The 56,350-nt window shown below is 68.8% G+C and carries 54 protein-coding genes, 1 tRNA gene, 1 other RNA gene and 1 pseudogene (1 of these 57 cut by a window edge); 23 read left to right on the top strand and 34 right to left on the bottom strand.

Translation table 11 applies throughout. The features are described 5' to 3' along the window. Nucleotides 1-451: the start of an MMPL family transporter gene (locus FCG67_RS22705; protein WP_136911875.1), read on the bottom strand. 1,712 nt of this gene lie to the left of the window's left edge; only the first 451 of its 2,163 coding nucleotides appear in the window; its start codon is at nt 449-451; its stop codon lies off the left edge, out of view. Nucleotides 452-613: 162 nt separating this feature from the next. On the opposite strand from FCG67_RS22705, the gene FCG67_RS25615 reads away from it, so the two are divergent. Then, a complete protein-coding gene (locus tag FCG67_RS25615) occupies nt 614-1,165 on the top strand; it encodes a TetR/AcrR family transcriptional regulator (protein ID WP_136911874.1) in 552 nt (183 codons plus the stop codon). A gap of 29 nt (nt 1,166-1,194) precedes the next feature. On the opposite strand, the gene FCG67_RS22695 is transcribed toward FCG67_RS25615, so the two are convergent. Further along, nucleotides 1,195-2,313 (bottom strand): LLM class flavin-dependent oxidoreductase, encoded by a 1,119-nt coding sequence (locus tag FCG67_RS22695; protein ID WP_136911873.1) that lies wholly within the window; start codon nt 2,311-2,313, stop codon nt 1,195-1,197. Between the two features lie 93 nt (nt 2,314-2,406). After that, nucleotides 2,407-2,481 (bottom strand): putative leader peptide, encoded by a 75-nt coding sequence (locus FCG67_RS25720; protein ID WP_354578830.1) that lies wholly within the window; start codon nt 2,479-2,481, stop codon nt 2,407-2,409. A 110-nt stretch (nt 2,482-2,591) separates the two neighbouring features. On the opposite strand from FCG67_RS25720, the gene FCG67_RS22690 reads away from it, so the two are divergent. The 4 genes from FCG67_RS22690 (at nt 2,592) to tgt (ending at nt 8,018) form a co-directional block, all read left to right on the top strand. Next, nucleotides 2,592-3,047: an RrF2 family transcriptional regulator gene (locus tag FCG67_RS22690; protein WP_077043160.1), complete on the top strand. Its 456-nt coding sequence runs from the start codon at nt 2,592-2,594 to the stop codon at nt 3,045-3,047. Nucleotides 3,048-3,108: 61 nt separating this feature from the next. Then, a complete protein-coding gene (locus tag FCG67_RS22685) occupies nt 3,109-4,842 on the top strand; it encodes an ABC transporter ATP-binding protein (RefSeq protein ID WP_136911872.1) in 1,734 nt (577 codons plus the stop codon). Nucleotides 4,843-4,847: 5 nt separating this feature from the next. Further along, a complete protein-coding gene (locus FCG67_RS22680; protein ID WP_097213151.1) occupies nt 4,848-6,764 on the top strand; it encodes an ABC transporter ATP-binding protein in 1,917 nt (638 codons plus the stop codon). A gap of 9 nt (nt 6,765-6,773) precedes the next feature. Next, nucleotides 6,774-8,018 carry a tRNA guanosine(34) transglycosylase Tgt gene (tgt, locus tag FCG67_RS22675; RefSeq protein ID WP_097213095.1) on the top strand — a complete coding sequence of 415 codons (1,245 nt, stop codon included), beginning with the start codon at nt 6,774-6,776 and terminating at the stop codon, nt 8,016-8,018. Here the strand turns inward: tgt and FCG67_RS22670 are convergent. Beyond that, nucleotides 8,015-8,614, bottom strand: a complete 600-nt coding sequence (locus FCG67_RS22670; RefSeq protein WP_136911871.1) for a TetR/AcrR family transcriptional regulator — start codon at nt 8,612-8,614, stop codon at nt 8,015-8,017. The genes tgt and FCG67_RS22670 overlap by 4 nt on opposite strands. 123 nt (nt 8,615-8,737) lie before the next feature. Between FCG67_RS22670 and FCG67_RS22665 the strand changes: the two genes are divergently transcribed. Continuing rightward, nucleotides 8,738-9,580: an NAD(P)H-binding protein gene (locus FCG67_RS22665; RefSeq protein WP_136911870.1), complete on the top strand. Its 843-nt coding sequence runs from the start codon at nt 8,738-8,740 to the stop codon at nt 9,578-9,580. Between the two features lie 4 nt (nt 9,581-9,584). Here the strand turns inward: FCG67_RS22665 and FCG67_RS22660 are convergent, their stop codons facing one another. The 8 genes from FCG67_RS22660 to FCG67_RS22635 form a co-directional block, all read right to left on the bottom strand. Next, the gene (locus FCG67_RS22660; RefSeq protein WP_136911869.1) at nt 9,585-10,319 is read right to left on the bottom strand and encodes a queuosine precursor transporter; all 735 of its coding nucleotides are present in this window, start codon (nt 10,317-10,319) and stop codon (nt 9,585-9,587) included. Between the two features lie 100 nt (nt 10,320-10,419). After that, complete coding sequence (locus FCG67_RS22655) at nt 10,420-11,460, bottom strand: hypothetical protein (protein WP_136911868.1); 1,041 nt, start codon at nt 11,458-11,460, stop codon at nt 10,420-10,422. Between the two features lie 90 nt (nt 11,461-11,550). Then, nucleotides 11,551-12,072 carry an RDD family protein gene (locus FCG67_RS22650; protein WP_136911867.1) on the bottom strand — a complete coding sequence of 174 codons (522 nt, stop codon included), beginning with the start codon at nt 12,070-12,072 and terminating at the stop codon, nt 11,551-11,553. Nucleotides 12,073-12,209: 137 nt separating this feature from the next. Next, nucleotides 12,210-13,136: a tRNA glutamyl-Q(34) synthetase GluQRS gene (gene gluQRS / locus FCG67_RS22645; protein ID WP_136911866.1), complete on the bottom strand. Its 927-nt coding sequence runs from the start codon at nt 13,134-13,136 to the stop codon at nt 12,210-12,212. 102 nt (nt 13,137-13,238) lie between these two features. Continuing rightward, nucleotides 13,239-13,367, bottom strand: a complete 129-nt coding sequence (locus tag FCG67_RS25610; RefSeq protein ID WP_257017617.1) for a hypothetical protein — start codon at nt 13,365-13,367, stop codon at nt 13,239-13,241. A 356-nt stretch (nt 13,368-13,723) separates the two neighbouring features. Next, nucleotides 13,724-13,846 carry a hypothetical protein gene (locus tag FCG67_RS25605; RefSeq protein ID WP_281282353.1) on the bottom strand — a complete coding sequence of 41 codons (123 nt, stop codon included), beginning with the start codon at nt 13,844-13,846 and terminating at the stop codon, nt 13,724-13,726. 199 nt (nt 13,847-14,045) lie between these two features. Next, nucleotides 14,046-14,603 (bottom strand): TIGR03086 family metal-binding protein, encoded by a 558-nt coding sequence (locus FCG67_RS22640; RefSeq protein ID WP_136911865.1) that lies wholly within the window; start codon nt 14,601-14,603, stop codon nt 14,046-14,048. A 107-nt stretch (nt 14,604-14,710) separates the two neighbouring features. Continuing rightward, nucleotides 14,711-14,798: transfer RNA gene (locus tag FCG67_RS22635), tRNA-Ser, on the bottom strand. A 106-nt stretch (nt 14,799-14,904) separates the two neighbouring features. On the opposite strand from FCG67_RS22635, the gene ffs reads away from it, so the two are divergent. Next, nucleotides 14,905-14,999, top strand: an RNA gene (gene ffs, locus FCG67_RS22630) — signal recognition particle sRNA small type. Nucleotides 15,000-15,044: 45 nt separating this feature from the next. Then, entirely contained in the window at nt 15,045-16,334 is a 1,290-nt protein-coding gene (locus tag FCG67_RS22625) for an aspartate aminotransferase type Ic (protein ID WP_136911864.1), read from the top strand. 34 nt (nt 16,335-16,368) lie between these two features. Here FCG67_RS22625 and FCG67_RS22620 read toward each other — a convergent pair whose 3' ends face one another. Next, entirely contained in the window at nt 16,369-17,022 is a 654-nt protein-coding gene (locus tag FCG67_RS22620) for a DUF5701 family protein (RefSeq protein ID WP_136911863.1), read from the bottom strand. A 110-nt stretch (nt 17,023-17,132) separates the two neighbouring features. On the opposite strand from FCG67_RS22620, the gene FCG67_RS22615 reads away from it, so the two are divergent. Then, nucleotides 17,133-17,717, top strand: coding sequence for an HhH-GPD-type base excision DNA repair protein (locus tag FCG67_RS22615; RefSeq protein ID WP_136911862.1), 585 nt, complete (start codon nt 17,133-17,135; stop codon nt 17,715-17,717). A gap of 99 nt (nt 17,718-17,816) precedes the next feature. Here FCG67_RS22615 and FCG67_RS22610 read toward each other — a convergent pair whose 3' ends face one another. Genes FCG67_RS22610 through FCG67_RS22585 form a run of 6 tightly spaced genes read right to left on the bottom strand, consistent with a single transcriptional unit; the run spans nt 17,817 to nt 25,699 of the window. Beyond that, nucleotides 17,817-18,599, bottom strand: a complete 783-nt coding sequence (locus FCG67_RS22610; RefSeq protein WP_136911861.1) for an SDR family NAD(P)-dependent oxidoreductase — start codon at nt 18,597-18,599, stop codon at nt 17,817-17,819. 30 nt (nt 18,600-18,629) lie between these two features. Continuing rightward, nucleotides 18,630-20,378 (bottom strand): N-acyl-D-amino-acid deacylase family protein, encoded by a 1,749-nt coding sequence (locus FCG67_RS22605; protein ID WP_136911860.1) that lies wholly within the window; start codon nt 20,376-20,378, stop codon nt 18,630-18,632. 46 nt (nt 20,379-20,424) lie between these two features. Then, nucleotides 20,425-22,086, bottom strand: a complete 1,662-nt coding sequence (gene casG / locus FCG67_RS22600; protein ID WP_136911859.1) for a steroid-24-oyl-CoA synthetase — start codon at nt 22,084-22,086, stop codon at nt 20,425-20,427. A 31-nt stretch (nt 22,087-22,117) separates the two neighbouring features. Continuing rightward, the gene (locus FCG67_RS22595) at nt 22,118-23,158 is read right to left on the bottom strand and encodes an NAD(P)-dependent alcohol dehydrogenase (protein ID WP_136911858.1); all 1,041 of its coding nucleotides are present in this window, start codon (nt 23,156-23,158) and stop codon (nt 22,118-22,120) included. After that, the gene (locus FCG67_RS22590; RefSeq protein WP_136911857.1) at nt 23,155-24,318 is read right to left on the bottom strand and encodes a serine hydrolase domain-containing protein; all 1,164 of its coding nucleotides are present in this window, start codon (nt 24,316-24,318) and stop codon (nt 23,155-23,157) included. The genes FCG67_RS22595 and FCG67_RS22590 overlap by 4 nt, the downstream gene beginning before the upstream one ends. A gap of 13 nt (nt 24,319-24,331) precedes the next feature. After that, nucleotides 24,332-25,699, bottom strand: coding sequence for a flavin-containing monooxygenase (locus FCG67_RS22585; RefSeq protein ID WP_136911856.1), 1,368 nt, complete (start codon nt 25,697-25,699; stop codon nt 24,332-24,334). 220 nt (nt 25,700-25,919) lie between these two features. Here FCG67_RS22585 and FCG67_RS22580 point away from each other — a divergent pair, with 220 nt between their 5' ends. Then, nucleotides 25,920-26,564 (top strand): TetR/AcrR family transcriptional regulator, encoded by a 645-nt coding sequence (locus FCG67_RS22580; RefSeq protein ID WP_425467877.1) that lies wholly within the window; start codon nt 25,920-25,922, stop codon nt 26,562-26,564. 178 nt (nt 26,565-26,742) lie between these two features. Continuing rightward, a complete protein-coding gene (locus FCG67_RS22575) occupies nt 26,743-27,228 on the top strand; it encodes a hypothetical protein (RefSeq protein WP_136911855.1) in 486 nt (161 codons plus the stop codon). A gap of 70 nt (nt 27,229-27,298) precedes the next feature. Here the strand turns inward: FCG67_RS22575 and FCG67_RS22570 are convergent, their stop codons facing one another. Then, nucleotides 27,299-28,990 carry an alpha/beta hydrolase gene (locus FCG67_RS22570; protein WP_211243301.1) on the bottom strand — a complete coding sequence of 564 codons (1,692 nt, stop codon included), beginning with the start codon at nt 28,988-28,990 and terminating at the stop codon, nt 27,299-27,301. A gap of 115 nt (nt 28,991-29,105) precedes the next feature. Then, nucleotides 29,106-30,443, bottom strand: a complete 1,338-nt coding sequence (locus FCG67_RS22565; protein WP_136911854.1) for an ammonium transporter — start codon at nt 30,441-30,443, stop codon at nt 29,106-29,108. Nucleotides 30,444-30,650: 207 nt separating this feature from the next. Here FCG67_RS22565 and FCG67_RS22560 point away from each other — a divergent pair, with 207 nt between their 5' ends. The 3 genes and pseudogenes from FCG67_RS22560 (at nt 30,651) to mihF (ending at nt 33,630) form a co-directional block, all read left to right on the top strand. Then, a complete protein-coding gene (locus tag FCG67_RS22560; protein WP_136911853.1) occupies nt 30,651-32,993 on the top strand; it encodes a DNA polymerase III subunits gamma/tau in 2,343 nt (780 codons plus the stop codon). Between the two features lie 112 nt (nt 32,994-33,105). Beyond that, nucleotides 33,106-33,189 (top strand): annotated as a pseudogene (locus tag FCG67_RS22555) (SRPBCC family protein); the annotation flags it as partial. Nucleotides 33,190-33,318: 129 nt separating this feature from the next. Then, complete coding sequence (mihF, locus tag FCG67_RS22550; RefSeq protein WP_077043971.1) at nt 33,319-33,630, top strand: integration host factor, actinobacterial type; 312 nt, start codon at nt 33,319-33,321, stop codon at nt 33,628-33,630. Nucleotides 33,631-33,736: 106 nt separating this feature from the next. Here mihF and FCG67_RS22545 read toward each other — a convergent pair whose 3' ends face one another. Continuing rightward, complete coding sequence (locus FCG67_RS22545) at nt 33,737-34,702, bottom strand: alpha/beta hydrolase (protein WP_136911852.1); 966 nt, start codon at nt 34,700-34,702, stop codon at nt 33,737-33,739. Nucleotides 34,703-34,802: 100 nt separating this feature from the next. Next, nucleotides 34,803-35,741: an acyl-ACP desaturase gene (locus tag FCG67_RS22540; protein WP_136911851.1), complete on the bottom strand. Its 939-nt coding sequence runs from the start codon at nt 35,739-35,741 to the stop codon at nt 34,803-34,805. Between the two features lie 380 nt (nt 35,742-36,121). Here FCG67_RS22540 and FCG67_RS22535 point away from each other — a divergent pair, with 380 nt between their 5' ends. After that, nucleotides 36,122-37,336 carry an acetyl-CoA C-acetyltransferase gene (locus FCG67_RS22535; RefSeq protein WP_077043968.1) on the top strand — a complete coding sequence of 405 codons (1,215 nt, stop codon included), beginning with the start codon at nt 36,122-36,124 and terminating at the stop codon, nt 37,334-37,336. Between the two features lie 31 nt (nt 37,337-37,367). After that, the gene (locus tag FCG67_RS22530; RefSeq protein WP_136911850.1) at nt 37,368-39,509 is read left to right on the top strand and encodes a 3-hydroxyacyl-CoA dehydrogenase NAD-binding domain-containing protein; all 2,142 of its coding nucleotides are present in this window, start codon (nt 37,368-37,370) and stop codon (nt 39,507-39,509) included. Nucleotides 39,510-39,586: 77 nt separating this feature from the next. Here the strand turns inward: FCG67_RS22530 and FCG67_RS22525 are convergent, their stop codons facing one another. The 3 genes from FCG67_RS22525 to FCG67_RS22515 form a co-directional block, all read right to left on the bottom strand. Continuing rightward, nucleotides 39,587-40,474 (bottom strand): alpha/beta fold hydrolase, encoded by an 888-nt coding sequence (locus tag FCG67_RS22525; RefSeq protein WP_136911849.1) that lies wholly within the window; start codon nt 40,472-40,474, stop codon nt 39,587-39,589. A gap of 244 nt (nt 40,475-40,718) precedes the next feature. Further along, the gene (locus tag FCG67_RS22520; protein WP_136911848.1) at nt 40,719-41,135 is read right to left on the bottom strand and encodes a VOC family protein; all 417 of its coding nucleotides are present in this window, start codon (nt 41,133-41,135) and stop codon (nt 40,719-40,721) included. A gap of 35 nt (nt 41,136-41,170) precedes the next feature. Then, nucleotides 41,171-41,569, bottom strand: coding sequence for a helix-turn-helix domain-containing protein (locus FCG67_RS22515; RefSeq protein ID WP_246045228.1), 399 nt, complete (start codon nt 41,567-41,569; stop codon nt 41,171-41,173). A gap of 327 nt (nt 41,570-41,896) precedes the next feature. Between FCG67_RS22515 and FCG67_RS22510 the strand changes: the two genes are divergently transcribed. Together FCG67_RS22510 and FCG67_RS22505 are read left to right on the top strand one after the other, a co-directional pair. Next, the gene (locus FCG67_RS22510; RefSeq protein WP_136911847.1) at nt 41,897-42,670 is read left to right on the top strand and encodes an SDR family NAD(P)-dependent oxidoreductase; all 774 of its coding nucleotides are present in this window, start codon (nt 41,897-41,899) and stop codon (nt 42,668-42,670) included. A gap of 24 nt (nt 42,671-42,694) precedes the next feature. Then, a complete protein-coding gene (locus FCG67_RS22505) occupies nt 42,695-43,465 on the top strand; it encodes an IclR family transcriptional regulator (RefSeq protein ID WP_246045227.1) in 771 nt (256 codons plus the stop codon). A gap of 86 nt (nt 43,466-43,551) precedes the next feature. Here the strand turns inward: FCG67_RS22505 and FCG67_RS22500 are convergent, their stop codons facing one another. Both FCG67_RS22500 and FCG67_RS22495 read right to left on the bottom strand, forming a co-directional pair. Next, the gene (locus FCG67_RS22500; protein ID WP_136911846.1) at nt 43,552-44,868 is read right to left on the bottom strand and encodes a class I SAM-dependent methyltransferase; all 1,317 of its coding nucleotides are present in this window, start codon (nt 44,866-44,868) and stop codon (nt 43,552-43,554) included. Next, nucleotides 44,865-46,280 (bottom strand): FAD-binding oxidoreductase, encoded by a 1,416-nt coding sequence (locus FCG67_RS22495; protein WP_136911904.1) that lies wholly within the window; start codon nt 46,278-46,280, stop codon nt 44,865-44,867. Before FCG67_RS22495 ends, FCG67_RS22500 begins: the two co-directional genes overlap by 4 nt. A gap of 278 nt (nt 46,281-46,558) precedes the next feature. Between FCG67_RS22495 and FCG67_RS22490 the strand changes: the two genes are divergently transcribed. Further along, on the top strand, nt 46,559-46,993 hold the full coding sequence (locus tag FCG67_RS22490; protein ID WP_077043132.1) for an SRPBCC family protein: 435 nt from the start codon (nt 46,559-46,561) through the stop codon (nt 46,991-46,993). Nucleotides 46,994-47,029: 36 nt separating this feature from the next. On the opposite strand, the gene FCG67_RS22485 is transcribed toward FCG67_RS22490, so the two are convergent. Further along, nucleotides 47,030-47,830 carry an Rv3717 family N-acetylmuramoyl-L-alanine amidase gene (locus FCG67_RS22485; RefSeq protein WP_425467875.1) on the bottom strand — a complete coding sequence of 267 codons (801 nt, stop codon included), beginning with the start codon at nt 47,828-47,830 and terminating at the stop codon, nt 47,030-47,032. An 84-nt stretch (nt 47,831-47,914) separates the two neighbouring features. Between FCG67_RS22485 and FCG67_RS22480 the strand changes: the two genes are divergently transcribed. The 4 genes from FCG67_RS22480 to FCG67_RS22465 all read left to right on the top strand — a co-directional run bounded on the left by FCG67_RS22480 (nt 47,915) and on the right by FCG67_RS22465 (nt 51,185). After that, nucleotides 47,915-48,214, top strand: a complete 300-nt coding sequence (locus FCG67_RS22480; protein WP_223263500.1) for a YbaB/EbfC family nucleoid-associated protein — start codon at nt 47,915-47,917, stop codon at nt 48,212-48,214. Between the two features lie 8 nt (nt 48,215-48,222). After that, entirely contained in the window at nt 48,223-48,831 is a 609-nt protein-coding gene (recR, locus tag FCG67_RS22475) for a recombination mediator RecR (protein WP_027501651.1), read from the top strand. Between the two features lie 66 nt (nt 48,832-48,897). Then, a complete protein-coding gene (locus tag FCG67_RS22470; RefSeq protein ID WP_136911845.1) occupies nt 48,898-50,328 on the top strand; it encodes a lipase family protein in 1,431 nt (476 codons plus the stop codon). An 80-nt stretch (nt 50,329-50,408) separates the two neighbouring features. After that, nucleotides 50,409-51,185 (top strand): VOC family protein, encoded by a 777-nt coding sequence (locus tag FCG67_RS22465; RefSeq protein ID WP_136911844.1) that lies wholly within the window; start codon nt 50,409-50,411, stop codon nt 51,183-51,185. Between the two features lie 23 nt (nt 51,186-51,208). On the opposite strand, the gene FCG67_RS22460 is transcribed toward FCG67_RS22465, so the two are convergent. The 5 genes from FCG67_RS22460 to FCG67_RS22440 form a co-directional block, all read right to left on the bottom strand. After that, nucleotides 51,209-51,835, bottom strand: coding sequence for a maleylpyruvate isomerase family mycothiol-dependent enzyme (locus FCG67_RS22460; RefSeq protein ID WP_136911843.1), 627 nt, complete (start codon nt 51,833-51,835; stop codon nt 51,209-51,211). 294 nt (nt 51,836-52,129) lie between these two features. Then, nucleotides 52,130-52,945 (bottom strand): tyrosine-protein phosphatase, encoded by an 816-nt coding sequence (locus tag FCG67_RS22455; protein WP_136911842.1) that lies wholly within the window; start codon nt 52,943-52,945, stop codon nt 52,130-52,132. A gap of 143 nt (nt 52,946-53,088) precedes the next feature. Then, nucleotides 53,089-53,805: a type 1 glutamine amidotransferase gene (locus FCG67_RS22450; protein WP_136911841.1), complete on the bottom strand. Its 717-nt coding sequence runs from the start codon at nt 53,803-53,805 to the stop codon at nt 53,089-53,091. Continuing rightward, the gene (locus FCG67_RS22445; protein WP_136911902.1) at nt 53,798-55,057 is read right to left on the bottom strand and encodes a MurT ligase domain-containing protein; all 1,260 of its coding nucleotides are present in this window, start codon (nt 55,055-55,057) and stop codon (nt 53,798-53,800) included. The genes FCG67_RS22450 and FCG67_RS22445 overlap by 8 nt, the downstream gene beginning before the upstream one ends. 102 nt (nt 55,058-55,159) lie before the next feature. Then, nucleotides 55,160-56,113: an EamA family transporter gene (locus FCG67_RS22440; protein WP_136911840.1), complete on the bottom strand. Its 954-nt coding sequence runs from the start codon at nt 56,111-56,113 to the stop codon at nt 55,160-55,162. Nucleotides 56,114-56,350 lie beyond the last annotated feature (237 nt).

Here is a 56,350-nt window from a genome sequence, read left to right as displayed (position 1 = left end):
CGCCGCCGATCTTGCGGATCTCCTTGACCGCCTCGCCGACCGGCTTCTCGTCGGGCATGCCCTGGAGTCCGACGCTGACCAGCTGGACTTCCTTGTTCTCGGCGAGTGCCTGAGGTCCGGTCTCGGCGACGACGACCCGATCGATACCGGTCGCGTTGATCGAACCGGCCAGGCCCTCCACCTTGGCCTGGTCCTCCGCGGAGAGCGGCTGCCCGTCCTCGCGCTTGATCACGATGGTCGCCGTGGCGTCCTCGGATTTCCCGAACTGCTCCTCGGCGAGGTGCTGTGCCTGAATGGACTCGTAGGTGTCCGGCAGGAAGCCGGACTGCTCCTTGTTGAGCACGTCGGTCAGCGTGGGCGCGAGCGCCACGACCGCGACGGCGGCGATGATCCACGCCGCAATGATTTTCCATGGATTGTGTACAACGAATCGAGCAAGTTTCCCGAACATGTGCCCCTCCACACCGCGTTCTGCAAGTTTGCCTACCGTGCGGTAGGTAGACTACGCACCCATTCGGGTGGCCGACAACTGGAATGATTCGTCGCCGCGCTGCGCGGGGCCTTAAGGTGCCGGTGTGTTCGGACCGGACCGGAGGAAGAGAGGTGGTCGACGATGGGCGCGCGAGATACCAGGTCGGCCATCAGGGAGGCGGCGCTCCGGCAGTTCATCGCCAAGGGCGTCGAGCAGACCAGCCTGAGGGAGATCGCCGACGAGGTCGGCATCACCAAGGCCTCGCTCTACTACCACTACGCCTCCAAGGCCGACCTGCTGCTGGCCATCGTGACCCCGATCCTGTTCGTCATGCGTGACGTCGCCGACGTGCTCGATCAGGCGCCGCACACCGCGGACGGCATCCGGGAGGTGTTGCGCCGCTATCTGATCGGGCTGCTCAACCACCGCGCGGAGGGGTCGCTGTTCGTCCGGGACGCCTCCGCGATGACCGCCACCCTCGGCCCGATCCTGCCCGAGCTGATCGAGATCAACCGGCGGATCAACATCTGGTTGGCGGGCCCGGACGCCCCAACGGAGTCCACGATCCGCGCGGTCGCGGCGCTGGAGGTGCTCAACACGGCGCTGTCGGCGAACGCGGCGGTGCCGCAGGCCGACGACGAGGAGCTCTTGCGGGTGCTGCTCGACGCGGCGATGGGCGTGCTGCGGCTGTAGTCCGGTCGGCCGCAGACGCCCCGCCCGGCTCACGCCGGGATCAGCGCCCGCTCATCCGCCAGCAGGCCCCGGCGCGCCAGGATCGGCCGCACCCCCTCGCCGAACCAGTACGCCTCCTCCAGGTGCGGGTACCCGGAGAGCACGAACTCGTCCAGCCCAAGCGAGTGGTACTCCTCGATCCGGTCCGCAACCTCCTCGTGGCTGCCGACCAGCGCGGTGCCCGCCCCGCCGCGGACCAGCCCGACGCCGGCCCACAGGTTCGGTGAGATCTCCAGCGACGCGGTGCTGCCGCCGTGCAGGGCCGCCATCCGCCGCTGTCCCTCCGACTCGGACCGTGCGAACCGGGCGCTGGCCTCGGCGACCGCGGTGGGGTCGAGGCCGGCGAGCATCGTGTCGGCGACATCCCATGCCTGCCTCGAGGTGTCGCGGGTGATCACGTGCAGCCTGATGCCGAACCGGATGGTGCGGCCGGCCCGTTCGGCGTGCTCGCGGACCGCGGCGATCTTCGCGGCCACCTGTGCAGGCGGCTCGCCCCAGGTGAGGTACACATCGGCGTGACCGGCCGCCACCGGCAGCGCCGCCGCGGAGGAACCGCCGAAATAGATGGGCGGCACCGGGTTCGGCGGTGCCGAGGTGGTCGCGCCGACCAGCTTGTAGTGCTCGCCGTCGAAGTCGAACGGGGCCTCGCCCCACGTCCCGCGCAGGGCCTGCAGGAACTCGGCGGTGCGGGCGTAGCGCTGGTCCTTGGTCAGCCAGTCGCCGTAACTCCGCTGCTCCTGCGAGTCGCCCCCGGTCACCACGTTGAGCAGCAGTCGCCCGCCGGACAGGCGCTGGTAGCTGGCGGCCATCTGCGCGGCCAGCGTCGGCGAGATGACCCCGGGCCGGAACGCGACAAGGAACTTGAGCCGCTCGGTCAGCGGGATCAGGGCGGCCGTGGTCAGCCAGGCGTCCTCGCAGTGCGTCCCGGTTGGGGTGAGCACGCCGGTGAACCCGGCCTGCTCGGCGGCGCGGGCGACCTGGGTCAGGTACTCGAGGGTCGGGGCCCGGTTCCCGGCGGTCCTGGGATCGGCGGTGGAGGAGTTCGAGTTGTCCACGATGCCGCGGCCGTCGCCGGCGGTGGGCAGGAACCAGTGCAGGTCGATGCTCATGAAGGTGCTCCGAGATGTCAGTGCGGCGGGCGTGCGCGCGCCGGTCGACGAGCCGTTGGGGCCCGGTCGCGGGAGGGGGAGTGGGGCGGATCGCTACTGACAGAGCGCGGCGGCAACGCGCAGGAGGTCGACGTGGCGTCGCACCGTGAGCGCAGGGTTGCCGGACATGCGTCCAGGCTGGCAGTGGCGTGCGTGGCCTGTCAACTGCGCTTGCCCGATTTCATACCGCGATGGTAGGAATCAACCGCCGGACGGACCGGTGAGGCGAGGGGGAAGCCGTGCACATCACCGCGAAGGTCGACTACGCCGTGCGCACCCTGGTCGAACTGGCTGCGGCGGGGGAGGCGCCCGCGAAGGCGGAGTACCTCGCGAACGCGCAGACGATCCCGCACAAGTTCCTCGAGGCCGTCCTCGGCGACCTGCGCCGGGCGGGCATGGTGCACAGCAGACGGGGTCCGGACGGCGGGTACTGGCTGGCCCGGCCCGCCGCCGAGATCACCGTCGCCGACGTGATCCGGGCCGTGGAGGGCCCGCTGGCCTCGGTGCGGGGCCAGCGCCCCGAGGAGGTGCACTACGACGGGCCCGCCGCCCCGCTGCTCGACGTGTGGATCGCCGTGCGGGTGAACCTGCGGGTCGTCCTGGAGGGCGTCACCGTCGCGGACATCGCCTGCGGCCGGCTGCCCGGATTCGTCGAGCGGCTCACCGCCGACCCGGAGGCGTGGCGGAGGCGCTGAGCTGCGGGTTCGCCCGGCGTATACCGCCGATCGCGGCGGCCGATTGGTAGCCTCGAAGCCTATGTTGTACTCACTGCTGCGCACCTACCTGCGCCCCTACGGTGGTGACCTGGCGGGTGTCGTTGCGCTCCAGTTGATCTCGACCCTGACCACGCTGTATCTGCCGAGCCTCAACGCCGAGATCATCGACAACGGCGTCGCCAAGGGCGATACCGGTGTGGTGCTCTCCACAGGCGGCACGATGCTGCTCATCACCTGCCTGCAGGTCGCGTGCAGCATCGGCGCCGTGTACTTCGGCGCCCGCGCCGCGATGGGCATGGGTCGTGACCTGCGCGGCGCGGTCGTGCACCAGGTCGGCCGGTTCTCCGCGCGCGAGGTCGGCTACTTCGGGGCGCCGTCGCTGATCACCCGCAGCACGAACGACGTCCAGCAGATTCAGATGGTGGTGGTGATCAGCTGCACCATCCTGGTGGCGGCGCCGATCATGGGCATCGGCGGCATCGTCATGTCGATCCGTCAGTCGCAGGGCCTGGCCTGGGTGCTCGCCGTCGCGGTCCCGCTGCTGGGCCTGGCGATGTACCTGGTGATCTCGAAGATGGTCCCGCAGTTCCGGCTGATGCAGTCGCGGATCGACGCCATCAACCGGGTCCTGCGCGAACAGATCACCGGCATCCGGGTGGTCCGGGCATTCGTCCGCGAATCGCACGAGATGCGGCGTTTCGGCGCGGCCAACGAGGATCTGGCAGGCACCGCGTTGCGGGTCGGCAAGCTGATGGCGCTGATGCTCCCGATGGTGATGCTCATCGCGAACATCACCAGCGTCGCGGTGCTCTGGCTCGGCGGCCACCTCATCGACCAGGGCTCCATGCAGATCGGCTCGCTCACCGCGGTGCTCGCCTACATCATGCAGATCCTGATGGCGGTGATGATGGTGACCGTCATCGCCGTGATCCTGCCGCGCGCCTCGGTGTGTGCCGAGCGGCTCACCGAGGTCCTCGACACCGAGCCGTCGGTGCAGGCCTCGCCGAAGCCGCTCACCAGCTGGCGCGAGCGCGGCATCGTCGAGATGCGCGGCGCGACCTTCGCCTTCCCCGGCGCCGAGGCGCCGGTGCTGCGGAACGTCAGCTTCCTGGCCGAACCCGGGATGACCACCGCCATCATCGGTGGCACCGGATCCGGCAAGTCCACCCTGCTCAACCTGATCCCGCGGCTGATCGACGTCTCCGGCGGTGAGGTCCGCGTCGGGGCCGCCGACGTCCGGGTCATCGACCCCGACCAGCTGCGTTCCTCGATCGGCCTGGTCCCGCAGAAGCCGTACCTGTTCTCCGGAACGGTGGCCAGCAACCTGCGGTACGGCAGGCCGGACGCGACGGACGCCCAGCTGTGGCGATGTCTGGAGATCGCGCAGGCCGCCGACTTCGTCCGGGCCATGCCGGGGGGCCTCGAGTCCCCGATCGCGCAGGGCGGCGCCACCGTCTCCGGCGGGCAGCGGCAGCGGCTGGCGATCGCGAGGGCCCTGGTCCGGGAACCGGAGATCTACCTGTTCGACGACTCGTTCTCCGCGCTGGACCTGAGCACCGACGCCCGGCTGCGGGCCGCGTTGGCGCCGGTCACCCGGGACGCCTGCGTGATCATCGTCGCGCAGCGGGTCTCGACGATCATCGAGGCCGACCAGATCATCGTGCTCGAGGACGGTGCCATCGTGGGGATCGGCACCCACGCCGAGCTCGTGGACCGTTGTCAGACCTACGCGGAGATCGTCGCGTCCCAGCTCGCCGCGCAGGCGGCGTCGTGAGCGCGATGCGCGGCCCGATGGCCGCCGCGGGCCCGCCGTCGAAGAAGCCGATGGACTTCGGTCCGTCCGCCCGGCGTCTGCTCAAGCGCCTGTCCCCGGACAAGTTCGCGGTCGGGCTGGTCCTCGTGCTGGCGGCGATGAGCGTGGTGCTCAGCGTGGTGGCCCCGAAGATCCTCGGGCACGCCACCAACATCATCTTCGACGGCGTCGTCGGCAGGCAGCTGCCCGCTGGCCTCACCAAGGACCAGGCCGTCGACGAGCTGCGGGCACAGGGGCAGAACACCTTCGCGGACATGGTGTCCTCGATGGACGTGGTGCCCGGCACCGGGATCGACTTCGGCGCGCTCGGCCGGGTGCTCGCCGTCGTGCTCGTGATCTACCTGGCGGCCTCGCTGTTCAGCTGGGTGCAGGGCTACGTGCTCAACATCGTGGTGCAGCGCACCATCATGCGGCTGCGCGCGGACGTCGAGGAGAAGATCCACCGGCTGCCGTTGCGCTACTTCGACACCAACCCCCGCGGCGACCTGCTCAGCCGCGTCACCAACGACATCGACAACATCGCCCAGACCGTCCAGCAGACGATCAGCCAGCTGTTGACGTCCGTGCTCTCGGTGATCGGCATCCTGGCCATGATGCTGTGGATCTCGCCGCTGCTGGCGATGGTCGCGGTGGCAACCGTGCCGCTGTCGGTGCTGGCGACCACGCTGATCGCGAAGCGGTCGCAGAAGCACTTCGTCGCGCAGTGGACCACCACGGGCGCGCTGAACGCGCAGATCGAGGAGTCCTTCACCGGGCACGAGCTGGTGACCGCGTTCGGCCGCCAGCGCGAGGTCGGGGCAGCCTTCGACGAGCGGAACGAGCAGCTCTACCAGTCCGGTTTCCAGGCCCAGTTCATCTCGGGCATGGTGATGCCCGCGATCAACTTCCTCGGCAACCTCAACTACGTGGCCGTCGCGGTCGTCGGCGGCATGCGGGTGGCGTCCGGGTCGATGAGCCTCGGCGACGTGCAGGCCTTCATCCAGTACTCGCGTCAGTTCACCCAGCCGCTCACCCAGATCGGCGCCATGACCAACCTGATGCAGTCCGGCGTCGCGTCCGCCGAGCGGGTCTTCGCGCTTCTCGACGAGGACGAGCAGTCGCCGGACCCCGCGTCGCCCGCGACGCCGCTGGTCCGCCGTGGCCACGTCGAGTTCGAGAACGTGTCGTTCCGCTACAAGGAGGAGCAGCCGCTCATCGAGAACCTGTCGCTGACCGCCGAGCCGGGACACATGGTGGCGATCGTGGGTCCGACCGGGGCAGGCAAGACCACCCTGGTGAACCTGATCATGCGGTTCTACGAGGTGGACTCGGGGCGAATCAGGTTGGACGGCACCGACATCACCACCATGTCGCGCGACGACCTGCGGTCCCGCATCGGGATGGTGCTGCAGGACACCTGGTTGTTCGGCGGCACCATCCGGGAGAACATCGCCTACGGCCACCCCGACGCCACCGAGGCGCAGATTCGCGAGGCGGCCCGGATGAGCTACGTGGACCGTTTCGTGCACTCGCTGCCCGCGGGATACGACACCGTCATCGACGAGGAGGGCGGCAATGTCAGCGCGGGCGAGAAGCAGCTCATCACGATCGCGCGGGCGTTCCTGTCGCAACCGTCGATCCTGATCCTCGACGAGGCCACCAGCTCGGTGGACACCCGCACCGAGCTTCTCGTCCAGCACGCGACCGCGGCGCTGCGCAGCGACCGGACGAGTTTCGTCATCGCGCACCGACTCTCGACCATCCGCGATGCGCACCTGATCGTGGTGATGGAGGAGGGCCATATCGTCGAGCAGGGCACCCACGAGGAACTGCTCGCCCGGCGCGGGGCGTACTTCGAGCTCTACAACAGCCAGTTCGTCGGACCGGCCGAGGCGGCCGTGTGAACGGGCTGATTGGATGACACGGTGAGCCAACCCTTCTTCACCCTCGGTACCCGGCTGCCCGGCCGCCTGGGCCGGACCGGCACCATCCACACTCCGCACGGTGAGATCCAGACCCCGGCGTTCATCGCGGTCGGTACCAACGCCACCGTCAAGGCGGTGCTGCCGGAGACGATGAAAGAACTTGGCACGCAGGCTGTTCTGGCGAATGCATATCACCTGTACCTACAGCCGGGGCCGGACATCGTGGACGGGGCCGGCGGTCTGGGCCGGTTCATGAACTGGCCGGGCCCGACGTTCACCGACAGCGGCGGATTCCAGGTGATGTCGCTGGGCGTCGGCTTCAAGAAGGTGCTCTCGATGGACTCCGTCGGGGTCCAGTCCGACGATGTGATCGCCGTCGGCAAGGAGCGGCTCGCGCACGTCGACGACGACGGGGTGACCTTCAAGTCGCACCGGGACGGCTCCCGGCACCGGTTCACGCCGGAGATCTCGATGAGCATCCAGCACCGACTCGGCGCGGACATCATCTTCGCGTTCGACGAGTTGACCACCCTGTTCAACACCCGTGGCTACCAGGAAGAGTCGGTCGAACGCACCCAGGCGTGGGCGGTGCGGTGCATCGCCGAGCACGAACGTCTGACCGCCGAACGCAGCCACCGCCCGTACCAGGCGCTGTTCGGTGTCGTGCAGGGCGCGCAGTACGAGGACCTGCGCAGGCAGGCCTGCCGGGGGTTGGAGTCGATCGTCGGCGAGAGCGGCACCGGCTTCGACGGTTACGGGATCGGCGGGGCGCTGGAAAAGCAGAACCTCGGGACCATCGTGCGGTGGTGCAACGAGGAGCTGCCCGAGCACAAGCCGCGGCACCTGTTGGGCATCAGCGAGCCGGACGACCTCTTCGTCGCCATCGAGAACGGGGCCGACACGTTCGACTGCGTGAATCCGTCACGGGTGGCGCGAAATGCCGCGATTTACACGACCACCGGACGGTTCAACATCAACACGAGCCGTTTCCGGCGCGATTACAACCCGATCGACGACGAGTGCGACTGCTATACCTGCAAGAACTATTCGCGGGCGTATCTGCACCACCTGTTCAAATCGAAAGAAATGCTGTCGTCGACGCTCGCGACCATTCACAACGAACGATTCACCATCCGGTTGGTGGACCGGATCCGGGAGAGCATCGAGGGCGGCTACTTCGACGATCTGAAGTCGGAGACCTTGGGACGGTTCTACGCCACCAGCCGCGTCTAGCCCGGGGTGCTCGCTCCGGCGAGCGAGTCGATCCAGCGTTCCAGGCGGAGGCCCTCGGCCGCCATGAGCTCGGGGTCCCGGAACGTATTGGTGAGCAGGGAAATGCCCTGGTAGGCGGCGATCAGGGCGACCGCGAGCTCACGGGAGTCGTCGCGGCCCATCGACCGGAACTGCTGCTCGGCCCAGTCGACCAGGTGACGCATGACCTCGGCGGCGTCGCGGTCCAGGCCGTCGGTGCGTTTGTCGAGTTCCGATGACAGGGTCCCGAACGGGCAGCCGTATCGCGCGGCGACCTCCCGCTGTTCCGTCCATCCACGCACCAGCGCCTTGAGGCGTTCCTGCGGAGTGGGGTGCGCGTCGAGCGCGGCGATCAACGCCTCGAGGCGCTGCGCGTGCGCGCCGATCGCCGCCCCGACCAGCTCGTCCTTGGTCTTGAAGTAGTAGTACACGTTGCCAACCGGGACGTCGGCCGCGCGCGCGATGTCGGTGAGGGTTGTCTTCTCCACGCCCTGCTCGTGAAAAACCTGGGCGGCGGCCTCCGCCAGGCGTTCCCGCTTGCCGCGCCTCGGCCCCACCCTGTCCGCTGAGTCAGTCACCTGACTAACTATAGACAGCCGCGTCACCAACAGCTATCTTCAGATTAGTTAGTCAACTAACTAACTCGCGAGGGGCGTCGTCCGACGCGTGTGACCTCGGGAAACGACGAAGGGGAGCGGTACATGATCGTGGTAACGGGAGCGACGGGGAACGTGGGCGTGCCGCTGGTGGGGGCCCTGGCCGCGGCGGGTGAGCGGGTCACCGCGGTCTCTCGGGGGTCGGCGGACGCGGTCCCCATCGGGGTCCGGCACCGGCAGGCGGATCTCACCGAACCGGACAGTCTCGGGGCCGCGGTCGAGGGAGCGGACGCGCTGTTCCTGCTCGTTTCCGGGGAGGTCCTCGCGGCCGGCGTGAACCCGAGCCGGATCCTCGACGTCGCGCATGCGGGCGGGGTTCGCCGAGTGGTCCTGTTGTCTTCACAGGTTGCGGGGACCCGGCCGGATGCGCCCTCGCATGCGGGACTCCGGGCATTCGAGACCGCGGTCCAGGGGTCGGGCATGGAGTGGACGGTCCTACGGCCGGCAGGCTTTGCCTCCAACGCGTTCGCGTGGGCCGAGGCGGTCCGTTCGCACCGTCGGGTCGCCGCGCCGTTCGGCGACGTCGGACTGCCGGACGTCGACCCGGCCGACCTCGCGGAGGCCGCCGCCGCGGTCCTGCGCGAGGCGGGCCACGCAGGCCGCACCTACGTACTCACCGGGCCGGCGCCGGTCTCGCCGCGTCAGCGGTCCGCGGCGATCGGTCAGGCGCTCGGCGAGCCGGTCGGATTCGCCGCGCAGAGCCGCGACGAGGCGAGGGCGCAGATGCTGCAGTTCATGCCGGAGCCGGTGGTGGACGGCACCCTCGACGTCCTCGGCGCGCCGATGCCGGTCGAACAGCAGGTCAGCCGGGACCTCGAGGGGCTCCTCGGCCGCCCGCCGCGCACCTTCGCCGAGTGGGCGGCGCGCAACGTCGACGCCTTCCGGTGAGCGGTCAGCTCGCGATCACGTAGGTCGGTTCGTGCTTCTTGACGTAGGCGATCGCGCGGTAGGTGATCGGCATGACCAGCACCTCGACCAGCGTCTTCCACAGGAAGCCGACGATCAGGTAGTTGAAGAAGTCGCCCCACGTGCTGATCCCGATCGCGCCCGCCGCGATGGCGCAGAAGATCAGGGTGTCGGCGAATTCGCCGACCACGGTCGACCCGATCAGCCGCGCCCACAGGTGCTTCTCCTTGGTGCGCTCCTTGATGGTCACCATCACCAGCGAGTTCAGCAACTGGCCGACGAGGTACCCGGCCAGGCCTGCCAGCAGCAGCCGGGGGTACACCCCCACCACTGCCTCGAGGGACGCCTGGTTGACATAGAAGTCCGCGGACGGCAGCTCCAGCAGCAGCCAGAAGCAGGCGGAAGCCAGGATCATGGCGCCGAAGCCCAGGTAGATGGCCCGCCGAGTGGCCTTGAAGCCGTACACCTCACTGAGCACGTCGCCGAGGATGTATGCCATCGGGAAGAGGAAGAACCCGCCGTCGGTGATGATCGGCAGGATCTGCAGCGGGCCGACGCTGAGTTCTTCACCCGCGAAGAAGGCCACCCCCTTGGTGGCGCAGATATTCGAGATCAGCAACACGGCGGTGAAGAGCGCCACGATCGTGGGGTAGTAGCCGCGACTGACGTGCGCGAAGGTCGCGTGCTCGGGGTTCTTCTCGGCGTGCTCTGACACTGTCACGACGCCATCCAAGCATCACAACGCCGCAGGGCGCGACCTCGACCCTGGTGGGAGGAGCTCGCGCCCTGCGGCGGGTGCGCGGTTTGTCCGATTGTCCGGATCAGGGTGCGATCGGGCCCCTGACCACCACGCGGTAGGCGTACGTGGAGGCGATGACGGTCAGCGGGATGGTCACCAGGAGGCCGAGGCCGCACAGCAGCGCGCCCACGATGTTGATGCCGACCAACGCCAGCGCGAGGAGCAGCAGGGCTCCGACGTTCTGCGAGATGGCGCTGAAGCTCGACTTGATCGCGGTGATCGCGTCCTGGTTCTGGTCGATCACGAACTGCAGCGTCCACCAGGTCAGGAACACGATGATCAGGCCCGGGATGATCAGCAGCACGAAGCCGATCGCGGACAGCACACCGACGATGACGCTGGCGAGGATGATCGCGCCGACGTTGTTGAACTGGAAGAACGAGCCGATCGCCGGCTTGTTGCCGTCCACCTCGTGCAGGGCGCCGCGGATCATGGCGGCCTGGATGAGGTATCCCACGACGGTGGTGACGATGGTGCCGAAGATGCCCCACACCGTGAAGGCCGAGGAGAAGTCGCCCGAGGTGTTCCCGGTGTTGAAGATCAGGCTGAGCACCACCTCGATGACGGCGGCGATCAGCACGATGCCGATCCAGATCCCGGCGTTGGCCTTGAACTTGTTCCAGGAGTAGCCGAGCGCGTCACCGACCGTGAGCTGCGGGGTGCCGCCGGGGCCGCCGAAACCGGGGGCCGAGAACGCGTCCGCGCCGTACCCGGGCGGCGGGGGATAGCCGCCTTCGCCCGCGCCGTATCCGGGGGGCGGCGGGTAGCCGCCGGGCATGTTGGGGGTGCCGCCCTGCTGGTATCCGGGCGGGGGCGGGTAACCGCCGGGCTGCGGCGCGCCCTGCTGCGGGTAACCGGGCTGCGGCGCGCCCTGCTGCGGGTATCCGGGCGGCGGGGGATAGCCACCGGGCGGGGGCGGGTAGCCGCCGGGAGGCGGGGTGGCGCCGGGCTGCGGGTATCCGGGCGGCGGCGGGTACCCGCCGGCAGGCGGATTCTGCGGCGGAATCGGATTGTCCGGGGTGCCCTCGTTGCCAGGCCGGCCGGTCGGTGGGTTTTCGCTCACAGTCTTCCTTCTTTTGTGCGGTTGAGTTGTGGTGCGTCCCGAACTCGAACAACGGCGGATTCGGGTGAAAATGGGTCGTGCGGTGATCGATCAGCCCCTGACGACCTGGGTTCCGCCTGCCAGTTCGTCGTGCTTGCCCTGCTTGGTGGGGCTCGAATTGATGGTCACCGCGATCACGATGACCGCGATCAGGCTCAGCAACCCGCCGATGAACGGGATGATGTTGAGCAGGTTGAACGCCTCACGGATGGAGGCCTGCTGCGGGGTCGGGTTGCCGCCGCCGGGACCGCGCACGCTCAGTCCGAGCATCTTCTTGCCCGGGGTCCAGCCCCTGATGTCGAAGACCACGAAATACGCGAACGTCAGGATGCCCGAGACCAATCCGCTGATGGCGATGTTGTCGGTGACGCCGAAAGCGATCAGCAGGATCCAGGTGACGACTCCGACCAGGATGTAGTCGACGAGCCGCGCGCCGAACCGAACCCCGAGGCTGCCGGGTTCGGCGCCGCCAGGGAATGCGCCGCCCGCCACCTGGTCATTGAATTGTGGCGGAGTCGGGTAGGACGGCTCGCCTGGTTGGTTCTGGTTCTGATCAAATCCACCGGTGGTCATGTTTTCCCCTCGGATACGGTCTGATTGCTGCCATTCAACGGTGCTCGTCATACACAGTGCTTAGTGACCCTACGTGCGATCCCCATTGCCCGGTACCCTGCCGTTCGCCGAATACGTTTCGATTGCGCAAACATCCATTAAAGATCCGCGAATACCCAGGGGGTTCGCGGGAGCGCGACGGGATCGAAACCTCGAAGTAACTCGTCCAGTCCGGGCTTGTCGCCTGCTTCGGCCATTCCGAGGGAGGCGGCCAGGATTCCCCGCACCTCGTCGGGGGTGCGACCCAGGGCCCGCTGGTCGGCCAGCGTGACGGCGCCGTCGCGTTTGGCCAACCGCTTACCGTCCGAATTGAGTGCCAGTGGGACATGCGCGTAGCGCGGCACGATCAGTGAGAGCAGCGATGCCAGGTAGGCCTGTCGCGGCGCGGAGGAGAGCAGGTCGTCCCCGCGCACCACCTGGTCGACGCCCTGCTCTGCGTCGTCGACCACCACAGCCAGGTTGTAGGCCGGGATGCCGTCGCCGCGCCGGAGCACCACGTCGTCGATGGCGCCGGTGTAGCGGCCGTGCAGCTCGTCCTCGATCGCGAACTCGGTGATCTCCGCGCGCAGCCGGATGGCCGGGGGCCTGCCCGAGTCGTGCTTGGTCGCGATCTCCGCGGCGCTCAGGTCGCGGCAGGTACCGGGGTAGTGACCGTCCGGTCCGTGCGGCGCCGAGACGGCCTGCTGGATTTCTCTTCTGGTGCAGAAACATTCGTAGGTGCTGCCGGCGGCGGTGAGTTCGTCGATGGCGGCGTCGTAGCGCGCCAAGCGCTCCGACTGCCGGACGATCGGACCGTCCCAGTCCAGCCCCAGGGCCGCGAGGTCGTCGAGCTGTCGCGTTTCGGCGCCTGCCCGCACCCGGTCGAGGTCCTCGATTCGCATCAGGAATCTCCGGCCGGTGGAGCGGGCGAACAGCCACGCCAGCATCGCGGTTCGGAGGTTGCCGAGGTGCAGGTCGCCGGACGGGCTCGGGGCGAACCGTCCGGCCCCACTTGAACCTGCACCGCTCGGGGCCGACTGTGGCATGACGTCAGCCTAACGAGTGGGGACGCCCGCCCGGACGGGTCCGGGTGCGCCGTCGGCCCCCGCCCGGATGGACGGGGGCCGAGGCCGCGCAACTGAGGGGGCTCAGCTGCTGAAGGCACCGACCAGGCTGCCGAAGATGCCGCCCGCGCCGGAGAGGACCTCGGAGATGACGTCGATTCCGCTGCTGCCGGTGTCGGCGCCCGCGTCTGCGATGGGGGTGAAGTTTGCCATGGGATTCCTCCAGGAAGTCTGTGTCGTTCGATCTGCATCGCGGACTGTATCGGAGGTTCTGCGCGCGCGCATCCCTTGAAATCGCAGGGTTTCTGTTCGGTTAACGTCGGCCAAAGCTGTGGGAAACAACCTGTGCTGCAACTCTTCCGGAGCATGAACAGTTCATGTAGAAGCGGGTCCGAATGGTCGCCGGTAGTCGGAGATGGCATCCGCCCCCGCCGTCCGGGTGAATTTCGGCGGTGCGTCATGGAAGCTGAAATCAGTTGATGGGCACTGTTGTTCGTCGCTTCTGGCTCGGAAGCGAAAGGGCCCCGCCCGAAAACTGTTGGGCGGGGCCTATCTTGGGTGAGTGAACGTCAGCTGATGGTCACGTTGTTCAACGTGTCGAGCACGGCCTTGATCGTGGTGCCGAGGATGCCCTCGATGTCGACGGCGGTCGCGGCGCCGGTGTCGAGTACGGAGCTGCCGGTGTCTGCCATGGTGGTTCCTCCCGAGTGGACTGTGCGCCGACGGCCGACGCATCGCGGACGGTAATGAAGGGTCCTGCGCCGCGCAGTGCGAGCGAAGCGGTCATCGACTGCGTGCGTCCGGGGTTGGATCGATCGCCGTGGTCACGCGGGTTCCGGCCCGGGCGGCGTCCTTCACAGAGTGTCGACCGTCACAGGGCCCCGGGGTGACTCAGGCGCGCCTGCCGAGCAGACCGAGGACCCGCGTCTGCTCGTCCGCGTCGGCGGGAACCGCGATTGCGGGGCCGCAGACCCCGGGTCCGTGCAGGGCCTCGCCCATCCGCTCGGCGAAACGGGCGAGCATCGCCAGGTCCGCGGGAGCGATGGCCGTGTCGGCGCCGGTCGCCTTCGCGATGTCCCAGCCGTGCACCACCAGGTCGAAGGTGTAGAAGGAGCCGAAGGTGTCGGCGACCTTCGCCGTGCCCATCTGCCCCTCGTATTCACGATCGGCGCGCTCGGGATCGTCGAGGATCTCCTGCACGGCGTCGCGGGTCTGCGTCCAGGCCCCGACGGGATCGGCAGCGACGTCGGGGACCGGCGGGAGCGTCATGCCCGCCGCGTTGACCGGGAAGGACTGGGTCTCGATGACGTGCCGGAGCACGTCCCTTGCGGTCCAGCCCTCGCAGGGGGAGGGGTTGTCCCAGTGATCGGCGGGTACGGCTTCGGCGCGGCGGGTCAGTTCGGCGGCGAGCCGCCGGTAGAGATCGGCGTTGCTGGTCGTGGTGGTCATGGCTCCATGGTGCGACCCGGCGACGAGGCGGTCTTGAAGATTCACGACATTCGACCAGGCCCTGGATACAACGATGGCCCCCGATCCGGAGATCGGGGGCCATCGTGTGGCGGAGGATAGGGGATTTGAACCCCTGAGGGCGTTAACCCAACCCGCGTTCCAGGCGAGCGCCATAGGCCACTAGGCGAATCCTCCGTGGGCGAGCATACCGGCTAACCCACCCCGAAATGAAAACGGCCCCCCGAACGGGGCGAAAGCTCGGCCGCCTGTCCGCCCCCGGGCGGGCATGGCTACACTCGTGGACGGATCCCGCGCGGCGCGCATCCTGTGAACTCCCCCAGGGCCGGAAGGCAGCAAGGGTCAATGGGCTCTGCCGGGTGCGCGGGGTCCCCTTTATTTTTGCGCACCTCTGACAGTCGCGCCGGTGAAAGGTCTTTCGGCATGCCTACCCAAACCCAAGTTGGGTTGATGAGCCATGAGGAACTCCGTGCGGAGCACGAGCGTCAGTCCGCGAATTACGCGCAGCTCAAGACGGAGAAGCTCACCCTCGACCTGACCCGCGGGAAGCCGTCGCCCGAGCAGCTGGACCTCTCGCAGGCGCTGCTCGCGTTGCCAGGAGCCGAGTACCGCGACGGCAATGGGGTGGACTGCCGCAACTACGGCGGCCTCACCGGACTGCCTGAGCTGCGCGCCATCTTCGGCGAACTGCTCGGCATCCCGACCGAGAACCTGTTGGCCGGCAACAACGCGAGCCTCGAGATCATGCACGACATCATCGTGTTCGCGCTGCTGCACGGCACCCCCGACTCGGTGCGGCCGTGGTCCCAGGAGCCGAAGATCAAGTTCCTGTGCCCGAGCCCCGGCTACGACCGGCATTTCGCGATCACCGAGTCGTACGGGATCGAGATGATCCCCGTCCCGATGCGGCACGACGGCCCGGACGTCGCGCTGATCGCCCGGCTGGTCGCCGAGGATCCGCAGATCAAGGGAATGTGGGCGGTGCCCACCTACTCGAACCCGACCGGTGCGGTCTTCTCGGAGGAGGTCGTGCGGACGCTGGCCTCGATGCCGACCGCGGCCCCCGATTTCCGGCTCTTCTGGGACAACGCGTACGCGGTGCACCCACTGGTCGAGGAGTTCGAGGCCCCGCTGGACGTGCTCGGCATCGCGGCGGCGGCGGGGCACCCGAACCGGGCGTTCGTGTTCGCGTCGACGTCGAAGATCACCTTCGCGGGCGCGGGCGTCAGCTTCGTCGGCGGGTCCACGCAGAACCTGGCCTGGTACCAGCAGCACCTGGGCAAGAAGAGCATCGGGCCGGACAAGGTCAACCAGCTGCGGCACCTGATGTTTTTCAAGGACGCCGACGGGGTGCGCGCGCACATGGACAAGCATCGGGAGATCCTTGCGCCGAAGTTCGCGCTGGTCCTGCAGATCCTCGAGGATCGGCTCGGGTCGTCGAAGGTGGCGTCCTGGACCGAACCGAAGGGCGGCTACTTCATCAGCCTCGACGTCGTCGAGGGCACCGCGAAGCGGGTCATCGGCCTGGCGAAGGAGGCCGGTATCGCATTGACCGCCGCCGGCTCGGCCTTCCCGTACGGCACCGACCCGGACGACAAGAACATCCGGCTCGCGCCGAGCTTCCCGTCCACCGACGACCTCGCGAAGGCGATGGACGGCGTGGCGACCTGCGTGTTGCTGGCCGCCACCGAGAAGTCGCTCGAGCAGGCGTAGCCGGGCCCGGCCGGCCCGGCACGCCTGCCCGCCGTCAGGGCAGCGGCACTCTGCCCGCTGTCGACGCCGATCCCAGCCAGGTGTGCGGGTTGCCGTTCCAGCACCAGCCCAGTTTCGGTCGGCGCTGGCTGATCCACAGCGCGGGCACCCGCTTGTCGCCGCACCGTGACGACAGCAGCGAGAAGCACTTGTTCTTGCGGAGCATGTCGGGGCGCACGGTGATCAGCGCGACGCCCTCCGCCACGGTGAGCCCGGTGCGTCCCAATTCGGTCAGCGACGTCAGTGCCGTCGCCGGCGTGACGTTCAGGTACTCCGTCCCGGTGTCGACGTTCAGTAGCGCGTAGCCGATCCCGTCCGGTACCTCGACGGATTCGATGGGCCGGAATCGGGCGAGCTCGGCGGGCTCGAAGTCGGCGAACCCCCGTTGGGTCCCGAGGGCGGTGCGCGACATCGCCTCGTGCGCGTCGATGGAGGCGCCCTGCGCGGTACGCGTGACGACCAGGACGAACGGAATGTGATCCTCGCCGTGGTCGGCGGCGCTCTCCGGGTGCGCGAGCACCACCGCGCGGAGCGGTTCCAGCGCGGCCGCGAAGTCGTCGTCGGACAGCCCGGTCAGGCCGGGGTGGCCCGCCTCGGTGAGTGCGCGGATCTGGCGGTCGAACTCGATGTCGGTCGGGGTTGCGGTCAAGGATCCCTCGCTTCCGTACGGTGTACCGAACTCAACGGGCGGCACCGCGAGATTGTTCCCGGACGCCGGGAGGGTCGAAAGTTCGCCGCCGGAAATGGCAGGATCGGGCCATGGCACTCACGCTGCACCTCGCCGGAGACGCTGATGCGGACGCGCTGCTCGCCGCGGATCCACTCGCCCTGCTGATCGGGATGCTGCTCGATCAGCAGATCCCGATGGAAGTGGCCTTCGCCGGGCCGAAGAAGCTCGACGATCGGCTGTCCGGCCTGGACGTGCACAAGATCGCGGAGATGGATCCGGACGCGTTCCTCGCGCTCTGCGCGACTCCGCCCGCCGTGCACCGGTTCCCCGGGTCGATGGGCAAGCGAATCCAGGACCTGTGCATCTACCTCGTCGAGCACTACGACGGCCGGACCGAGGCCATCTGGACCGAGGGTGATCCCGACGGCCGCGAGGTTCTGAAGCGGCTCAAGGCGCTGCCGGGCTACGGGGATCAGAAGGCCAGGATCTTTCTCGCGTTGCTGGGCAAGCAGATCGGCGTCGCGCCGCAGGGCTGGCGGGAGGCGGCAGGGGCGTACGGCGACGACGGCTCGCGCCGGTCCATCGCCGACGTCGTCGACGACCGCACCCTCGGTGAGGTCCGCGAGTTCAAGAAGTCCGCGAAGGCGGCGGCGAAGGCAGCGAAAGCGAAATGACGTGCACTGTTCCCGGCCCCTGGAGGGGAGGGCGGGAACAGTGCACGTCCGATCAGCCGCCGCTCGATCTCGAGCTACCGCGGCCGCTCGTTCCCGATCTCAACCAGCGAGCTTGCTGAAGTTCGGGAAGTTGGACAGTTCCCAGCCGCCGTCGACGACCAGGCTCGCGCCGGTGATGTAGCCCGCGTCGTCGCTGGCCAGGTACAGGCACGGCCCGGCGACCTCGTCGGGCGTGGCCGCTCGCGCCATCGGGATGCGTTCGAGGAACATCGCCTGCGCGGGCTCGTAGGCCAGCACCGGGGCGACCAGCGGGGTGTCGACCAGTCCCGGCAGCACGGAGTTGACCCGGATGCCCGACGATGCGAGCTCGAGAGCGGCGTTCTTGCTGAACATCTCGACACCCGCCTTGCCGGTCGCGTACGGGCTGCCCCCCGGCATCGGCACATGGGCGTTCAGCGAGGAGACGTTGACGATCGCCCCGCCACGCCCGCCGGCATTCATGCGCCGTGCCTCGTGCTTGGTGCAGAGGAAGACGCCCTTCTGCACCAGGTCGATGGTGAAGTCCCAGTCGGCTTCGTCGAGATCGACGATCGCGCCGACGCGGGACGCGCCAGCCACATTGAAGGCCAGGTCCAGTGCCCCGAACCGGGTCACCCCGGCGTCCAGGGCCGCCGCGACCTCCTCCTCCTTGGTCACGTCGGCGGTGACGGGCAGAAACGCCTTGCCGAACTCGGTGGCCATGGCGCCGAGCGCATCTCCGGCCAGGTCGATCCCGATGACATTGGCGCCCTCGGCCATCAGGCGGATCGCGATGGCCTCGCCGATGCCGGACGCCGCTCCGGTCACCGCCGCCGTCTTGCCGGCAAACCTGTTCTCACTCATCCGTGCTACTTCCGTTCATCGGGGTGTGGGTCACCTTTCGCCCGCTCGCAGGAACCGCCCCGTGCGCCGGGTCCCGAGCACGGGCGTCGGTTCCCCTTCTCGGACCACGCATTCGCCGCCGACGAACACCGCGGACACCGCGTCGTCGTTCCGGTTGACCATCCTGGAGAGTCCGTCGTACTCCGGGACCGGGCATTCGGCATAGGCGTCGAGCGAGGCGTCGAGATGCGCCGGGTCGATCACCACCACATCGGCCCGGTCACCCTCGCGCAGGTGCCCGGCGTCGAGTTGATACCAGTCGGCGAGCTCGCCGGTGAGCCGGTGCACGGCCTGCTCCACGGACATGAACGGAGTCCCGGCCTGCTCGGCGTCGCGGACGCGACGCAGCAGGCGGAGGCCGAAGTTGTAGAACGCCATGTTGCGCAAGTGCGCGCCGGCATCGGAGAAGCCCAGCTGGACACCGGGATCGGAAGCGAATTTGTTGAGTACCTCGGGGCGGTGGTTCGAGATCGTGGTGCGCCACCGGACCTTGGTGCCGTGCTCGACCACCAGGTCCAGGAAGGCGTCCACCGGGTGCACTCCGCCCCGGTCGACTCCGACCTGTCCGAAGGTCTTGCCGATCACGGATTCGTCCGGGCACTCGACGATCTCGGCGTCGAAGAAGTCGCGGTGCCAGACCCGCGGCCCGTACTTCTTGTCGTAGTCCTTGCGGAACCGGCGGCGGTAGGACTCGTCGGCCAGCAGCGCGCTCCGCGCCTCGAGCTGGTTGGACAGGTCCAACGCCGCGGCGCCGGAGCCGAATTCCTCGAAGACCGGCAGGTCGATGCCGTCGGAGTACACCTCGAACGGGACGGGTAGGTGCTGCCACCGGAAGTCGCCGCGCATCCCGTTGACGGCCCGTGCCATCGCCGGGAAGACGTGCGCCACAGCCGGAATCGCCTTGACGTCGGCGGCCGAGAGCAGGCTCACCTTCAGGGGGCGGCGGAAGAGCCCCACGCTGCTCAGCGCCAACGCGACCATGGACTGCGGGCGGCCGACGTCCGGTCCGGCCTGCAAGGCCCGGCCCCGGCGCCGCAGGATCCCACTGAGCCTGCGGCGTTCCTGCCGGGTCGAGTACGTCGAGGGCAGGGTCCGGGACCGGCAGACCTCGCCGTCGAGCTTGTCGAACAGCAGTTCCTGCGAGGACATGCCGATGAAGCCCGCGTCGAGCGCCTCCTCGAGTTTGGCCGCCATCGCGTCGAGTTCGGCCGGGGTGGGCTTGACGTCCTTGCGGGTCGCCCGGTCCAGGCCCATCTGCGCGGCACGGATGTCCGAATGGCCGATGAAGGAGGCCACGTTCGGGCCCAAGGGCAGCGCCTCGATCGCCTCGACGTACTCGTGCGCCGAGGTCCAGGTCTTGGACTCGGTGAGCGTGTCGACCACGTGTTTGCGGGGGATGGCCTCGACCCGGCCGAAAAGGTCGCCCGCGTCGGAGGGGCCGGCGTGGACCGCCGACAGCGAGCACGACCCCAGGAAGATCGAGGTGACGCCGTGCCGCACCGACTCCTTGAGCCCCGGACTCAGGATGACCTCGACGTCGTAGTGGGTGTGGATGTCGACGATGCCCGGGATGACCCACTTCCCGGTGGCGTCGACCACCTGCGGGCAGTCCGCCTCGTCGAGTGCACCGACCGACACGGCGGCCACCCGCCCGTCACGGATGCCGAGGTTCCTGGTCTCGGACCGTGCGCCGGTGCCGTCGAACCACCGGCCGTTCTTGATGATCACGTCGTAGCTCATCGCAGACCACTCCATTCTCGAACATCGGTTCCTGACCGGCGGGCCATCAGACGACCACCTGGGTGCGCATCGTCTTGCCGGTCGCGTTGCGCGGCAACGGCGAGGTGGTGATCCGCCACCGGGCCGGGACCTTAAAATACGCGAGGCGTTCGCCGGCGAAGGCCCGCAGTTCCTCTTCCGTGACGGCGTCCTCCGACCGTGTGACGACCACCGCGGCCACCTCCTGGCCCAAGTCGGGGTGGTCGACGCCGATCACCACGCACTCGAGGATCTCGGGGTGCTCGTCCAGGCACTGCTCGATCTCCATCGGGTACACGTTCTCGCCGCCGCGCAGGATCAGGTCCGACCGTCGTCCGGTGAGCCGGACCATGCCGTTCTCGATCACACCGAAGTCGCCGGTGCGCAGCCAGCGGTCCTCGGTGATCGCCGCGGCGGTGGCCTCGGGGTTGTCCCAGTAGCCGAGCATCACGTAGGGGCTGCGCGCGCAGATCTCGCCCTCCACCCCGTCGGGGACCTTCTCCCCGAACGGATCCCGGACTTCGACGGCGACGCCGATGATGGGCCGGCCGAGGGTGCCGGGGAAGTGCGCGAGGTCGAGGGGAGTGGCCACGGAGATCGCGGTGGCACTCTCGGTCTGGCCGTAGCTGTCGACAAGGGAGTTGCGCGCGAACGGCACCTTCTCGCGCAGTCGGTCCTGGAACGCCGCCGATGACGGCGCCGCCGACAGCGCGAACGCGGTGACCGAGGAGAGGTCGTAGCGCGATAGGTCCTCGTGCTCGAGAAGGCGATTCGCCATGGTGGGGACGGCGGCCCAGTTGGTCACGCGCTCGCGTTCGACGAGTCGGAGCATCCGGTCAACGTCGAACGAGCCCTGGTAGATCACCACCGCGCCACCCGTGGCCAGCCGGGGGACGGCCAGGTTGTGCAGGCTGGCGATGTGGAACAGCGGCGAGGTGAGCAGGTACCGCCGGTCGCTCGGGGCATCCGAGTTCGGGTCGCCGCCGGTGAACGCGGCGGCGAGCGCGTCGCTGAACCGGTGATAGTCGATGGTCGCGAGAACGTTCCGGTGCGAGTGCACGGCGCCCTTGGGGCGGCCGCTCGTCCCGCTGGTGTAGAGGATCACCGCCGGATCGTCCTCGGCCACCTCGGTGTTCGGCAGCTCGGCGCCTGCGAACTCGGTGAACAGTCGGGGCAGGTCCTCTTCCATGGTGAGCACCGGGACTTCAGCGCCGAGCCCGGCGAGCACCGCGGCGCGCTTGGCGTCGGCGATCACGACGGTTGGCGTGGTGTGGCCGATGCCGTACTCGACCTCCCGCGGCGCCCACCAGGCGTTGAAGCCGACCGCGATCGCGCCCAGGGCCTGGGCCGCCCAGAAGGTGACCAGCCACTCGGGGGTGTTCGCGGCGAGGATGCCGATCCGGTCGCCCTTGCCGACGCCGTACCGATCCCGGAGTGCGGTGGCGAGGGCGGCCACGGCAGCCCCGTGCTGGGTGTAGCTCATCCGGGTGTCCTCGGTGACCAGGTAGTCGCGGTCACCATAGGAGAGCGAGGCCCTCAGGACGTCGCCGAGCGCCCGGTCGCGGCCCAGCATGACCGGGATCTCGGCCCCGAGCACGCTCTCGACGCCGAGTTCGAAGCGTCCGCCCGGGCCTGTCAGTCCTGCCATCACGGAGGCGATGTACGCCTGGGGGTCAACAGACTTCGTCACTGCATTTCCTTTCGGATCGTGTTGTACCCGGTCACGGAACCAGCACCGCTCGTCCGCGGATCTTGCCTGCTTCGAGACGGTCGAACGCCTCTCGGGCGTCGTTCAGGTCGAACCGGTCCACCTCAACGGTCAGTCGCCCGGCCTGGGCGAGGGCGATCGAGTCGACGAGGTCACTCCTGGTGCCGCCGTACGACTTCCGCACCGATGCGCCCCACGGCCAGCCCGGGCCACCCGCCGGGTCGGCCGTCACGCCGGGGACACCGCCGCCGAGCCCGACCATCCGGTACGCGCCGTTGGGCGCCACGGACTGGACCGCCATCTGGGCGGTGGGGTCGACGCCGACGAAATCGAACACCGCTTCCGCGCCACGGCCGCCGGTCAGCTCGAGGATCTGGCGTGCGGTGTCGGGACCGGATTCGAGGGTGATGTCGGCGCCGCAGCGCTTCGCCAGGTCCAGCTGGTCCTGGCCGAGGTCCACCGCGACGATCCGGGTCGCGCTGAGTGCACGCAGGATCTGCACGGCGACGTGCCCGAGGCCGCCGATGCCGATCACCACGGCCGTCGAGCCGGGGCGCAGGTGCTCCTTGGCGCCCCGGATTGCGTGGTAGCTGGTCAGCGCGGCGTCGGCCATCGGCGCCGCCTGGAGGAAGTCCAGGTCGCCGATGGGGACGAACGACCGGGCCGGGATCCGGACGTACTCGGCCATGCCGCCGTCCGGGCCGAGCCCGGGGCACGGCGGCATGGCGGTCCGGCCCGCGGCCAGGCAGACGTTCTCGTTGCCGCTGATGCACTCCCGACACACGCCGCACGACCAGCACAGGTAGACGAGCCCGCGCTCGCCGACCTGCCGCACGTCGACCTCGCTGCCGACGGCCTCGATGGTGCCCGCGATCTCGTGCCCGATGGTGAGCGGTTCCTCCCGCATCTTCACCGGGAAGTGCAGCAGGTGCAGGTCGGAGTGGCAGATGCCGGCCGCGCCGACGCGGATCAGCAGGTCGGACGGGCCGATCTCCGGCACCGGGACGTCCCGGATCTCGATGACACCCGGATCGGTGAGCTGTAGTGCCCTCACAGGGAGACCTCGCTTCGTGCCGATCGAACGGCTTCGTTGGTGGCGTGCAGGTAGGCGTCGCTGCGGTCGGAGCCGATCAGTCCCGGCGCCATCTTGTTCATCGTGTAGGCGAAGGTGACCCGGTTGTCGAGGTCGTTGACGAGCATCGAGCCGCCGAAGCCGGCCCACCAGCACACCCGGCCGTCGCGCACCAGCGGGGCGGTGTCCGGGTGGGGGAGGCCGTAGCCGATGCCGAACCGCAGCGGGGTGAGGATGGCCAGGTCGATGCCGTCGGCCTGCTGCTCGAAGATCAGGTCGATGGTGGCCTGGGAGAGCAGGCGGGTGCCGTCCAGTTCGCCGCCGCAGGAGATCAGCGACTGCAGGCGGGCGACCGATCGCGCGTTGCCGTGACCGTTCATGGCGCCGAGCTCCGTCTGTCGCCATTCGGCGGTGTTGACCTTCTCCAGGTCGAGCCACGGGCAGGTCACCGACTTGACCAGGATGCTGTCCTGGTCGAGCGTGGACATGTCGAAGTTGATGGCAGGCGCCGGGATCATCGGTGCGATCCGGCCGAAGTGCTCGGGGCCGGTGCCGATGTGGAAGTCGGCGCCCAGCGGCCCGGCCAGCTCCTCGGCGAAGAAGCGGCCGAGGCTGCGGCCGTCCACCCGCCGGATCACCTCGCCGACGAGGTGCCCGTAGTTCAGCGCCTGGTAGCCCGACGCGGTGCCCGGCTCCCACCAGGGCGCCTGCGTGGCCAGCCGGGCGCTTGCGGCCTCGGTGTCGTAGATGTCCTCGAGTTCGATCGGCCGCTCCCAGCCGGACACGCCGGAGGTGTGTGAGAGCAGGTGCCGAACCTCGATGTCCGCCTTGCCGTTCGCCGCGAACTCGGGCCAGTAGTGCGCGACCTTCTGGTAGACGTCGAGCTCGCCGCGGTCGACCAGGAGCAGCGCGGACAGCGCCGTCATCGTCTTGGTGAGGGAGAAGACGTTGACAATGGTGTCCTCCGCCCAGGGCGTCGTCCGTTCCGCGTCGGCGTAGCCGCCCCAGACGTCGACGACCGGCTGCCCGTCGAGGGTCACGCAGACCGACGCGCCGAGCTCCTCGCCCGACGTGAGCTGCTGTTCGAGCGCATCGCGGACCGGCTCGAAGCCCGCCGCACAGAAACCCTGTGTCAGTGTCATGTCGTTGTCCTCCTCACGCGTTCTGCATGGCACGGGCAGGCACGGGCAGGGTGTTGCCTGCGGCCTGGGCGCGCTTGCCGCCGCTGACGATCTCCTTCTTCAGGTTGCGCACGTACGGGTCGAACTCGCACTGGATGGTGTGCCTCGGGGACTTGTAGTACGGCTTGAGGTAGTACTCCTCGTCGGCGGCGAGGACGGCGCCCATCTCGCTGGGGGCCGGCGGGAGGTACTTGCCCGCGAGGTAGGCGGCGACGAGCTTGCTCTGCTGCTCGGCAAAGTTCACCAGGGTCGGCATCGGCTGCGCGAGGCCCATGAAGAACAGATTGTCGATGTCGGGCTTCATCATCCGCTTGAACAGCGGGAAGCGGTTCTCGCTGTCGGGCAACAGGTTCGGATCGCTGAAGAACGGGAAGCTGATGTGGTAGCCGGTGGCGCAGACGATCACGTCGACGTCCAGGGTGCTGCCGTCGGCGAAGCGCACCTGCTTGCCCTCCAGTGCGGTGATGGCCGGCTTGAACGCGATGTCGCCCGAGCCCGCCTTGCCGAGGAACTCGCCGCTCGCGGACGGGTGCGCCTCGAAGGGCAGGTGGTCGGGCTTGGGCAGACCGTAGCCCTCCATGGAGCCGAGGTTCTTGTTCAGGAAGCGTCGTTTGAGCGCAAGGGAGAGGGGGCGCGGTATCCAGGCAGGCATCGACATCTTGTCGCCTGCCGTGCCCCTGAGGTACTTCGGCAGCACCCAGACGCCGCGGCGGGCGGAGACGGTGAGCGTCTTGGCCAGGAAGCGCTGCGAGAGCTCGGAGGCGATGTCGAGGCCGGAGTTGCCCATCCCGACCACCACGACGTTTTTGCCGCGCATGTCGATCGGGTCGAACGGGTCGTTGTATGCATGGCTGTGGATGAGCGTGCCGTCGAACTCGCCGGGGTAGTCCGGGGTCCGCGGATCCCAGTGGTGGCCGTTGCACACGATCAGCGCGTCGTAGGTGCGCGCCTCGCCGTTGGACAGCGTGACCGTCCACAGGCCGTCGTCGGCCCGCTCGGCCCGCTCGACTGAGGTGTTGAACGTGATCTTCTCCCGCAGGCCGAAGTGGTCGACGTAGTCCTTGAAGTACTGGAACAGCTGCGAGTGGTGCGGGAAGTCGGGCCATTCGGCGGGAACCGGGAAGTCCTCGAAGGCCAGGCGCCACTTCGAGGTGTCGATGTGCAGACTCTGGTAACAGGCCGACATCCCGTTCGGGTTCTTGAAGTACCAGTTGCCGCCCACCTCGTCGGAGGCCTCGAAGCAATCGAACGGGATGCCGTAGTCGTTGAGGCGCTTGGCGGTCGTGATTCCTGACGGACCGGCGCCGATGATGCAGACGCGGGGCAAGTTCGGGGAGTGCATGGAGTTCTCTTTCTGCCGGGGTCGCGGTCCGCGTCTTCGTCCCTTTCCCTCCGGTGCGGGTGCGGCACCGGCGGAAACGCGAATGTGATGACTGCGGCAAGTACGACTCGATGTGACCTGCGACATACACTAGCGTTGGCTGACGGTCTGTCAAGTGAATGACGTAAAGTTGCTTTGCTGGCGATGCGGCGGCTGAGTGGCCGTGAGTAAACTCCGATTGGTGGTGGATGCTGTGGGCAATGCGACGAGCACGAGCGGCAGGCGTGGCACGCTTCGAGCCGAGCAGAAGCGCGCGACCCGCGCCCGGCTGTTGGAATCGGCTCGGGGGCTCTTCGCTGCCAGGGGCTACGCGGCCGTGACGGTCGATGACATCGCCGCCGAGGTCGGCTGCAGCCGGGCGACCTTTTACCTGCATTTCCCCGGCAAGGTGGACATCCTGCTGGCAGTGGCAGGGGACGGCATGGCGCCGAGCGCTCTTGCCTTCTATCAAGACCTGGACCGTGTACTCGACACCGGATCGCGCGCCGAGTTCACGGACTGGATCACCCGGGCCATCGAGTGGTTCCACCAGTACAAGGAGATGCTCCCGGCTTGGGACGAGGCGACGGCCCTGGAGTCCGACTTCCAAGCCGTCGCCCGGGATGGGATCCTCGCCCTCCCGAACTCGATGACGAGCTACCTCGCGCGCTGGCCGGAAGACCGGCGCGACGAGGCCCGGTTGCGCGTCGAACTCCTCGTGACGCAACTCGAACGGTTCTTCACCCGGTGGGCGATGCTGGGGACGATCGATGTCTCCGCCGAGGAGGCCGCGGAGGTCCTGACGGACATCTGGTTCCCTGCGTTGACGGCCCCCGCCGCGTCGTAGCGCCTCCCGGCGCGGTGCCTGCCGAACGCGTTGTCCCCCGATCGGGGGACAACGGATTCATCCCCTGTGGGGCCCGTCCGGTGGACGGAGCCCGAGGCGGAAACGGGTGATAGTTGTCTCAGCGCCGGAATGGTCCGGCTCGAGATATCAAACATCCACCCGGACAGGATCATTCATCATGAGCATTGCCACCGTTCGCCGCCGTCGCCTCGCCCGCATCGCCACCCTGCCCCCGCTTGCCCTGGCCTTCGCCGCGACGGCCCTCGGCTTCACCGGCGCGGCGGCGTCCGCCGGGACGCTCCCGATGACCGGCCCGACGATCGCGATGACGATCACCAACAACACCGGTCAGCCCATGGTGCTGAAGGGCTCGGACAATCCGTACGGCGAGTGGATCCAGGGGCCGCGTGCGGTTCTCGCGCCGTGGAGCTCGGAGATCGTCACCGCGACGAACAACGATCCGCGGGGGATCGGCGTCGATGTCACCTATGGGCTGCCCGGCGACGCCCAGGCCGTGTTCATGGCCAACAACTACCAGGGCGACGCGAGCCTCGACGGGACCCGGATGACGGGCAATGACGGGGTCTACTACGGCATCGCGAGCACCATGGACACCGGCTTCCCGAATCTCAACGCCGGCTACACCATCACCATGCACCCGTAAGGGCGGCTGCGCCGCCTGTGAGCATTTGTGGCCACGAGGGGGGCCACAAGCACTCACAGGCGCGTCACGCCTACTCGGCCATTGCGGCCCGCACCTTCTCGGTGTCCGCGGCCGTCCAGCCGTCGGGCGCGAGGATGTCCGCCCAGATGTTCACGGCGTCCGCCTGGAAGGTGTGCCCGTGGCCGTCCGGCACGTCCGCCGAGAAGACCATGTCCATGGTCACCTGCCAGAAGGTGACGAACGGGATCCAGCGCATGTCGGGATTGACGTCCGGGCCCAGCGGCTCGCGCAGCCAGTCCGGACGGTTCAGCAGCAGGTCGAACGACCACCAGGTGATCGGGTCGCTCGCGTGCTGCCAATAGACGATCCGGGGCATGCCCCAGGGGCTGTCGAGTTCGAGATCCTGTGCGGCCGAGGCGAACCGGACGTTGGCACCGCCGTCGATCACCGGAAGTCGTTCGGGCGAACCGGGGTCGCGGCCCTCGGTGATGCCCGACCACTGCGGGGAGAAGTTCGGGGTACCCACCCACAGCGCGCCGTCGGTTCGGGCTTGCATGTCCTGGGCGCCCGCGAACGCGGACTGGCCGCCGAAGGAGCCGAGGCTCTCGCCGAACGCCAGCAGCTTCGGGCGGCTCTCCGCGGGCCGCGACTCCCATTCCGCGTAGACCGCCTCGAACAGCGCCCGCCCCGCCTCCTTCGGTGACTCCCGGTCCGCGATGAACGACAACGCGCTGGGCAGGAAGGAGTACTGCATGGACGCGATGGCGGAGTCGCCGTCGGCCGTGTACTCGAGGGCGCCCGCCACCGAGGCGTTGACCCAGCCGCGGCCGGTGCCGGTGGCGACGGCAAGCACCGCGCGGTCGAAGGCCCCGGTTCGCACCAGTTCCGCGACCACCAGATCGGCCGCGTCCGAAATCGACTCCGCGGACTCGCGTCCCACGTACACCCGGATCGGGGTCAGCGCCGGCCTGCCGGTGGCCGCGGTGATCTGCTCTGCGCTCGGGCCGCCCGCGACGAAGGTGCGGCCCTCGCGCCCGAGGCTCTCCCACGGCTCGGCGGACGCCGGAGATCCCGAGCGTTCGGGCATCTCGGGTCGGACCACGTTGTCGGCGGTGCTGTGATCGGCCGCGGCGGCCGACCGGTTCGCGAGGCCGATGAGTCCCTGGTAGACGACGCCGTTGACGATCATCAGGCCGACGGCGATCACGACGACCAGGCTCGCGATCCTGGCCACCGGTGCGGGCACATAGCGGCGGCCGAATGCCGCCATCCGGTTGGTGGCGCTCCGGGAGGCGCGGGCAATCCAGAGCAGCAACGCCGCGATGCCGAGCGAGATCACCAGCACCAGAAGGTAGTTCGCCTCGTGCTCCTCCTCGACGCCGACGAGATCGCGCACCACCTGCTGCGACACCGCGCCGAGGATCGCGAAGGTCGGGACGAGAACCACGGTGAACCCGAGCAGGGTCCATCGGCCGATTCGCTTGGTCCGCTCGGAGTATCGAGGCGAGACACCGCATTTACGCACGAGCCAGGCCGCCAGGCAGCCGATCCCGTAACCCGTCGCGATGCTGATGCCGGTGGCGACGCCCTGCAGGTACCACAGGCGCGGCAGCAGGGAGGGCGTCATCGACCAGCAGAAGAAGAGCAGCGCGACGGCGAGCCCGACGGGATGCAGCGACCGGCCGTAGCGGCGTGCGCGATCGGCGAACCCGTCGGTGTTCGGGGCGTCGGCCGGGCGTGGCCCGGCCGTGGGGAGCGTCATCGTCATCGTCGTTCCTGGTCCGGTCGCGGGCGCCTCCGGGCGGAGGTCGCTGCTGAAGGTCCTACCTATCCGGACCGGGCGGATCGTACCGAACCCGCAGGCAGGGCGTCCCGGTTCAGTCGGTGACGTCGTCCGGGTCGGGCTCGGCCCGGCGCGGACGCTGCTCCTCGTGCTCGCGGGAGAAGATCCCCGGCGGCGGTCCGGTCGGCCCGCCGTGGGCGAGGACCGCGTGCTCGTAGGCGGACTCGGCGTGCAGCGCCAGGTCGACGCCCGCGATCTCGTCCTCGCGGCTGACCCGGAAGCCCATCCAGCGGTCGATCGCCTTGCCGAGCGCGTAGGTGACCCCGAAGGCGTAGAGGCCGACCACGACGACCGCCAGCGTCTGCTTGCCGAGCTGGGCGAGGCCGCCGCCGTACAGCAGCCCCTCGACCCCTCCCGTCATCACCTCGGCGGCGAGCAGGCCGATCAGGAGGGTGCCGACGATGCCGCCGATCAGGTGCACGCCCACCACGTCCAGCGAGTCGTCGTAGCCGAAGCGGAACTTCAGGCCCACCGCGAAGGAGCAGACGACACCGGCGAGGGTGCCGACCACCGCGGCGCCGAGGACCGTGACCCAGCCGCAGGACGGGGTGATCGCGACCAGGCCCGCCACCACGCCGGAGGCCGCGCCGAAGGTGGTGGGGTGCCCGTCGCGCTTCTGCTCGACCAGCAGCCAGCCGAGCATGCCCGCGCAGCCCGCGACCAGGGTGTTGAGGAAGACGGCCGCCGCGGTGCCGTTCGCGGCGAGGGCGGAACCGGCGTTGAACCCGAACCAGCCGAACCACAGCAGTCCAACGCCGAGCAGCACCAGCGGCAGGTTGTGCGGTCGCATGGGCTCGGAACGGAAGCCGATGCGGGGGCCGAGGACCAGCGCCAGCGCCAGCCCGGACGCGCCCGAGACGATCTCGACCACGAGGCCGCCCGCGTAGTCGAGGGCGCCCAGCTGCGCGATCCAGCCGTCCGGACCCCAGACCCAGTGCGCGACCGGTGCGTAGACGGCCAGCGTCCAGATCGGGACGAAGACCATCCACGCGGAGAACTTGGTGCGGTCCGCGATCGCACCGCTGATCAAGGCGGCTGTGAGGATCGCGAAGGTCAACTGGAAGGTGGCGAACAGGAACTCGGGGACGCCGCTGTGCACGGTGGCCGGGGTGATGTCAGCCATCCCCAGGTGCTCGAGTCCGCCGAGCAGGCCGCCGCCGATGTCCTCACCGAAGGCGAGGCTGTAGCCGACGATCAGCCAGACCACGGTGACCAGGGCGATCGAGACGAAACTCATCATGATCATGTTGAGCACGCCCTTGGAGCGGACCATGCCGCCGTAGAACAGGGCCAGCCCCGGTGTCATCAAAAGGACCAGGGCGGTGCTCACCAGCAGCCATGCGGTGGCTCCGGCGTCGATGGTCTCGGGCACGTCGGTTTCTCCTCACGCGTGTGGGCCTCGGCCGCACGCGAGTGGTGACGATGGTCTGTCACGGTTTCGCCCGCGCTGCCAATGTGTTGCGGCTGTGTTTCGGAATCCGCTCACCCTGGCCGTCGCGCAGGTGCGGGATCCGGCGCCGGCAGCCCGGGGGCGGCGGTCCGCCGACGCGGTGTCGCCCTTCGCCGGTACCCTCTCCGCGTGGCCCTCTACCGGAAATATCGACCGGCAACCTTCGCGGAGGTGGTGGGGCAGGAGCACGTCACCGACCCCCTGAGCATCGCCCTCGACGCGGGGCGCATCAACCACGCGTACCTGTTCTCGGGCCCGCGCGGCTGCGGCAAGACGTCGTCCGCCCGGATCCTGGCCCGGTCGCTGAACTGTGTGGAGGGTCCGACCTCCACCCCGTGCGGGGTGTGCTCGTCGTGCGTGGCGCTCGCCCCCGGCGGCCCGGGCAACCTCGACGTGATCGAGCTGGACGCGGCAAGCCACGGCGGCGTCGACGACACCCGCGAGCTGCGTGACCGGGCGTTCTACGCGCCCGCGGAGTCCCGGTACCGCATCTTCATCGTGGACGAGGCCCACATGGTCACCACCGCGGGCTTCAACGCACTGCTCAAGATCGTCGAGGAGCCGCCGGAGCACCTGATCTTCGTCTTCGCGACCACCGAGCCGGAGAAGGTGCTGCCGACGATCCGGTCGCGCACCCACCACTACCCGTTCCGGCTGCTGGCGCCGTCGACCATGCGCGGACTGCTGGAGAAGATCTGCGCGCAGGAGAACGTCGCCGTCGAGGCCCCGGTCTATCCGCTGGTGATCCGCGCGGGCGGCGGGTCGCCGCGCGACTCGCTCAGCGTGCTCGACCAGCTGCTGGCCGGTGCGGGCGACGAGGGCGTCACCTATCAGCGCGCGCTGTCCCTGCTCGGCGTCACCGACGTCGCGCTCATCGACGACGCTGTTGATGCGCTCGCCGCCGGTGACGGCGCCGCGCTCTTCGGCACCGTGGACAAGGTGATGGACGCCGGCCACGATCCGCGACGATTCGCGGTGGATCTGCTCGAGCGGATCCGCGACCTGATCCTGATGCGGGCGGTCCCCGACGCGGGTGAGCGCGGCCTGGTCGACGCGCCCGGGGACGTGCTCGAGCGGATCCGCGAGGAGGCGGAACGGATCGGTCCCGCGACCCTGGCCCGCTACGCCGAGGTCCTGCACGCAGGACTGGGAGAGATGCGAGGGGCCACGGCACCCAGGCTGCTGCTCGAGGTGATGTGCGCCCGGATGCTCCTGCCGTCCGCAACGGATGCGGAATCGGCTGTGCTGCAACGGCTGGAGCGGCTCGAACGGCGGGCCGAGGGTGGCCTGCCGGTGGCGGAGCCGGTCGCCGGAACACGATCGAGCGCGCCCGCGGAGCCCGCGGCGCGCCCGAGTACCCCGGAGCCCGAGCCGATCTACCAGCGTCCGTCGCAGCGCGCGGCGGCGCAGCAGCGGCACCCGGAACCCGTTCAATCGGCGTCGCCGGAACCGGCGCCGCCGGTTCGGTCCGAGCCGGTCCAGCCGGAGGTCGTCGCCCCCGTGGCGGCCGAACGTGGTGCACCGGAGCCGAGTGCGGCGCAACCCGCGGAGCAGGCCGACGCTCCGGTCGAGGCGTCCGCCGCGGCGTCGGAGCCCGTCCCGCAGTCGCCGGAGCCCGCCCTCGCGGCCTCGGAACCGCTTGCCCCGGCCCCTTCGGTCCCGGAGCCCGTCGTACCCGAGCCTGTCGCCCCCGAGCCCGTAGTCTCGGAACCTGTTGTCCGGGAAGCGGTCACGCCCGAATCCGTTGCGCCCCCCGTCGAGCAGGTGCCTGCGCGTGAACCGGAACCGGCGGCCGTCGCGGAACCCGAGCCGGCGCCATCCGAGCCGGTCGCGCCGCCGGTGTCCGCGCCCGCAGCGGCCGGTCAGCCCGACGCCACCGCGGTCCGCGCCGTGTGGTCCGAGGTCAGGGCGAAGGTGCGAGACCGGAGCCGCACCGTCGAGGTGATGCTCTCGGGCGCCACCGTCAGGGCGGTGGAGAACGACCGCCTCATCCTCATCCATGCCTCCGCGCCGCTGGCCAAGCGTCTGGTGGAGCCGCGCAATGCCGACGTGATCCGCGACGCGCTGCGGGAAGTGTTCGGAGTGGACTGGGCGATCGACTGCGAGGTCGGTACCGCCGCGCCCGCCGATGCTCCTCCACGTGCTCAGCCAGCCCGGCAACAGCAGGCGAAACCGGCGGGCGCGCCGCGATTCTCGCGTCCGAGCCAGGAGCAGGCGGCATCCGCCCCCGCCCCGCGGACCGAGGCGACGTCGGGGTCCGGCGCGGACGACATCCCGCCGCCCGAGGAACCCGACTATCCGGACGATCCGGGCCCGCCGCCCGCCACGCCCGAGTCGGTCACCCCGGAGGACGAGGAAGAGATGATGGCGCAGGCCGCCGAGCCGGCCGATCCATCCGTCCGCCGCGATCCCGAGGAGATCGCGCTCCAGTTGCTGGAGACCCACCTCGGGGCCAAGCGAATCGACGGCTGACAAGCCCGTCTCGTTCGCTCACCCTCCCGCGCCCGCCTCGCCGAGTGTGCAGCTGTCGTCGCCTGTCCTGGGCCTTTGCCCCGACAGGTGCACACTCGGCGGAAGCGGCGGGGCGCTGCAGCAGGTGCTGGACATGGGTGTGGTCGAGGGGGCCTCGTCGGCGATCAACCAGATCGACGAGCTGATCGCCTCCTGACCGAGGCTCCGCAGTCGCCTTTGAGTTATTCGCCATTTGGATCCGACACGCGAGTTCAGCAATGAACGGCCGAACGACGGCACCGTTCTAGCCTGGGTTCGTCGGTAACCAAGCGAGAGGATGCCCATCATGGCACTGCCCACCTTGACTCCCGAACAACGTGCCGCGGCCCTGGAGAAGGCAGCGGCGTCCCGCAAGGCACGGTCGGAACTTCGTGAGGGCCTCAAGTCGGGGAAACTCACCTTCACCGAGATCCTGGACCGAGCAGAGTCGGACGAGATCGTCGGAAAAACGAAGGTGCTCTACCTGCTCGAGTCCCTTCCGCATTTCGGGAAGATCAAGGCTCGCGACATCGCCGAGTCCGTCGGGATCGCCGAGACACGGCGGGTGTCCGGCCTGGGTTCGCGCCAGCGCGCTGACCTACTCGCGAAACTCGGCTGAACGCACCCCATCCGCTCGGCGACGGCGACATGGTTCTGCCGTCGCCGAGCGGATCGGCGCAAGCGTTGGAACGCAAGGGAGGTCGCGCAGGGTCGTTGGGCAGGGACTAGGCCGAACGACGCTCGCGCGACGCCACGTTTCGCCTGGCGAAATCGATGCTGAGCGCGATGAGGGTCTTGCTCTCCTCGAGCATGATGCCGAGCACCGGGAACGCGTGGATCTGACCGCTCCACAGGTGGGTCTCCACCGGCCGGCCCGCCCGCTCGAGACGGTCGGTCATGACCTCGACGTCGGGCCGCATCAACTCGTACTCGGCGGCGGAGAGGAACACCGGCGGGAACAGCGCCGGGTCGGCCGCCACCGGCGACTGCGCCCCGACGATCAGGTCCGGACCCGCGAGCCAGCGGTCCTTGAGCTTGCGCACCTGACGCATCGGCAGGTAGGCGTCGCGCTTCATGTATTCCGGGTCGTGTGACTCTAGGTCGACATTGAGCAGCGGCGAGTAACCGATGACCGCTGCCGGCGGCGTGATGCCCTGCAGCGCGGTGATCTCGGCAACCTTCATCGCGAGATAGCCGCCCGCGGAATCGCCGGCGACGATGATCCGCGTCGGGTCCTCACAGGTCTCCAGCAGCGCGGTGTAGGCCGCCATCGCGTCAAACAGGGAGGTGCCGATGCCGCCGTACGGCAGCTGCCGGTACTCGACCGAGATCACCGGGACACCCGAGCGGGCAGCGAGTGCCCCGCAGGCGGCGCGATGGGTGGCCAGCCCGCAGAAGACGAATCCGCCGCCGTGGAAGTAGAGGATGGTCGCGCCCTGCAGAGCGTCGGTTGCGCGCCTCGGATGGGTGACCTTCTCGCACCGCACCCCGCCCAGTGTCACCGCCTCGATGCTCACGCCCTTCGGGGCAGGCGTCCGATCGGACCACTCATCGAGCTTCCCGAGCGCGAGGATGCCGCGATCGGACATCGGCCACACCGTGAACAGCGGTTTGATGAAGATTCTCGCGAACCAGAACACCAGCCGTGCTCGAAGACTGACGTTCCAGTGCCACACAATGGATCCCTGCATCGGCTTGCTGCCCCTCGTTCGTGCCGGTTTCGGTTCCATCACGATAGGGCGGCGAGGTGCTGCCGACCAGCGTTGCCGTCGCCAGCCCGGCGCGTGACGACTATTCCGCGCGCGCGGCCTCGCGGGCGAGCATCCGATCCCGCGATTCCTCGAACCGCTCGGCAGCGCGGCGGAGATCGTCGAGGTGGGCCGCCAGCCGGTCCCGCGCCCGCTCGCCCGCATCGGTGAAGTCGTTGCGCTCGAACACGTTCCAGATGCGGAGCACCGGCATGACGACGTCGTCGAGATGCTGCCGGAGATCGTAGATGCCGTATTTGGCGAGGAGCACCGCGTTCCGCCGGAAGCCGGGCATGGACTGGCCGGGCATCTGGAAATTGAGCAGCACGTCGGTGATCGCCTCGAGCGCCGCGTCGGGCACGAGATCCATGGCGGCGCCTGCGAGGGTTCGGTAGAAGACCATGTGCAGGTTCTCATCCGCCGCGATCCGGTCCAGCATCCGCTCCGCGACGTCGTCCGCGCAGGCATGCCCGGTGTTGCGGTGCGACAGCCGGGTGGCGAGCTCCTGGAACGTCACGTAGGCCACCGACGGCAGGAACGCGGCGTTCAGCGGTGAGTCGAGGCCGTTGGTCAGGTGTTCCATCCGGTACTGCTCGAGCTGGACAGGGTCGACGGCCCGGGTGACCACCAGGTAGTCGCGCATGACGATCCCGTGCCGGTTCTCCTCCGCCGTCCACCGGTTGACCCAGGTGCCCCACGCCCCGTCGAGGGAGAAGCTGGCGGCGATCTCGCGGTGATACGAGGGCAGGTTGTCCTCGGTCAGCAGGTTCGTGATCATGGCGACCTTGGCCAGCTCGGAGAGCCGCGACTGGTCCGGGTCCCAGTCCACCCCACCCATTTCCGCGAAGTTCCTGCCCTCGTCCCAGGGCACGTAGTCGTGCGGATTCCAGTTCTTGGTCATCGACAGGTGCCGGTTGAGATTGGCTTCGACCGTCGGCTCGAGCTCCCTGAGCAGGTCGAGCTGGGTGAACGTCATGGTCATGAGAACTCCTTGGGAAGGAAGAACCTCGAGAACCAGCACCTTGCCCGCGGCGATGCCCGCGGTTGTCCAGGGCCTATTGAACACCGCGAGTCGCGACACTTCCAGGAAAGCGGCAGATTCGGTGGCGGCAGACAGGCCTCGGCTGAGCCGTGTGCCTAGAACCGACCCGGACCCCGGCCCGTCGTGACGATCGCAACGGTCACAGAGCCCGCTCGGTTCGGTCCTAGACCCAATTTTGAAACGAGTTCTAGTATGGCTTGCGTCGAGGTCTATGCCTCGGGTCAGGCGCCGCTCGAGTCGGCGCCCGGCGATGACGTTTGAACTGCCATTGCGAACACCACGCACGCGGCGGAGCCGTGCACAGGAAGGAACACCTCACAGTGACCACAGAGGCATTCATTTATGAAGCCATCCGAACCCCACGTGGCCGAGGAAAGAAGACCGGTTCGCTTCACTCGGTCAAGCCGATCTCGCTGGTCACCGGCCTGATCGACGAGCTGCGCGTGCGCTTCCCCGACCTCGACGAGAACCGCATCTCGGATCTGGTCCTCGGTGTCGTCACCCCGGTCGGCGACCAGGGCATGGACATCGCGCGCATCGCGGTCAACGACGCCGGCCTGCCCGACACCGTCGGCGGCGTGCAGCTCAACCGTTTCTGTGCCTCCGGCCTCGAGGCCGTCAACATCGCCGCGCAGAAGGTCCGCTCCGGCTGGGACGAGCTGGTCATCGCCGGCGGCGTCGAGTCGATGTCCCGCGTCCCGATGGGCTCCGACGGCGGCCCGTGGGCGCTGGACCCGGCCACCAACTACGACAACTACTTCGTGCCGCAGGGCGTGGGTGCCGACCTGATCGCCACCATCGAGGGCTTCACCCGCGACATCGTCGACGCCTACGCGGTGCGCTCGCAGGACCTGGCCGCCAAGGCGTGGGCGGGCGGCTACTTCGCCAAGTCCGTCGTGCCGGTCAAGGACCTCAACGGCATCACCATCCTCGACAACGACGAGCACATGCGCCCCGGCACCACGGCGGAGTCGCTGGGCACCCTCGCCCCCGCGTTCGCGACGGTCGGCGAGATGGGCGGCTTCGACGCCGTCTCGCTGCAGAAGTACCACTTCGTCGAGAAGATCAACCACGTCCACCACGGCGGCAACAGCTCCGGCATCGTCGACGGCGCCGCGCTGGTGCTCGTCGGCTCCGAGCAGGCCGGCAAGGACATGGGCCTGACCCCGCGCGCCCGCGTCGTGGCCACCGCCACCTCCGGCGCCGACTCGACCATCATGCTGACCGGCCCGACGCCCGCCGCCAAGAAGGCGCTGGCCGCCGCGGGTCTGACGATCGAGGACATGGACCTCGTCGAGATCAACGAGGCGTTCGCCTCCGTGGTGCTCAAGTTCCAGAAGGACATGAACGTCCCGGACGAGAAGCTGAACGTCAACGGCGGCGCCATCGCGATGGGCCACCCGCTCGGAGCCACCGGCGCCATGATCACCGGAACCATGGTCGACGAGCTCGAGCGGCGCAACGCCCGCTACGCGCTCATCACGCTGTGCATCGGCGGCGGCATGGGCGTGGCCACCATCATCGAGCGCGTCTGACGCGGCCCGGACTACCAGGAGAACTGAAGCAGTGAGCGAGCAGAACATCATCAACTGGGAGCAGGACGCCGACGGAATCGTCGTGCTCACCATCGACGACCCCAACCAGGGCGCGAACACCATGAACGCGGCCTACATCGCCTCGATGAAGGCCACCGTGGACCGGCTGTACGCGGAGAAGGACGCCATCACCGGCGTCGTGCTGACCTCCGGCAAGAAGACCTTCTTCGCCGGCGGCGACCTCAAGAACATGATCAAGGTCGGCCCCGAGAACGCCGAGGAGATCTTCAACCACAGCATCACGCTGAAGGCTGACCTGCGTCGCCTCGAGACCCTCGGCAAGCCGGTCGTCACCTGCATCAACGGTGCCGCGCTCGGTGGCGGACTCGAGATCGCGCTGGCCACCCACCACCGCATCGCCGCGGACGTCAAGGGCGTCAAGATCGGCCTGCCCGAGGTCACCCTCGGCCTGCTCCCCGGCGGCGGCGGCGTCGTCCGCACCGTCCGTATGTTCGGCCTGATGACCGCGCTGACCCAGATGCTGCTGCAGGGCCAGCAGCGTGGACCGGTGCAGGCCAAGGAGGTCGGCCTGGTCGACGAGGTCGTCTCCTCCGTCGAGGAGCTCGTCCCCGCCGCCAAGGCGTGGATCAAGGCCAACCCCGAGTCCGGCGTGCAGCCGTGGGATGTCAAGGGCTACAAGATCCCCGGCGGCACCCCCGCCACCCCGGCATTCGCGGCGAACCTGCCCGCGTTCCCGGCGAACCTGCGCAAGACCCTCAAGGGCGCGCCCATGCCGGCCCCGCGCGCGATCATGGCCGCGGCCGTCGAGGGCTCGCAGGTCGACATCGACAACGCGCTGACCATCGAGTCGCGTTACTTCACCTCGCTGGTCACCGGCCAGGTCGCGAAGAACATGATCCAGGCGTTCTTCTTCGACCTGCAGTCGATCAACGGCGGCGGCTCGCGCCCCGAGGGCGTCGCGAAGACCGAGATCAAGAAGATCGGTGTGCTCGGCGCCGGCATGATGGGCGCGGGCATCGCGTACGTCTCGGCGAAGGCCGGCTTCGAGGTCGTGCTCAAGGACGTCACCATCGAGGCGGCGACCAAGGGCAAGGCGTACTCCGAGAAGATCGAGGCCAAGGCCCTCTCGCGCGGCAAGACCACGCAGGAGAAGTCGGACGCCCTGCTGGCGCGCATCACCCCGTCCGCGGACGCGGCGGACTTCGCGGGCGTCGACTTCGTCGTCGAGGCCGTGTTCGAGTCGCAGGACCTCAAGCACAAGGTGTTCCAGGAGATCGAGGACATCGTCGAGCCGAACGCGCTGCTCGGGTCCAACACCTCGACGCTGCCGATCACCGGTCTCGCGACCGGCGTCAAGCGCCAGGAAGACTTCATCGGCATCCACTTCTTCTCGCCCGTCGACAAGATGCCGCTTGTGGAGATCATCCGCGGTGAGAAGACCTCCGACGAGGCGCTGGCCCGGGTGTTCGACTTCGTCCAGGCCATCCGCAAGACCCCGATCGTGGTCAACGACTCGCGTGGCTTCTTCACCTCGCGCGTCATCGGCACCTTCATCAACGAGGCCATCGGCATGGTCGCCGAGGGCATCGAGCCGGCCACCATCGAGCAGGCGGGCATGCAGGCCGGTTACCCGGCGGCGCCGCTGCAGCTCTCGGACGAGCTGAACCTGACGCTGATGCAGAAGATCCGCGCGGAGTCCAAGGCCGCGGCGCTGGCCGAGGGCAAGGAACTGCCCGCCGATCCGGCAGGCGACGTCATCAACTTCCTCGTCGAGGGCAACGACCGCAAGGGCCGCCTCGGCGGTGCGGGCTTCTACGACTACGTCGACGGCAAGCGCACCGGCCTGTGGGCGGGCCTGCGCGAGCAGTTCAACTCGGGCTCGAACCAGGCCCCGATCCAGGACCTCATCGAGCGGATGCTGTTCATCGAGGCCATCGAGACGCAGAAGTGCTTCGACGAGGGCGTCCTGATGACCAGCGCCGACGCCAACATCGGCTCGATCATGGGCATCGGCTTCCCGGCCTGGACCGGTGGCGTTCACCAGTACGTCCTCGGCTACGAGGGCGGCAAGGCCGGCTTCGTCAAGCGCGCGGAGGAGCTCGCCGCCAAGTACGGCGAGCGCTTCACCCCGCCCGCCTCGCTGAAGGCCTAGGCGCCGATAGCCCGAAGGCCCCTTTCGTTCGGAGTGTCGAACGAAAGGGGCCTTCGGCGTTCATGCCGACGTCGAGGTCACGGCGGGGTGGGCCCGTCGAGGAACGGGGTGATGATCGGCAGCAGTAGGTCGGCCCGGCTCAGGATGTTGTAGTGCAGCGACCCGGGGACGACTGCCAGCCGGGAGCTCGGGGGGCCGCCCATTGCGCCATCGGCCTTTCCACCGCCGAGCAGGCCGAACAGCTCGACCGCGTGGGTGAGGCGAACGCTGTCGCCGTCGGCGACCACGACGAGTGTTGGCGCCGTGATCGAGGCGACGGAAGCCGTCCAGTCGTAGTCCTCGGCGAGCAGTTGCCTCGTCTTGGTCACCAGTGCGGGCCACTCGTTCGGTTTCGGTGCGGTCCGGGCGTAGATCTCGTGCATGGGGGTCTCGATCATGGCGTCGGGGTTCATCGCCGCCATTCCGGCCCGAACCTCGGGATACCACCCATCACTTCTATAGGGGGCCGACGTGACCACCAGCTTGTTCACCAGGTCCGGGTTTCGGCTTCCCAGCTGCAGGGCGACGCCGCCGCCCAGCGAATATCCGAGGACGTCGACCTTCTCGAGTCCGAGGTGCGAGACGAGACCGGCGATGTCGTCGGCCATCAGCTCGTAGCGCAGTGGGCGATCGATGTCGGCCGTGTGCCCGTGGGCCTGGAGTTCGACGGCGATGACCTGCCTGGTCTTCGCGAGCTCCGGCAGTAGTGTTCCGAACGCGGAGTCGATGGTGTCCAGGCCCCCGTGGATCAGGACGAGGGGTCGGCCGGTGCCGTGGATCTCGTAGTACAACTCGAGGCCGTTGATCGCGGCGTAGTGGCCTTCGCCGTCGTCGCTTGCCCTGTCTGCAACGGGACCTTGATTGCCGGTACTTGTGGTTTCCGTGGTGCCGATGCCCTCCGCGTTGCCAGTGGTGCATCCCGTCATGAGCGCGGCGGAAATAGCAAAGGCAGCCACAACTTGCAGCGACCTGGTGATCGTTTTCATGGCGTCCACTCCTGATTGGTTCGATGCAGGGCCGTTCCCGGCCGTCGCTGATGAAGTCGAGCAAGGTGCTGTGGGATCGCCGAATTCCCGCTCGATCACCTTGCAGCGATCGGGCGGGCTGCCGTGCCTTTCTTGGTCTAGCGGGTGCGGATTGTGAATTCGATGGGACGACAGGTGTTTTGCGCTATGCAGGCGTGTTCATCTGCCCGATTCGGATGGCGTTGCCGAACGGGTCACGGATTCCGAAGTCGACGCCATACGGTCGCTCCGTCGGCTCGTCGGTGAGCTCGACACCCCGGGCCTTCAGTGTCTCGTAGGTCTTGTGAGCGTCATCGGTGCTGATGCACAGCCACCCGCCCATCGCGCCCTTGGTCACCATGTCGCGGACCTGCGCCGCCATGGCCTCGTTCATCGCGGGAGGGCCCGGCTTCTCCAGCAGGATCTGGCGGCCCGGATCGCCCGGCACGTTGACCGTCAGCCAGCGCATGAAGCCGAGGTCTTGATCCGTGTGCAACTCGAGGCCCAGCTTGTTGACGTAGAAGTCGAGCGCCTCATCTTGGTCGAGGACGAAAATCTGCGATTGCGTGATTGCCTTGTACATGCCAATCACTGTAAGCAGTAAGCGGATTCGCGTGCTTATCCAAAACTGCTCGGTCGCGTCCACGACCGCACGAAGCACGTGGGGACGGGCATCTCGTGGTTGCGCTTGCGGTAGTCGGTGGCGGGTTCCTTGACGATGTCTCGGAACGTCCTGCTGAATGTTCCGAGACTCGAGAAGCCGACCTCGAAACAGATGTCGGTGACGCTCCGATCGGTTTCACGCAGCAGGAACATCGCCCGCTCGACCCGCCGCCGTTGAAGGTAGCGATGCGGGGTTTCCCCGAAGGTGGAACGGAAGGTCCGGATGAAATGCGCCTCGGACACGTGGGCGATTCGGGCGAGAGTCGGGATGTCGAGCGGATCCGCGTACATGCGGTCCATCGCGTCGCGGGCGCGAAGCATCCGCCGGTTGGTGTCCTCCTGTGCGCGGCTCACCGTGTCATCTCATCACCTGGGCTACCGGCGTGCGTCGAAGGTGCCGTGGCGGGCATGGGGAGGACGGCGAAGCTGGCGATGACACAGGTGGACGGCATGGAGGTACCCATTGGGCCACGGTAGCCGCGGAGACCGCCCGCTCACGGGGATTCGATGGCGCCGATCAGCACGGTGACCTGTGGTTTCCCGCGACGAGGGAAACCGTATGTTCGCCGGTGGGTGCGGCCGCTACGTTCAGCCGGTGTGGCCTGGAGCACATTTCCTGGCCACATTCACATCGCGAAGCCTTCAGCGGCGGAGCGGTATCGGACACGAAGGGGCACGAACATGCTGACATTGAGCCTTCCGGAGGGCGCCGCCCTGGTGTTCGGTGGCAGCGGCGGCATCGGGCGCGGGGTCGCCCGGGAGTTCGCCCGCGCAGGCAGTGCCGTCGCTGTCTGCTACAACTCCAAGCGTGAGGTGGCCGAGGAAACGGTGACCGAGCTGCGGGCGCTGGGAGTGAAGGCGAGCGCGCACCAGGTCGACGTCCGCGCCGACGAGGACGTCTCGCGGGTGCTCGGGGAGGTGGTCGGCGAACACTCGCGGATCCATACCGTGGTGTGGGGAGCGGGCCCGGTCGTCGACCAGATCACCGTCGCCGAGACCACCCCCGCGCAGTACCGGCGGTCGATCGAGATCGAGACCCTCGGACTGTTCACCGCCGCACACGCCGTGCTGCCGCACTTTCGCGAGCACGGCGGGGGCTCGTTCGTCCACCTCGGGTCCGCGGGTGACCACTGGTTCCCGGCGCTCGACGGTTTGTCGGTGATCCCGAAGGCAGCGAACGAATCGCTGATCCGCGGCATCGCGAAGGAGGAAGGCGCGCACAATATCCGGGCCAACTCGGTGCTGGTCGGTGTCATCGAGGCGGGCATGTTCCTCGAGCTCAAGGCGCAGGGCGTCTTCGATGAGGAGTGGGAACGAGAGGTCCACAAGCTGGTGCCGCTCAAGCGCTGGGGCAAGCCCGCCGACATCGGGGCGGCCTGCGTGTTCCTGGCGTCGAACGAGGCCAATTACATCACCGGGCAACAGATCTCGGTGTCCGGTGGATTCGGCGTCTAGCCGATTCGGGCGAGAGAGGGCGTCGTGGCGGTGAACGAACATGAGCAGACGCAATCCATGGCGATGTTCGACAGGATCGAGCTGGTGCTGCAGGCACTTGACGACTGCGGGCACCTCACCCTCAGTGAGACGTCTCGACTCACGGGGATCCCGACGTCATCGGCGCATCGACTGCTCGAGAAGATGGTGCAGAGGCGGTGGCTCACCCGGGTCGGGACGCGGTACGAGATCGGCGTCCGATTGTTCGAGCTGGGATCGAGGGCGGTGCGCAACCACTGGTTCCACCGGACCGCCCTGCCGATGATGCAGGAGCTGCACCGAACCACGGGGGCCGTGGTCCACCTGGCCTTCCTCGACGGGGCCGACGGCGTCTACTGGGAGAAGATCTCCGGCTCGTTCGGCGCCAAGATCCCGTCGCGCATCGGTGGCCGGTACCCGGCGAACCGGTCGGCGGTGGGCAAGGCGCTGCTGAGCTCCCTCCCGCGGGAGGCGCTCGACCAGCCGGTGTTCGGTCGGCTGAACCGGCGGGACGTGCAGCGGTCAGGCGGCAGGCGCGAGCTGGAGGACGAGCTCGATCGGGTCGCCGTCGAGGGGGTCGCATACGACCGCGGTGAGGCGTTGCCCGGCCTCGGGTGCGTCGCCGCGCCGATCGCGCACGGGCACCCGACACCAGCGGCCCTCTCGATCTGCGGACCGCTCAGCCGAATCACCACGGACCGCAGGATGAGTGCGGCGGTGCAGAGCGCCGCCGCCGAGATCGCCCGTGGCGTCCGGCAGGGTGCCCCGGCCGAGTGAGTCGCCGGCGATCGCCACCCAGACTGACGGTGCCCGTCGTCCGGTCGGTCCGGACGACGGGCACCGTCAGTCGATGGGGAGTGCGATCAGCCCTTCCACCACGGGCGCAGTGGCACCTCGGCCTGGCCCTTCGGGCCGAGCTTGACGGCCAGCACCTGGTGCAGCTGCACCACATTGCGTTCGAACCCCAGCCGCGAACCGGCCATGTAGAGCCCCCACACCCGCGCCGTGCCCTCGCCGACCTCCGCGACGCAGGCGTCCCAGTTGTCCACCAGGTTCTGGCACCAGGCCTTGAGGGTCAGCGCGTAGTGCTCGCGCAGGTTCTCCTCGTGTCGGACCTCGAGGCCGATGTTCTGGATCTCGGTGATGATCCGGCCCGACCCGGTCAGCTCGCCGTCCGGGAACACGTAACGGTCGATGAACCCGCCTGCGCGCGCCTGGTGCCGGTTGTCCGGGCGGGTGATGCAGTGGTTGAGCAGCCGGCCGCCGTCGCGCAGCTTGGACTGGATGAAACCGAAGTAGGCGGGGTAGTTGTGCACCCCGATGTGCTCGGTCAGCCCGATCGAGGACACCGCGTCGAAGCCGGTCTCGGTGATGTCCCGGTAGTCGGAGTGCCGGACCTCGGCGAGATCCGAGAGGTCCTCGTCGGCGATGGCCTTCTGCGCCCACGCGGCCTGCTCGGCGGACAGCGTCACCCCGATCACCTTGACGCCGCGGCGGGCGGCGAAACGGACCATCGAGCCCCAGCCGCAGCCGATGTCGAGCAGTCGGTCGCCGGCCTTGAGCCCGAGCTTGTCGAACACCAGCCGGTACTTGTTCTCCTGTGCGTCCTCGAGACTCTGGTTCGGAGACTTGTAGGCCGCGCAGGTGTAGGTCATCGAGGGGCCGAGCACGTGCTCGTAGAAGGTGTTCGACACGTCGTAGTGATGGTGGATGACCTCGGCGTCGCGGGTCTTGGAGTGGCGCATGCCTTCTGCGAGCCGGCGCCAGCGGGGGAGGGCCTCCTGCGGCGGAGGGGCGATGGGCCGCAGCAGGTCCCAGCCGAGCGAGCGGGTGATGCTCGCGATCGTCAGCGCCGACGGCCGCCGGAAGTGCAGGTCGTCGCCCATCACCCGGAGGACCTCGTACGGGTCCCCGGGGTGGACGCCGGTCGCCTCGAGATCGCCCGCGACGTAGGCGCGTGCCATGCCGAGGTCGCCGGGCGCGGTCGCCAGGTAGGTGGTGCCTCGCGGGGACTTGAGCGTCAGGCCGTATTCGGCGTCCTCCGGGCCCGCGGCGCTGCCGTCGTATGCCGTGAAGCGGACCGGGATGTCACCGTCCGCGACGGTCTCGAGGATCTCGGCGATCGAGAGCTTGTGGTGGCCGTTGCGGGTCTGGGTACTGGCGTCTTTGAACGTGGTCACTTGCGTTGCACCGCCTTCGAATACAGGTCCAATAGTCGCGAATCGGGGTCGTACTTCTGCTTCAGGATGGAGTAGTTGTCGCCGCCGTAGAGGCGGGCGAAGTCGTCGGCGTCGTAGTAGGAGTCCGAGTACAGGGACTTGTGCCCTTCGAACCGTCCGACGGTGTCCTCGATCAGCCGGTTTGCCGCGCCCTCGGGGGCGCCCGGCGTGATCGGCACCGACGACCAGAAGCCGACGTTGACATAGGTGCGCTTGGGCTCGAGCGGATACAGCGGCCACGGCCGCAGGGCGGACGCGCCCGCGGGCCCCGGCTCGCGCAACCGCAGCGGGCACAGCCACAACGGCTCGATGGGGATCTCGCGCAGGAACCAGGACACGAAGTCCGCGGTGTGCTCGATCGGTACCTCGACGTCCTGCACGACCCGCTCGCGCGGAGGATTGCCCTTGCGGCGTTCGAGCCGGTCGCCGATGTCGTACTTCTGGTCGAGGGCGATCAGCTTCCAGTAGAAACTGCTGCGCCGGTAGCGCTTCGGCCACACGCGCCTGATCCGCGGATTCTGCGCGCCGAATGCCCGCGAGCACCAGAACCAGTCGGTGTCCCAGCGCCACAGGTAGTCCGCGATCGTGAGCCGATCCGTGGATCGCTGCTGCAGCGAGCGGTAGTAGATCTGTTGACCCGTGTAGTCGCTGACCGGGCCGCCCTCGTCGGTCTGCGTGCCGAGGGTCAGATAGGCCTCGGTCGCGGAGAAGACCACGCCGTCGAGGTAGTCCACCGCGATGCCGTCGTGGCTACGATCGGTGCCGATGCGGTCCATCGCGTTCTGCAGGTCGGTGAGGTCGTCGAAGCGCAGGTGCCTCAGCGCGACAAACGGTTTCACCGGTTCGAGTTCGATGCGGAGCCGGGTGGAGTAGCCGAGGGTTCCATACGAATTGGGGAACCCCCAGAACAGGTCGGAGTGCTCGCCGTCAGGGGTAGCGGTGATGATCTCCCCGCTGCCGGTCAGCACGTCGATCTCGAGCACCGACTCGTGCGGCAGCCCGTTCCGGAACGAGGTCGACTCGATGCCGAGGCCGGTGACGGCGCCCCCGAGGGTGATGGTCTTGAGTTGGGGGACCACCAGCGGCGCCAGGCCGTATGGCAGGGTCGCGGCGACAAGGTCCTCGTAGGTGCACATGCCCGCGACGTCGGCGGTGCGGGCGGTGGGGTCGACCGAGATCACCCCGCCGAGTCCGGATACGTCCAGGCCGGGCGCATTCGTCTTTGCCCGCGCCCGGAACAGGTTTGAGGTCTTCTTCGCCAGGCGCACCGTCGCGGAGGGCGGGATCGCGTGGTAACTGGCGAGCAGACGCTGGACACCGGCACGATGGGCCGCCGCGCCGGTGAGACCCGGCGTGGATGTTCGTCGACCCAGTCGTTGCAACGCACTCTGAGAGGCAGCCACCCCCCGACGCTATCGCCTGGGTGCGACACCGGCCACCCAAGTGGAAGTCGGTGCGGCGAAACGTCACGCAAATGTTGCGAACCGGTCGCGATCCGGGGTTCGTGGCTCCGCTGTGATCCGACACACACAGGGCCGAGCGGGCTGGCCCGTCGGTTCTCGGAGCGGGCACGATGACGGGGTCGGCCACACACAGCGTCGAGTCGGACGGGTCCTCCGGGGTCCGGCGAGCAGAGCCAAGGAGATCCACAGTGGGACAGGTCAGCGCCAGCAGTTCGGTCGAGGTCGCGGCGGCACCGGAGCGGGCGCTCGCGGCGCTCACCGACTACGAGACGGTGCGACCCCGCATCCTCACCGAGCAGTACCTGGATTACCGGGTCCTCGAGGGCGGCCAGGGTGCGGGCACGGTCGCGCAGTGGACGCTGAAGGCGACCGAGAAGCGTTCGCGTGACATCAAGGCCACCGTGACCGTCGACGGCAACACCGTCACCGAGAAGGATGCCAACTCCACCCTCGTCACCACCTGGACCGTCGCCCCGTCCGGTGCCGGGTCCACGGTCACCACGACCACCGAGTGGAAGGGCGCGGGCGGCATCGGCGGCTTCTTCGAGCGCACCTTCGCGCCGGGCGGGCTGCGGAAGATCCAGGCGGCCGTGCTGGCGAACCTGGCCCGCGAGCTGGCCTGACGCGGCCCCGCCGCGGTCGCTGACCGATGCGTTCGGTCAGCGGCCGTCGAGATAGCGGACGATGCCGAACACCACCGCCTGCGCGTACCGGGTCCGGCCCTCCTCGCTGGTCATGGCGCGCGCCTCGTCCGCGTTGCGCATGTTGCCCAGCTCGACCAGGATCGACGGCCGCTCGGACAGGTTGAGTCCGCTGAGGTCGTCGCGGGGCATCAGTCCGCCGGTGCCGACGTAGGTGGATGGGATGAGGCCGGACGTCTGGAGTGCGTCGCGCATGGACTTGGCGAACGCGACCGAGGCGCCGGCCTGAACCGTATTCAGTGACGGCGCCGAGAAACAGACGTGGAATCCGTGCTGGTCCGGTGCGGCGCCGTCGGCGTGGATCGCGACGACCACGTCGGCACCGGATGCATTGGCGTCGGCGGCCCGCCGGTCCACGCACGCGGCGACGGAGGTGTCGTCGGCGCGGCTCAGCAGCACCCGGGCGCCGAGATTCTCGAGCTCGGTGCGCATCTGGGCGACGACCTCCCAGTTGAGCGAGTGCTCGGGGAAGCCGCCGTCGGTGCTGGTGCCGGTGGTCTGGCATTCCTTGGTGCCGCCGCGCCCGGTCGGGACCTGCGCGCTCATGCCCGCGTCGTTGGCACCGTTGTGGCCGGGATCGAGGAACACCGTCTTGCCCTGGAGCGAGGCCGATCGCACCAGCTCGACGGCGGTGGTGGTGGGGGCCGCGGTCACGCCCGCGGCGGTCTCGGTTGGGATCGTGCAGCCGGACAGCGCCAGCGCCGAGGCAGCGGCGGCCGCGAGCAGGACGCTCCGGTACCCGGCCGACTTCGCACGCACGGACCCACGCTATCCGGATGCGGCTACGCTGACGGGGCAACACGCAGAAAGGACATCGACGTGCAGCCCGGTGGACAACCCGATATGCAGCAGCTCCTCGCGCAGGCCCAGCAGATGCAGCAGCACCTGATGGCCGCGCAGGCAGAGATCGCCGAGGCGGAGGTCACCGGCCAGGCCGGCGGTGGACTCGTGACCGCCACGGTCAAGGGGACCGGCGAGGTCGTCGCGTTGACGATCGACCCGAAGGTCGTCGATCCCGACGACGTCGAGACCCTGCAAGACCTGGTGATCGGTGCGATCGCGGACGCATCGGGCAAGGCGCAGGAGATCGCGGCGGGCAAGCTCGGCCCCCTCGCGGGCGGCCTGCCCGGGCTCCCCTTCTAGAGGCCGCGGTGTACGAGGGTCCGGTACAGGATCTGATCGACGAGCTCGGCAAGCTGCCGGGCATCGGGCCCAAGAGCGCGCAGCGCATCGCCTTCCACCTGCTCAGTGTGGAGCCGCCGGACATCGACCGGCTGCAGAACGCGCTGCAGCGGGTCCGCGACGGGGTGCAGTTCTGCGTCGTGTGCGGGACGGTGTCCGACAAGGAGAAGTGCCGGATCTGCGCGGACGCCCGCCGCGACCGCACCGTCATCTGTGTCGTCGAGGAGCCGAAGGACGTCCAGGCGGTGGAACGGACGCGGGAGTTCCGTGGCCGGTACCACGTGCTCGGCGGCGCGCTCGACCCGCTCAGCGGTGTCGGCCCGGACCAGCTCCGTATTCGGGAGCTGTTGGCGCGCATCGGCAATCAGGAGGACGGCGTCGACGTCTCGGAGGTGATCATCGCGACCGATCCGAACACCGAGGGCGAGGCCACCGCGACGTATCTGGTGCGGATGCTGCGCGACTTCCCCGGCCTGACGGTCTCCCGGCTGGCCTCGGGTCTGCCGATGGGCGGAGACCTGGAGTTCGCCGACGAACTCACCCTCGGGCGGGCTCTCTCGGGGCGCCGGACCCTCTGACTCGACCGGTTGGTCGACCCGGTTCGGCTGCGTCGTGACGGCAGATTCCGGTGTTAGCGTGGGTGTATGCCGGTCCCTGGACCAGGGTCATGCCCGACCACGGGTGGCCTCGCGTGGCACACCCGAATCGGGGTGCTCGTGTGCTCCTGTGCGATCGCGCTCGCGGTGTCTCCCGGACAGGGGACGGCTGGTGGGCAGGAGGTTGTTCCGTCGCCGCCCGGCGCCGGGCTCCCGGCAGTCATCGATTCGATCGTGCCGCCTCCGGCGTTCGGCCCCCCGCCGGGCGAGGTGCCGCCGATAGGGGCCGCTCCGGGCGAGCCCGCCGGCATCCAGGCGCTGCGGATCGCGGTCATGCCCTCGGACGTGGGCGACCCGTTCTTCGACGAGTGGCCGGATTCGATGGGGGACAGCGCGAACGGTGACGTGCTCGCGACGCGGGACGTGACCGCTGCGGCGGCTCCCTTCGTCGGTGCACCGGTGCGCGAGGTCCGGCAGCTCAAGGTCCGGACGACCGACTCGGCGGGCGTGCCATCGTTCGCGACCGCGACGGTGGTCATCCCCGCCACACCGTGGACGGGGCCGGGCGGCCGTCCGGTCGTGGTCAACAACCTGCCCATCGATGCGCTCGGGCGCGCCTGCACGCCCGGCTACACGTTGGCGCACGGCCTGAGCCTGTCGACCAACGTTGCCGACGTCGTCCCGCCGACGACCGCGTTGGCGACCCTGCACGGCTACGCGGTCCTCATCCCCGACCACGAGGGACCGCGGATGGCCTACGCCGAGCCGTATGTCGCCGGGCACGCGGTCCTGGACATCATCCGCGGACTGCGCCGCGCGCTACCCGACGAGTTCGGCGCGAGCAGGATCGCGATGACGGGCTACTCGGGCGGGGCGATCGCCACCCACGGCGCGGTCAAGCTGATCGACTCTTACGCCCCGGACCTGTCCGGCGACATCGTCGGTGCCGCGCTCGGCGGGGTTCCCGCCGACTTCGAGATGCTCACCCGGAGCATGAACGGCAACCTCGCGACAGGGTTGTTCCACGGCGCGACCCTGGGGATCGCCAGGGAACGGACCGAGATCCTCGGCCTCGCCAACAACCTGGCGCAGCAGCTGGCCACCTCCCCGCTCAAGGACCAGTGCGTCGTCACGCTCGGCGCGGCGGGTGTGACGTTCCTGCCGATGGAGGTGATGGCCGACATCGACAACCCGTTCGCCTCGCCGCAGGCCCGCGAGCTCTATCGCGACATGAAGATGGCAGGCATCGCGTCCGGCGCCCCGCTGTACATCTACAACGGCGCGCAGGAGTTCTGGATCCCGGCCGCGGGGGCGCGGGCCCTCTACGCGGAGCAGTGCGGACTCGGCGTCCCCGCGGTGTACCGGGAGGTGTTCGGCGAGCACCTCATCGCCGCGGTCACCGGCTACCCGGGCGCGCTCCATTGGCTCGACGAGCGGTTGCGTGGGATCGCCGCGCCGGACGAGTGCCCGCCCGCATGACCCGCGCGGATGTCGGTGCGGGAGCGTAGGTTCGGCACCGCACACCGTCAGCAGCCATACCTCGGCCATAGGAGACAGCAGTGCCTGAACCCAAATCCATCGTCGGTGCCCCGTGTTGGGTGGACCTGACCAGTTCGGACCCGCAGCGCGTCATCCCCTTCTACTCCGGTCTCTTCGGGTGGGCGGCCGATACCAACGAGGACCCGCAGTACGGCGGCTACTCGATCTTCAGCAAGGACGGCAAGCCCATCGCAGGCCTCGGGCCGCAGCAGGAGGGCAATCCGTACGGCAACGTCTGGACCGTCTACCTCGCGTCCGAGGACGCGGCGGCGACCGCGGACAAGGCCGCGGCGGCGGGCGGTCAGGTGATGATGCCCGCGATGGTGGTCGGCGACCAGGGCACGATGGCGATCATCGGTGACCCGGCCGGCGCCGTGGTCGGTGTCTGGCAGGCCGATCAGCACCGTGGATTCGGTCTGGTGGACGAGGCGGGCGCCCCGGTCTGGTTCGAGACGATGTCCCGCGACTACGCGGCCGCGTTGCCTTTCTACGAGAGCGTGTTCGGCTGGAGGTACGACGCGATCGGCGACGGCGACGAGTTCCGCTACTCCCAGGCCAAGATCGGCGACGAGATGGTGGCGGGCGCGATGGACGCATCCGGGTTCCTGCCCGAGGGTGTCCCGTCGTTCTGGCAGTTCTACGTCGGGGTGCAGGACACGGATCTGGCGCTCGAGAAGGTGATCGAACTCGGGGGCACGGTCGTCCGCCCCGCGGAGGACACGCCGTTCGGCCGGTTGGCGGCGGTGGCCGATCCGCTGGGCGCGAACTTCCAGATCTCCTCGATCCAGCAGCAGTAGCGGTCTAGGGACGGCGCGCCGGGTCAGACCCGTTCGGTGAGCGTGGCCAGGCCGTCACCGGACAGGTCACCCAGTCCGGCGGGCCGTCCCGTCATCGCGAGGACGAGGGAGAGCATCGGTCCGGTCACCTCCGGCCCGGACCCCGTCGACCAGTCGGCGTCCTCGGCACGGAGGGTGAGTCCGGAAATGCGGGTCTTCGTGCCGATGAGCAGGTTCGAGCCCTTGAAGAAGTCCGCGACGCGGATCAGTGCGTCCTGCGGGTACTCGTGCGTGATGCCGAGGGGACGCCGGATGTCTTCGGCATGCACGATCGTCTCGCCCAGCCAGGTGTCGACCGGGCCGGGTGGGCCGGTGGACGCACCCATGACGGCGCGAAACTCGGCGAGGGTGTCGGCGGGCGTGCCCGCGGTCTCCCGTGCGATCTCCCTCGCGAACATCGGTTCGAACCGGAACCCGGTCCCCGCCATCTTGCGGAGGAACCGTGGGCGCGTCATCTTCGCGGTCGCGGTCATGTGACCGAGCGTCTCCCACACCGACCACTGCCCGCACAGCGACGGGGTTGACCATTGCTCCTCGGTGAGCGAGGCGAGGTCGTCGGCGAGGGCCGACCGCTCGGCGTGAATCGTGGGCCACGGGCTCGGTGCTGCCATGGTGCCTCCCGGAACGGCGTCCGACGCTGTCGTATCGGTACTTCTGACGATCGTCCACGCCGAGCGATTTCGCAATCGCGGACAGGTCGCGTCGCCACGGAAACAACCCCTGATTCGCAGGTCAGAACTATTGCAGAGGGTACGGATCCGGGCGTACCCTCAAGAGTGCGGATCAAGAAGAGAGGCCGGTAACGGTCGGAAACTTGAGAAGCAGAGATCCGGCCGAGGATGCGATTAGTCGCTACATCCCCGGCCGAACCCCTGTCTGGGGGAGGTTCGAGACCTTGGCCCCGATCAGCTGAGCAGTTTGGCCTTGAGGTCGGCGATGTCCTGGCTCGTCAGACCGAGCCCCTGGCTCACGTAGTTGTCGAAGCTGCCGAACTTCTCGTTCGCGGTGGCGAAGGCGGAGTCGAGCCAGGCCTGCTCCACGGTGTTGGACTGGATGCTCCCGGTGACGCTCGACCCGCCGCCGTCACCGGCGAGGTAGTCGTTGCTGAGCATGAAGTCCTCGTTCACGGTCTCGCGCGGGACGCCGAGGATCGTGAGCAGCACAGCCGACAGGAAGCCGGTCCGGTCCTTGCCGCTTGTGCAGTGGTAGAGCACGGGGTCGGGGGAGTTCTTGATGTCCAGCAGGACGGCCCGGAACGCGGCGTAGGCGGCGGGATCGCTGGCCATGAACTTGTAGGCCCGCCCCAGATCCACGATCGCGAGCGGATCGCCGCCTCCGCCGAACACGTCGCGGTGGTACACGGTGGCGCCCGCGGGGATCTTGTCCTGCTCGAGGGCCTGCTCGTAGGAGGTGCGCAGATCTTCGACCGTCTTGACGTTCAGCTGCACGAGCTTGGCGAGGTCGTCCGCGGTGAGGGCGTTGAGCGCGTCGCTGCGCAGCACCAGCCCGGATCGGACGGTCTTCCCGTCGGAGGTGGTGTAACCGCCCAGGTCGCGGGCGTTCGGGGCACCCGTCAGGTGCAGCGAGTGGTCGACCGCGGCCGGCGCGACGACCGTCGTCGGTGCGGCCGCGGCGATCGACGGGACGGGAGCGAGCAGGAGGCCGGCAGTCAGGGCGAGAGCCGCCGCCGACCTGGTCCGGATGAGGGTGCGGTGGGACACGGAGGGTTCTCCTCTTTCGATCGAGTGACATTGGCATGGTGCTCGAGCTCGAATGGCTCCGAGGCTAGCGCCGTGCCGGATCGCGAGAGGGCTATTTCGTTAAAATACGGATTGTAATTGCAGCCGTCACCCGGACGAGGGTTCTATCGGCCGACCGCGAGGCGTTCCCGGCGCAGCCGGTCGACCTCCTCGAGCTCCAGCGGCTCGAGGGCGTCGACACCCAGCGCGCGGGCCAGCAGCAGGTCCGCCAGCTCAGGGTTGCGGGCCAGCGCGGGGCCGTGCATGTAGGTGCTGATCACCGAGCCCTGCACCACGCCCTCCAGTCCGTCGCCGACGCCGTTGCCGACGCCGTGCGTGACCCGGCCGAGCGGCTTCGCGTCCGCGCCGAGGCTGGTGCCGCCGCGATGGTTCTCGAACCCGGTGAGCGGCTGGGTCAGCCCGTCGAGCTGGGGTCGGGTGATCACCTCGCCGATCGAGCGCTCGGCCTGAGGCGAGGTGGTGACGTCGAGCAGCGACACGCCTTCGACGCGTTCGCCCGCCGAGGTCTCGTACCAGTGCCCCAGCACCTGGATGGCCGCGCAGATCGCGAGCACGGGGGCGCCCCGCCCGGCCGCCTTCTGCAGTCCCGGGTAACGGGCCAGGTGCCGGGTCGCGAGGCGCTGCGCCGAATCCTCCGCACCGCCGAGGGTGTAGACGTCCAGCGACTCGGGCACCGGATCGGACAGCGTGATCTCGACGATCTCTGCGTCGATGCCGCGCATCCGCAGCCTCTGGCGCAGGATCAGCGCATTGCCGCTGTCGCCGTAGGTTCCCATCACGTCGGGCAGCACCAACCCGATCCGGACCGTCGACTCAGGCATCCCTGTTCTCCTTCGCGATGGCCGTGTTCAGGTCACGGAACGCCGTGTAGTTGGCCAGCACCTCGACCCGTCCGGGCGGACAGGATGCGATGGCGCGCAGTGGGTTCGGCTCCAATGTGTGCTCGACACCGGCGTAGGTCAGGCGGACCGCGAGGTCCGTCGCCCGCTCACCGGAGGCCACCACCTTGACGCCCTCGAAATGCTCGAACCGAACGTCCCACAGCCAGGACAGGTCCTCGCCGTCGGGCACCTGACCGTTGACCGCGATGACCAGCCCGTCGACGTCGTGGTCGATCATCGACAGCGCCTCCTGCCAGCCGGCCGGGTTCTTGGCCAGGAGCATCCGCAGCGTGTGCGCGCCGACCTGGACGGTGCTGTAGCGACCGGCGATCTCGCGGACCGAGGCGGCCGCGGCGACGGCGTCCTCGGCGCGCGCGCCGAGCGTGACCGCCGCCGCGACGGCCTGGGCGGCGTTGCCGCGGTTCGCCTTTCCCGGCAGCGTCAGCGACATCGGGATCTTCGAGCCGTCCGGGCCATAGAGGTGGTCGTCGTCGAGCCACCAGTCGGGGGTGGGTCGCTCGAAGTCGGTGCCGGTGCTGCGCCAGTGGTTGTAGGCGATGCCCGTCGCGTCGCCCGTGCGCTCCTCCCAGACGATCGGCTCGCCGCTGCGCGGGCAGCTCACCGAGTCGCCCGCCCAGCCGCCGCCCGCCGCGACCCACACGACATTCGGTGCGTCGTAGGCCGCGGAGGCAACCAGAACGTCATCGCAGTTCGCGATCACCACGGCGTCGGGGTGCCTGGCCAGGCCGGCCCGCAGCTTGCGCTCGATCATGTTGATCTCGCCGACCCGGTCCAGCTGGTCGCGGCTGAGGTTGAGCAGCACGATCGCCTGGGGCTGGAGGGCGTCGCTGACGTGCGGGACGTGCAGCTCGTCGACCTCGATGGCGGCCAGCGACGCGTCCACGTGCGAGCTGAGCGCGGCCACGATGCCCGCGTCCATGTTCGCGCCGTCGGCCTGGGTCGCGACGTCGCCGATGGTGGCCAGCGCTGCCGCCGTCATCCGCGTGGTCGTCGACTTGCCGTTGGTCCCGGTGATCACGACGGTGCGCTTGCCGCTGCCGAGCTGGGTCATCAGGGTGGGATCGATCTTGAGGGCGATCAGGCCGCCGATCATCGAGCCCTTGCCCCGGCCCGCCTTCTGCGAGGCCCAGGAGGCCGCGGCCGCGGCGCGCAGCGCGAGGCGGCCGCGCACGGAGAATCGGGTGGCCGGGCCGGCCGCCCCGGAATTGCCCGGGCGGGTGGCCCCATCATGACGAGTAGACACGGGCAGAGTTTTCCACACCCGCGGCCATGGTCAGATTCGTGCCGGTTCCGGGGTGGGCATCGTCACTGGACCGGGCGTCACCGGCATCGTCGACGCGGGCTCACGCGCGGCGGACGGTGCGCCCGCCCGCGCCATGCCGCCGAGGCAGCCGCCGACCACCACCACCGCGCCGACCAGCGACAGGGCGCTGGGCCGCTCGCCCAGCACCAGCCAGGCCGCACCGATCCCGACGACCGGGACCAGCAGCGAGAACGGCGCGACGACGCCCGCCGGGTAGCGGCTCATCAACGCGGACCACAGCCCGGAGCCGGCGATGGTGCCGAGCAGGACGATGTACGCGAGTCCGGCGAGGGCGGGCCAGCCGTCGGCGCTGAAGGAGTGGCCGAGGGCGGCCCAGCCGGTGGTGGGGCCCTCGACCGCGGCGGAGAGCGCCAGCATGGGAAGCGGCGCCACGACGGTCATCCACAGCGTCAGCCGCAGCGGGTTGTCCGCCCGGGCGAGCCGGTTGCCGAGGTTGCCGAAGGCCCAGCCGAGAGCGGCGAGCAGGGTGAGCAGCACCGGCAGCAGCGCCGCATGCTGGGCGCGGTCCCAGCCGATCATCGTCATCCCGCACACCGCGACCGCGATCCCCAGGAGTTGGCGGCGGCTCACGTGCTCGCGCAAGAGCAGGGCGCCGAGCAGCACGGTGAACGGCGCCGAGGCCTGCAGCACGAGGGAGGCCAGTCCGGTCGGCATGCCGGTGTTCATCGCCCAGAACAGGAACCCGAACTGCGCCACGCCGAATCCGAACCCGTACAGCAGCAGCCAGCGCACCGGCACGTTCGGCCGCGGCACGAACAGCACCACCGGGATCGCGATGACCAGGAACCGCAGCGCCGCGAAGAAGAACGGCGGGAAGTGGTCGAGCCCGGCGCGGATCGCGAGGAAGTTCAGTCCCCACAGCAGCGCGACGGTCAATCCGAGGGCTCGGTCACGGTTGGTCATGGTGCTAATCGTGAGCGAGCGAAAGCATCAGAACAATCGAATAAAAATGGACGGTTGATGTAGATCTTCTACATCAACCGTCCATTGATCTTGTGGCCGGCTGCTATCGCGCGAGTGCCTGTTCGTGCACGCCCTGGACGGCGCGGCCGGAGGGGTCGGCCATCGCGGCGAATTCCGGGTCCCACTCGAGTGCGGCGGGGGTGGAGCAGGCGATGGACTTGCCGCCGGGGACGGTGG

The organism is Rhodococcus oryzae (genome assembly GCF_005049235.1).
In the GTDB taxonomy this organism is placed as follows: domain Bacteria; phylum Actinomycetota; class Actinomycetes; order Mycobacteriales; family Mycobacteriaceae; genus Rhodococcus_G; species Rhodococcus_G oryzae.
The sequence above is the reverse complement of the archived record's forward strand: the minus strand, read 5'-3'. Positions and strand labels throughout refer to the sequence as shown.

What these genes read in the sequence shown, in the direction of transcription:
- FCG67_RS22450 (WP_136911841.1), bottom strand. Translation starts at nt 53,805, where the DNA reads ATGCCTGAGTCGACGGTCCGGATCGGGTTGGTGCTGCCCGACGTGATG.
- FCG67_RS22615 (WP_136911862.1), top strand. Translation starts at nt 17,133, where the DNA reads ATGGCACTCACGCTGCACCTCGCCGGAGACGCTGATGCGGACGCGCTG.
- FCG67_RS22545 (WP_136911852.1), bottom strand. Translation starts at nt 34,702, where the DNA reads ATGCAGGGATCCATTGTGTGGCACTGGAACGTCAGTCTTCGAGCACGG.
- FCG67_RS22590 (WP_136911857.1), bottom strand. Translation starts at nt 24,318, where the DNA reads ATGACACTGACACAGGGTTTCTGTGCGGCGGGCTTCGAGCCGGTCCGC.
- FCG67_RS22625 (WP_136911864.1), top strand. Translation starts at nt 15,045, where the DNA reads ATGCCTACCCAAACCCAAGTTGGGTTGATGAGCCATGAGGAACTCCGT.
- FCG67_RS22480 (WP_223263500.1), top strand. Translation starts at nt 47,915, where the DNA reads ATGCAGCAGCTCCTCGCGCAGGCCCAGCAGATGCAGCAGCACCTGATG.
- FCG67_RS22520 (WP_136911848.1), bottom strand. Translation starts at nt 41,135, where the DNA reads ATGTACAAGGCAATCACGCAATCGCAGATTTTCGTCCTCGACCAAGAT.
- FCG67_RS25610 (WP_257017617.1), bottom strand. Translation starts at nt 13,367, where the DNA reads ATGGCAAACTTCACCCCCATCGCAGACGCGGGCGCCGACACCGGCAGC.
- mihF (WP_077043971.1), top strand. Translation starts at nt 33,319, where the DNA reads ATGGCACTGCCCACCTTGACTCCCGAACAACGTGCCGCGGCCCTGGAG.
- FCG67_RS22470 (WP_136911845.1), top strand. Translation starts at nt 48,898, where the DNA reads ATGCCGGTCCCTGGACCAGGGTCATGCCCGACCACGGGTGGCCTCGCG.
- FCG67_RS22575 (WP_136911855.1), top strand. Translation starts at nt 26,743, where the DNA reads ATGAGCATTGCCACCGTTCGCCGCCGTCGCCTCGCCCGCATCGCCACC.
- gluQRS (WP_136911866.1), bottom strand. Translation starts at nt 13,136, where the DNA reads ATGCCACAGTCGGCCCCGAGCGGTGCAGGTTCAAGTGGGGCCGGACGG.
- FCG67_RS22570 (WP_211243301.1), bottom strand. Translation starts at nt 28,990, where the DNA reads ATGACGCTCCCCACGGCCGGGCCACGCCCGGCCGACGCCCCGAACACC.
- FCG67_RS22525 (WP_136911849.1), bottom strand. Translation starts at nt 40,474, where the DNA reads ATGACGGGATGCACCACTGGCAACGCGGAGGGCATCGGCACCACGGAA.
- FCG67_RS22695 (WP_136911873.1), bottom strand. Translation starts at nt 2,313, where the DNA reads ATGAGCATCGACCTGCACTGGTTCCTGCCCACCGCCGGCGACGGCCGC.
- FCG67_RS22540 (WP_136911851.1), bottom strand. Translation starts at nt 35,741, where the DNA reads ATGACCATGACGTTCACCCAGCTCGACCTGCTCAGGGAGCTCGAGCCG.
- FCG67_RS22605 (WP_136911860.1), bottom strand. Translation starts at nt 20,378, where the DNA reads ATGAGCTACGACGTGATCATCAAGAACGGCCGGTGGTTCGACGGCACC.
- FCG67_RS22665 (WP_136911870.1), top strand. Translation starts at nt 8,738, where the DNA reads ATGATCGTGGTAACGGGAGCGACGGGGAACGTGGGCGTGCCGCTGGTG.
- FCG67_RS22460 (WP_136911843.1), bottom strand. Translation starts at nt 51,835, where the DNA reads ATGGCAGCACCGAGCCCGTGGCCCACGATTCACGCCGAGCGGTCGGCC.
- FCG67_RS22585 (WP_136911856.1), bottom strand. Translation starts at nt 25,699, where the DNA reads ATGCACTCCCCGAACTTGCCCCGCGTCTGCATCATCGGCGCCGGTCCG.
- FCG67_RS22610 (WP_136911861.1), bottom strand. Translation starts at nt 18,599, where the DNA reads ATGAGTGAGAACAGGTTTGCCGGCAAGACGGCGGCGGTGACCGGAGCG.
- FCG67_RS25605 (WP_281282353.1), bottom strand. Translation starts at nt 13,846, where the DNA reads ATGGCAGACACCGGCAGCTCCGTACTCGACACCGGCGCCGCGACCGCC.
- FCG67_RS22640 (WP_136911865.1), bottom strand. Translation starts at nt 14,603, where the DNA reads ATGACCACCACGACCAGCAACGCCGATCTCTACCGGCGGCTCGCCGCC.
- FCG67_RS22440 (WP_136911840.1), bottom strand. Translation starts at nt 56,113, where the DNA reads ATGACCAACCGTGACCGAGCCCTCGGATTGACCGTCGCGCTGCTGTGG.
- FCG67_RS25615 (WP_136911874.1), top strand. Translation starts at nt 614, where the DNA reads ATGGGCGCGCGAGATACCAGGTCGGCCATCAGGGAGGCGGCGCTCCGG.
- FCG67_RS22650 (WP_136911867.1), bottom strand. Translation starts at nt 12,072, where the DNA reads ATGACCACCGGTGGATTTGATCAGAACCAGAACCAACCAGGCGAGCCG.
- FCG67_RS22685 (WP_136911872.1), top strand. Translation starts at nt 3,109, where the DNA reads ATGTTGTACTCACTGCTGCGCACCTACCTGCGCCCCTACGGTGGTGAC.
- FCG67_RS22510 (WP_136911847.1), top strand. Translation starts at nt 41,897, where the DNA reads ATGCTGACATTGAGCCTTCCGGAGGGCGCCGCCCTGGTGTTCGGTGGC.
- FCG67_RS22680 (WP_097213151.1), top strand. Translation starts at nt 4,848, where the DNA reads ATGCGCGGCCCGATGGCCGCCGCGGGCCCGCCGTCGAAGAAGCCGATG.